General features: G+C 65.4%; 44 protein-coding genes and 3 pseudogenes (1 of these 47 only partly in view). 18 read left to right on the top strand and 29 right to left on the bottom strand.

Translation table 11 applies throughout. The features are described 5' to 3' along the window. The first annotated feature begins 393 nt into the window (after positions 1-393). On the top strand, positions 394-1,089 hold the full coding sequence (locus PQR02_RS12470; RefSeq protein WP_408230473.1) for a GntR family transcriptional regulator: 696 nt from the start codon (positions 394-396) through the stop codon (positions 1,087-1,089). Positions 1,090-1,175: 86 nt separating this feature from the next. On the opposite strand, the gene PQR02_RS12465 is transcribed toward PQR02_RS12470, so the two are convergent. The 4 genes from PQR02_RS12465 to PQR02_RS12450 form a co-directional block, all read right to left on the bottom strand. Then, the gene (locus PQR02_RS12465; protein WP_408230470.1) at positions 1,176-2,471 is read right to left on the bottom strand and encodes an MFS transporter; all 1,296 of its coding nucleotides are present in this window, start codon (positions 2,469-2,471) and stop codon (positions 1,176-1,178) included. Between the two features lie 163 nt (positions 2,472-2,634). Continuing rightward, a complete protein-coding gene (locus PQR02_RS12460) occupies positions 2,635-4,236 on the bottom strand; it encodes a CoA-transferase (RefSeq protein ID WP_408230467.1) in 1,602 nt (533 codons plus the stop codon). Continuing rightward, positions 4,233-4,973, bottom strand: a complete 741-nt coding sequence (locus PQR02_RS12455; RefSeq protein ID WP_408230464.1) for an enoyl-CoA hydratase/isomerase family protein — start codon at positions 4,971-4,973, stop codon at positions 4,233-4,235. Before PQR02_RS12455 ends, PQR02_RS12460 begins: the two co-directional genes overlap by 4 nt. Positions 4,974-5,014: 41 nt before the next feature. Continuing rightward, positions 5,015-6,352 (bottom strand): FAD-dependent oxidoreductase, encoded by a 1,338-nt coding sequence (locus tag PQR02_RS12450; protein WP_408230461.1) that lies wholly within the window; start codon positions 6,350-6,352, stop codon positions 5,015-5,017. Positions 6,353-6,701: 349 nt separating this feature from the next. On the opposite strand from PQR02_RS12450, the pseudogene PQR02_RS12445 reads away from it, so the two are divergent. Beyond that, positions 6,702-6,803: pseudogene (locus PQR02_RS12445) on the top strand (IS6 family transposase); the annotation flags it as partial. On the opposite strand, the pseudogene PQR02_RS12440 reads toward PQR02_RS12445, so the two are convergent. The 13 genes and pseudogenes from PQR02_RS12440 to PQR02_RS12380 form a co-directional block, all read right to left on the bottom strand. Beyond that, positions 6,797-7,838 (bottom strand): annotated as a pseudogene (locus tag PQR02_RS12440) (vWA domain-containing protein). The pseudogenes PQR02_RS12445 and PQR02_RS12440 sit on opposite strands and share 7 nt — an antisense overlap. Continuing rightward, positions 7,835-8,380, bottom strand: coding sequence for a tetratricopeptide repeat protein (locus PQR02_RS12435; RefSeq protein ID WP_408230458.1), 546 nt, complete (start codon positions 8,378-8,380; stop codon positions 7,835-7,837). Before PQR02_RS12435 ends, PQR02_RS12440 begins: the two are co-directional and overlap by 4 nt. Then, positions 8,377-9,366, bottom strand: a complete 990-nt coding sequence (locus PQR02_RS12430; RefSeq protein ID WP_408230455.1) for a vWA domain-containing protein — start codon at positions 9,364-9,366, stop codon at positions 8,377-8,379. The genes PQR02_RS12435 and PQR02_RS12430 overlap by 4 nt, the downstream gene beginning before the upstream one ends. Beyond that, positions 9,363-10,280, bottom strand: a complete 918-nt coding sequence (locus tag PQR02_RS12425; RefSeq protein WP_408230452.1) for a calcium incorporation protein MxaA — start codon at positions 10,278-10,280, stop codon at positions 9,363-9,365. The genes PQR02_RS12430 and PQR02_RS12425 overlap by 4 nt, the downstream gene beginning before the upstream one ends. Beyond that, a complete protein-coding gene (locus PQR02_RS12420) occupies positions 10,277-11,140 on the bottom strand; it encodes a DUF58 domain-containing protein (RefSeq protein ID WP_408230449.1) in 864 nt (287 codons plus the stop codon). The genes PQR02_RS12425 and PQR02_RS12420 overlap by 4 nt, the downstream gene beginning before the upstream one ends. 13 nt (positions 11,141-11,153) lie before the next feature. After that, the gene (locus tag PQR02_RS12415; protein ID WP_408230446.1) at positions 11,154-12,173 is read right to left on the bottom strand and encodes an AAA family ATPase; all 1,020 of its coding nucleotides are present in this window, start codon (positions 12,171-12,173) and stop codon (positions 11,154-11,156) included. 294 nt (positions 12,174-12,467) lie between these two features. Next, positions 12,468-13,061, bottom strand: a complete 594-nt coding sequence (locus tag PQR02_RS12410) for a DUF3280 domain-containing protein (protein ID WP_408230443.1) — start codon at positions 13,059-13,061, stop codon at positions 12,468-12,470. 2 nt (positions 13,062-13,063) lie between these two features. After that, positions 13,064-14,056, bottom strand: a complete 993-nt coding sequence (locus PQR02_RS12405) for a LysR family transcriptional regulator (protein ID WP_408230441.1) — start codon at positions 14,054-14,056, stop codon at positions 13,064-13,066. Positions 14,057-14,061: 5 nt separating this feature from the next. Continuing rightward, positions 14,062-14,400, bottom strand: coding sequence for a carboxymuconolactone decarboxylase family protein (locus tag PQR02_RS12400; RefSeq protein ID WP_408230479.1), 339 nt, complete (start codon positions 14,398-14,400; stop codon positions 14,062-14,064). 95 nt (positions 14,401-14,495) lie between these two features. Continuing rightward, the gene (locus PQR02_RS12395; protein ID WP_408230438.1) at positions 14,496-15,248 is read right to left on the bottom strand and encodes a hypothetical protein; all 753 of its coding nucleotides are present in this window, start codon (positions 15,246-15,248) and stop codon (positions 14,496-14,498) included. Continuing rightward, positions 15,245-16,156 (bottom strand): substrate-binding domain-containing protein, encoded by a 912-nt coding sequence (locus PQR02_RS12390; protein WP_408230435.1) that lies wholly within the window; start codon positions 16,154-16,156, stop codon positions 15,245-15,247. Before PQR02_RS12390 ends, PQR02_RS12395 begins: the two co-directional genes overlap by 4 nt. Positions 16,157-16,188: 32 nt before the next feature. Continuing rightward, positions 16,189-16,608 carry a c-type cytochrome gene (locus PQR02_RS12385; RefSeq protein WP_408230432.1) on the bottom strand — a complete coding sequence of 140 codons (420 nt, stop codon included), beginning with the start codon at positions 16,606-16,608 and terminating at the stop codon, positions 16,189-16,191. Between the two features lie 373 nt (positions 16,609-16,981). Beyond that, positions 16,982-18,802: a methanol/ethanol family PQQ-dependent dehydrogenase gene (locus tag PQR02_RS12380; RefSeq protein WP_408230429.1), complete on the bottom strand. Its 1,821-nt coding sequence runs from the start codon at positions 18,800-18,802 to the stop codon at positions 16,982-16,984. A gap of 415 nt (positions 18,803-19,217) precedes the next feature. On the opposite strand from PQR02_RS12380, the gene PQR02_RS12375 reads away from it, so the two are divergent. The 9 genes from PQR02_RS12375 to PQR02_RS12335 all read left to right on the top strand — a co-directional run bounded on the left by PQR02_RS12375 (position 19,218) and on the right by PQR02_RS12335 (position 27,308). After that, positions 19,218-19,616, top strand: coding sequence for a 4a-hydroxytetrahydrobiopterin dehydratase (locus PQR02_RS12375; RefSeq protein ID WP_408230426.1), 399 nt, complete (start codon positions 19,218-19,220; stop codon positions 19,614-19,616). 295 nt (positions 19,617-19,911) lie between these two features. Continuing rightward, positions 19,912-20,937 carry a beta-ribofuranosylaminobenzene 5'-phosphate synthase family protein gene (locus PQR02_RS12370; protein WP_408230423.1) on the top strand — a complete coding sequence of 342 codons (1,026 nt, stop codon included), beginning with the start codon at positions 19,912-19,914 and terminating at the stop codon, positions 20,935-20,937. A 126-nt stretch (positions 20,938-21,063) separates the two neighbouring features. Beyond that, the gene (locus tag PQR02_RS12365; protein ID WP_408230420.1) at positions 21,064-21,990 is read left to right on the top strand and encodes an NAD(P)-dependent methylenetetrahydromethanopterin dehydrogenase; all 927 of its coding nucleotides are present in this window, start codon (positions 21,064-21,066) and stop codon (positions 21,988-21,990) included. 10 nt (positions 21,991-22,000) lie between these two features. Next, complete coding sequence (locus PQR02_RS12360; RefSeq protein ID WP_408230417.1) at positions 22,001-23,218, top strand: ATP-grasp domain-containing protein; 1,218 nt, start codon at positions 22,001-22,003, stop codon at positions 23,216-23,218. Then, complete coding sequence (gene mch, locus PQR02_RS12355; protein ID WP_408230415.1) at positions 23,181-24,221, top strand: methenyltetrahydromethanopterin cyclohydrolase; 1,041 nt, start codon at positions 23,181-23,183, stop codon at positions 24,219-24,221. The genes PQR02_RS12360 and mch overlap by 38 nt, the downstream gene beginning before the upstream one ends. Next, on the top strand, positions 24,218-25,246 hold the full coding sequence (locus tag PQR02_RS12350; RefSeq protein WP_408230412.1) for an ATP-grasp domain-containing protein: 1,029 nt from the start codon (positions 24,218-24,220) through the stop codon (positions 25,244-25,246). The genes mch and PQR02_RS12350 overlap by 4 nt, the downstream gene beginning before the upstream one ends. Next, positions 25,239-26,111, top strand: a complete 873-nt coding sequence (locus PQR02_RS12345; protein WP_408230409.1) for a triphosphoribosyl-dephospho-CoA synthase — start codon at positions 25,239-25,241, stop codon at positions 26,109-26,111. Before PQR02_RS12350 ends, PQR02_RS12345 begins: the two co-directional genes overlap by 8 nt. Before the next feature lie 153 nt (positions 26,112-26,264). After that, complete coding sequence (gene fae, locus PQR02_RS12340; protein ID WP_408230406.1) at positions 26,265-26,774, top strand: formaldehyde-activating enzyme; 510 nt, start codon at positions 26,265-26,267, stop codon at positions 26,772-26,774. A gap of 123 nt (positions 26,775-26,897) precedes the next feature. After that, the gene (locus PQR02_RS12335) at positions 26,898-27,308 is read left to right on the top strand and encodes a hypothetical protein (protein ID WP_408230403.1); all 411 of its coding nucleotides are present in this window, start codon (positions 26,898-26,900) and stop codon (positions 27,306-27,308) included. 82 nt (positions 27,309-27,390) lie between these two features. Here PQR02_RS12335 and PQR02_RS12330 read toward each other — a convergent pair whose 3' ends face one another. Beyond that, positions 27,391-27,885 carry a dihydroneopterin aldolase gene (locus tag PQR02_RS12330; protein WP_408230400.1) on the bottom strand — a complete coding sequence of 165 codons (495 nt, stop codon included), beginning with the start codon at positions 27,883-27,885 and terminating at the stop codon, positions 27,391-27,393. Positions 27,886-28,239: 354 nt separating this feature from the next. Here PQR02_RS12330 and PQR02_RS12325 point away from each other — a divergent pair. The 3 genes and pseudogenes from PQR02_RS12325 (at position 28,240) to PQR02_RS12315 (ending at position 32,241) form a co-directional block, all read left to right on the top strand. Beyond that, positions 28,240-30,287, top strand: a pseudogene (locus PQR02_RS12325) (sigma-54-dependent Fis family transcriptional regulator). Beyond that, the gene (locus PQR02_RS12320) at positions 30,284-30,880 is read left to right on the top strand and encodes a flavoprotein (protein WP_408230397.1); all 597 of its coding nucleotides are present in this window, start codon (positions 30,284-30,286) and stop codon (positions 30,878-30,880) included. The pseudogene PQR02_RS12325 and the gene PQR02_RS12320 overlap by 4 nt, the downstream one beginning before the upstream one ends. Further along, complete coding sequence (locus tag PQR02_RS12315) at positions 30,859-32,241, top strand: DUF6513 domain-containing protein (protein ID WP_408230394.1); 1,383 nt, start codon at positions 30,859-30,861, stop codon at positions 32,239-32,241. The genes PQR02_RS12320 and PQR02_RS12315 overlap by 22 nt, the downstream gene beginning before the upstream one ends. A gap of 23 nt (positions 32,242-32,264) precedes the next feature. On the opposite strand, the gene rpe is transcribed toward PQR02_RS12315, so the two are convergent. The 8 genes from rpe to PQR02_RS12275 form a co-directional block, all read right to left on the bottom strand. Further along, entirely contained in the window at positions 32,265-32,975 is a 711-nt protein-coding gene (gene rpe, locus PQR02_RS12310) for a ribulose-phosphate 3-epimerase (protein ID WP_408230391.1), read from the bottom strand. Between the two features lie 34 nt (positions 32,976-33,009). Beyond that, complete coding sequence (fba, locus tag PQR02_RS12305; RefSeq protein ID WP_408230388.1) at positions 33,010-34,047, bottom strand: class II fructose-bisphosphate aldolase; 1,038 nt, start codon at positions 34,045-34,047, stop codon at positions 33,010-33,012. A gap of 26 nt (positions 34,048-34,073) precedes the next feature. Then, positions 34,074-36,125: a transketolase gene (gene tkt, locus PQR02_RS12300; RefSeq protein ID WP_408230385.1), complete on the bottom strand. Its 2,052-nt coding sequence runs from the start codon at positions 36,123-36,125 to the stop codon at positions 34,074-34,076. Between the two features lie 56 nt (positions 36,126-36,181). Next, positions 36,182-37,054 (bottom strand): phosphoribulokinase, encoded by an 873-nt coding sequence (locus PQR02_RS12295; RefSeq protein ID WP_408230382.1) that lies wholly within the window; start codon positions 37,052-37,054, stop codon positions 36,182-36,184. 70 nt (positions 37,055-37,124) lie between these two features. Beyond that, positions 37,125-38,228, bottom strand: coding sequence for a class 1 fructose-bisphosphatase (locus PQR02_RS12290; RefSeq protein ID WP_408230379.1), 1,104 nt, complete (start codon positions 38,226-38,228; stop codon positions 37,125-37,127). 27 nt (positions 38,229-38,255) lie between these two features. Then, on the bottom strand, positions 38,256-39,269 hold the full coding sequence (cbbX, locus tag PQR02_RS12285; RefSeq protein WP_408230376.1) for a CbbX protein: 1,014 nt from the start codon (positions 39,267-39,269) through the stop codon (positions 38,256-38,258). A 71-nt stretch (positions 39,270-39,340) separates the two neighbouring features. Continuing rightward, positions 39,341-39,769 carry a ribulose bisphosphate carboxylase small subunit gene (locus tag PQR02_RS12280; RefSeq protein ID WP_408230373.1) on the bottom strand — a complete coding sequence of 143 codons (429 nt, stop codon included), beginning with the start codon at positions 39,767-39,769 and terminating at the stop codon, positions 39,341-39,343. Between the two features lie 135 nt (positions 39,770-39,904). Further along, positions 39,905-41,395, bottom strand: a complete 1,491-nt coding sequence (locus tag PQR02_RS12275; RefSeq protein WP_408230370.1) for a ribulose-bisphosphate carboxylase large subunit — start codon at positions 41,393-41,395, stop codon at positions 39,905-39,907. A gap of 478 nt (positions 41,396-41,873) precedes the next feature. On the opposite strand from PQR02_RS12275, the gene pqqA reads away from it, so the two are divergent. The 3 genes from pqqA (at position 41,874) to PQR02_RS12260 (ending at position 43,405) form a co-directional block, all read left to right on the top strand. Then, positions 41,874-41,948, top strand: a complete 75-nt coding sequence (gene pqqA, locus PQR02_RS41085; RefSeq protein WP_113062024.1) for a pyrroloquinoline quinone precursor peptide PqqA — start codon at positions 41,874-41,876, stop codon at positions 41,946-41,948. A gap of 95 nt (positions 41,949-42,043) precedes the next feature. Further along, complete coding sequence (locus PQR02_RS12265) at positions 42,044-42,643, top strand: DUF447 domain-containing protein (protein ID WP_408230364.1); 600 nt, start codon at positions 42,044-42,046, stop codon at positions 42,641-42,643. 18 nt (positions 42,644-42,661) lie between these two features. After that, positions 42,662-43,405 carry a (5-formylfuran-3-yl)methyl phosphate synthase gene (locus PQR02_RS12260; RefSeq protein WP_408230361.1) on the top strand — a complete coding sequence of 248 codons (744 nt, stop codon included), beginning with the start codon at positions 42,662-42,664 and terminating at the stop codon, positions 43,403-43,405. A 60-nt stretch (positions 43,406-43,465) separates the two neighbouring features. Here PQR02_RS12260 and PQR02_RS12255 read toward each other — a convergent pair whose 3' ends face one another. The 3 genes from PQR02_RS12255 to PQR02_RS12245 form a co-directional block, all read right to left on the bottom strand. Continuing rightward, entirely contained in the window at positions 43,466-44,056 is a 591-nt protein-coding gene (locus PQR02_RS12255) for an amino acid kinase family protein (protein WP_408230358.1), read from the bottom strand. 120 nt (positions 44,057-44,176) lie between these two features. After that, a complete protein-coding gene (locus tag PQR02_RS12250) occupies positions 44,177-45,298 on the bottom strand; it encodes a hydantoinase/oxoprolinase family protein (RefSeq protein ID WP_408230355.1) in 1,122 nt (373 codons plus the stop codon). Continuing rightward, the gene (locus tag PQR02_RS12245; protein WP_408230353.1) at positions 45,295-46,344 is read right to left on the bottom strand and encodes an ATP-grasp domain-containing protein; all 1,050 of its coding nucleotides are present in this window, start codon (positions 46,342-46,344) and stop codon (positions 45,295-45,297) included. Before PQR02_RS12245 ends, PQR02_RS12250 begins: the two co-directional genes overlap by 4 nt. A 14-nt stretch (positions 46,345-46,358) precedes the next feature. On the opposite strand from PQR02_RS12245, the gene PQR02_RS12240 reads away from it, so the two are divergent. Further along, positions 46,359-46,883, top strand: partial view of a HisA/HisF-related TIM barrel protein gene (locus PQR02_RS12240; protein ID WP_408230350.1) — the 5' portion only. 222 nt of this gene lie beyond the right edge of the window; the window shows 525 of its 747 coding nt (coding positions 1-525); the start codon lies at positions 46,359-46,361; the stop codon falls past the right edge of the window.

Genomic DNA, 46,883 nt, shown 5'->3' with positions numbered 1-46,883 from the left:
AATGTAAAATGTTGATAATTTATCTTATGTCAAATCCAAGTTAAGCATCTAAAAACCAGCCGCCGCTCCTCGGCGGTTTATTTCGCGCGCGGGGCTTCCAAACATCACCCGTTGCAGAATACCGGCACCGACGACATTCTTTGCCCACCATATATCACTCGCGTCTTCCATGGGCCCTGCAGGCGTGATGTCCAATGGCCAGCAGTTGCGCTAAAGCCGACCCGGTGCACACTGCCTCGTCCAGATTCCAACTGCGCTCTTAAACCACAAACGCCATGCGCCAGCGCAGCGCCAGTTTCCGCGGGTACGCGAGCGGCGCATTATCTGACGACAGCACGCCACTTCCCGGCTCACCGGGGCATAATCCGTCAGTCCATCGTTGCGTTCGTCCACATGAAGAAAAACAGCACCGCCAAGTATGTATCCCGACGCGAACCCGTCAATCCGCCGGATCAGTTGCTGGCCGATGTCGCGTTTGCAAAGATCGAGGAAATGATCATCACGCGCAAGTTGCCGCCGGGTTCGATGATTTCTGAAAGCCAGCTTGCAGCCGAGATGGAAATGGGACGCACCCCCGTGCGCGAAGCGCTTCAGCGCTTGCGGCAGATCGGCTTCGTCGAAATGCTTCCGCGCCGCGGCACGCTCGTCGCCGGTGTGGACATTCGTCAGCAACTGGAACTGCTGGAGGTTAGGCGTCCGCTCGAGGAGCTCGTCGTACGCGTGGCCGCGCTACGCGCCACACCGGAAGAGCGGACCCATCTGCGCCGGCTCGCGAAGCAAATGATCGCCGCCGCCGAGCGTGGTGACATGGAAGCGTGGATCAAGGCCGGCGGTGCGATTCACGACGCTGAAGTTCAGGCCACCCACAACAGCATGCTGATTACCAGCATGCTGCCGATTCACGCGCAATCGCGACGTTTCTGGTATCAGCATATCGCGCAGAATCGCGCTTACGTTGAAGGCGCGCAGTTGCACGCAAAGGTGCTGACGGCTATCGCGGAGGGCGACGGCGACCGGGCTGCCGCAGCGGCGCATGGTTTGATGCAGTTCATCGAGCGCTTTACCCGCTCCGCGCTCGATACTTTCTGAAGGCCTGCATAGCGTCGGCAGCGGCCTGGGGACTACGCCGCACCAGCGCACGGCCGCCGCCACCCGACACTATCGGCTTCTCGCCGCTACTCCGCCTGCGGCTGCGGAATCTCCGCCCCATGGCCGCGCGCCTCGACATTCGCACGCGGCGCGTTCACGAACACGGCGACTGCGATCGCGCCTGCAAGGGCCACGCCCCCACTCAACATGAACGCGCTCGTGAATACATGTGTCCATTGCACGAGAAAGCCTGTGAGAATCGGCGCGAGAATCCCTGCCGTGTTGGCGAGCAGATGCATGAATCCACCCACGCCACCCATCCGGGCAGGTTCGACCGTATCCAGAATGATCGCCCAGTACACACTCAGCGTGAGATTCATGAAGAACACCGTAATGCCCATCAGCGCAACCGCCGCGCCTACGCTGGTCGCGGCGCCGGCGCACGCGACACACGCTGCGGCAACCAGTAGACCACCGACGATCACGATCTTGCGCGACTTCAGCGCATTGCCGGTCCAGCGGAAGATCATATCGGACGTCAGCCCGCCCAACGCAATCCCGGCAAATCCGAGCACCCACGGAATCACGTTGACGATGCTCATCGACGACAGGCTCAGATGCCGCTCCATCATCAGGTAGCTCGGGAACCATGATAGGAAGAAGTACAGGATGTACGCATAACCGAAGTATGCGAGCGAAGTCGCCCAGATCGTCGGACTCTTGAGATAGGAGCCCAGCGACCTCTGCGGTTTCGCATCGGACTCGGTATTCTCCGCGCGAGCATGGATTGCCGGCGAACCTGCGCCGCGCGCCCAGCGGTTGTGCTCGGGCCGGTCCGTCGAGAAAATCGACCACATCACCACCCACAACAAGCCCACCACGCCGATTACGATGAACGGAATGCGCCAGCCCCAATGCAACGCCATCAGCCCGACAATCGGACCGGCCAGCGCTGCACCTAGTTGCAGGCCGGAATTCGCGAAGCCTACCGCTGTGGTCTGTTCCTTGCGCTCGAACCAGTTGCTGACGATCTTGTTCGTGCACGTGGCCAACGGGCCCTCCCCGGCGCCGAATACCACGCGGATCACCAGCAGGCCCGCGAGACTCGTTGCCGTAGCAGTCAGACCGCAGAAGATGGACCAGAGACCGATCGCGACCACGAGTACCCGCTTCGCGCCGAAGCGGTCCGCCGCGTAGCCGCCAATAAAGCAGAACAGCGAATAGCCGACAAAAAACGCACTGAAGACAATGCCGAGGTGCGCGGCATCGAGATGCAGATCCTTGGCGATAAGTGGCGCGGCAACTGACAGAGCGGCACGGTCGAGGTAGCTGATCGCGCAAGCGAGAAACAGCATGAAAACGACAAACCAGCGGTATTTCATGATCGTCTCCTCCAGATTCGCCTAAGCGATCAGGATGGTGAGTTGTCGTCGACGCCGTGTTGAGGCGCGGCGTGGCGCAACCGTGTTGTTGGAACCGGCGCGGCGCACCGTCGTCGGCAATCGCCGTACGTTGAGGGAGCAGCCGCGCCATTGCTGTGGACTGCTAGCTTGCTACCGCGGCCTCCGCGCAATGATCGGCGTTCTCGACGAACAGCGATTCGTGCATCATCGGCAATGGGTCGAGGATATGAGCCGGCGCGAACGCCATCAGATCGAGCACGTCGCGGCGCACATCGACGCCCGGCGCAACTTCGGTCAGCACGAGGCCGCCCGCGGTCTGCTCGAACACGGCGCGCTCCGTCACGATCAGCGCACTCTGTCCCGCCGCAACGCCGTTCGCCACCGGATAAGTCCGGCTCTGCACGGTATCGACGAACTTGCTGACCTTGCCCTCCTTCACGATCCTCATGCGGCCCGCTTCATACGCGATGTCGAGCCCGCCGGTCGTGAACGAGCCCGTGAACACCAGCCGCCTGGCATTCATCGCGATGTCGATGAAGCCGCCCGCCCCCGGATTCACCTTGCCGAACTTGCTGACGTTGACCGTTCCATGCGAATCGTACTCGGCGAATGCGAGTGCCGCGAATCGGCACAAGCCCCCGTCTATCACGTCGAACTGCGTGACGCCGTCGAGCAACGCCTGCGGCCGGAGATTCGCCGAAAACTGCCAGCCGTTCATCACGATTCCGCCATAGGAACCGTGCTCCGTCGTAAACCAGTAGTCGTCCGAAGCGTTATCCAGATCGATAAGTCCCTGCTCCGCCATCACGAGCGGCACGTCGGCCGCCGCACCGAAGCCGAAAATCGACAGTTCGTGCTTGCGCACCTCCAGCGCCGCGCGCCGCGCGGTCACCTTGTCGGGTCCAAACGGAATCGCCGGCAAGCGGGGGTTCACGCCGGCGGCACGCAAATAGGCCTCGTCGTACGGCGTATCGGTGCTCATCATCATTTGCGGCTCTACCACGAGCGCGTCGACGAACATGCCCGGCAGTCGCACCGATGTCGCCGCGCGCTCACCGCGCGGCACGATGCGGCGAACCTGGGCGATCACGCGCCCGCCGCTCGCCTTCGCCGCCAGCGCGAGCGCGAGGCTTGCGGAAACCAGCGGCTCGTCCTCGAACGAAAGATTGCCGAACTCGTCCGCACTGCTCGCACGGATGATCGCCACGTCGATCGGCCAACTCGGATAGAACAGCAGATCTTCATTGTTCAGGCGGATCTTCTGGATCAGATCGTCCTCGCAGCGGCTGGTGAACTTGCCGCCACCGTGCTGCGGATCGGCATACGTGCCCACGCCCACGCGCGTCATATAGCCGGGGCTCTTGCGCGCGACCTCGCGCAACCAGTGCATCGACGCGCCGATCGGCCACGAATACGCTTCGATCCGGTTCTCCTGAATGAGCCGCATCAGCGCGGGACGCTCGCCGGTGCGCGGATTGACCGGGTTGATATAGGAGCCGGAGACGATGCGCTTCATCAGTCCTTCCTGCGCGACGTGATCCATCCCGCGAATGTCGACTGCATCCCCCGTGCCGCACGGAAAATAAAACGTGAGGTTGCGCGGCGCGCCAGTTTCGCGAAAACGCTTGCCGAGCGCCCCGAGCGTCGCATCGGGCACCACCCATCCGATAACGCCAACGGATCCCACCGTCTGCCCGTCCTGAATCGATGCGACAGCCTGTGCCGGGGACATGATTTTCGTCATGACTTCACCTTGAATTTCGAAAGAATTGCCTGAGCGGCTCCTGCTTCGCAGTTGCTCGCGAAATGCCGGGAAGCCAGATTGTCGAGCTGCTCGCCGTCAAGCGAAACGAAAGGCTCGAAAAAGCGTTTGGTCGACGCCACTGCATCGGGCGGTAGCGCGGCAAGCCGCTGTGCGAGTGAGAGCGCCTGCTGGTCCGCGCAGCCCGGTTCGGTCAGATAGTCCGCGATGCCGAGACGGTGCGCCTCGATGCCGTTCATCGCATCCGCAGCCCACGTCAGCAACCGCGCGCGCACCGGACCCACGCGCGCGAGCAGTGCCTGCAACCCCCAGGGCGGCAGCCAACCGTTCGGCACTTCGGGAAGATGCCAGCGCACGTTGGACGCGCTCACGACGATGTCACACGAAATCGCCAGAACGAAGCCGCCGCCCAGCGCGAAACCTTCGACCGCGGCAATCACCGGCTTCGACAACCCGGCGATCGAGCGCGCAACGCGCGCGGTCTGCGACTCGGAATCGCACATCTGCTGAATGGACATCGTCGCAAGCTCTTTCAGGTCGCTGCCCGAACAGAACGCAGGCGGCACACCGGAGAGAACGATTGCCCGCACAGCCGGATCGCGGTCGGCCTGCTGCAATGCCTGCTCCAGTTCCGCGATCGAACCGCCGTCGAGCGCGTTGCGCCGCTCAGGCCGATTCAATGTCAACTGACGGACATCCCCCATGTTCACAATAATCACTTCCCTACCCTCCATGTTTGCTTTCTCAACAGCAATCCCTGCTACAGCGCGGTACCATCCCGCCCGAGCGCATGCCGTATCGCCTGCGGATCGACGATGCGCGGCTCGATGCCCAGGCGGACGGCCAGGGCGGCGGCATGGCCGATCGCATGACCGTATGAAAAGCATTGAGCCGTGACGCGCGCGGACGCGACCGCTTCGTGCTCCGCGGACAGACACCGCCCCGCCACCAGCAACCCTTCGCCTCGCGACGGCACGAAGCAGCCGTAAGGCACTTCGTAGTAGTCGTCGAGCACCCATTCCACCTTCGGCTTCGCGCCGGCGTGCAACTCGATCGGCCACGGCGAGCGCGCAATGCCGTCCGAGAACTTCCTCGCGCCCACGACATCGGCATTCATGAGTTTGGTCACGCCTTCGACCTGACGCGTCTGACGCACACCCACCTGAACACCGGTATCGTTGACGAATGATTTTTCGCAGCCTGCTACGTAGTCTTTCAGGAACCGCGCATACGCGTGAACCTGCTTCCTGCCGTTCAGTTCACCCTCCGTGAAATCGTCGTAGAACAGCGGGTTGAGCTCGCGTCCGTCGGAGCCGGTAATGCGCGTACAGTTGCACAGCAACTCACCGGGACGGGTCGTCGGGAAGAGCCAGATTTTCGAGCGCGGCAAGTTGTCGCCAGCGAGTTGCCGTTCGCGCAGCAGTGACGAAATCGCTTCGCCCATGATCGTGTCGTCGCCGTAAGCGGCGGTAAAACGTTCGACGTCCACGCCTTGCAGGCGGAAAATCATCGTCGGGTTCTGCACACGAGAACCATCGCCCACAAAGCTATCCAGACCGGCCATCGCGACGAGATCGGCATCGCCGCTGGCGTCGACGGTGACACTCGCGCGAATCGTCAGCGGCCCCTGCTTGGTCCATGCGGTCACACCCTCGACGCGCTCGTTTCCGTCCAGCAGCACGCCGGTCGCAACCGCGTGATAAATGACCTTGACGCCGCTTGCCTCCAATAGACTGTCGGCCGCATCGCGCCACACCAGCGGATCGTGAACGCGTGTCCAGGTTTTTCCATAGCGCACCGGTGCAGCGAGACCGCCGCGCTGCTCCAGTGCGTCGCAGAACTCCTGCGCAAAGCCGAAAACAATCGCCTCGGGCTTCGCGCCTGCGCGCTCGGTCGCGAGATACATTCCGCAAACGGTCCCCGAGAGCCCCGCCACCGCGCCGCCTCCGCAAAAACCATAACGCTCCAGCAGGATCACTTTCAGTCCCTGCCGACTGGCGGTTACGGCGGTGGCCACGCCAGCGGCGCCTCCACCTGTCACGAGAACGTCGCATTCAAGGCCGTCAATGGACCGGACATCGACTCCAGCAGTTTTCATCTTTCCGATCCTGTCGTCACCTGATATGTCAGTTGACGACATTTGTAGCGGAGCGGAATTGGCCTGTCAATGACAAAGTCGGGAAGGGAGCGGGAGCGGTGGCTCGGCGGATGCCTCAGCGGCATGCGGGGCGGCAGTTTGAGAGAGAAACGGCCTACGTACCTAACGTTTTCCCCAGGGACTATCAGCGGGTTGTCTGGCGCAGCATGTGCGCGTTCCCATTGCGGCGGTGTGGTAGTGTTATTTTTGTCGCCGAACTATTTGGCGGACCGAAACACTTTTCCGGGTCACGCGTCGCTGCAGCGCGCAACATGAGTCCAGAGGCTCCGTCGGGCAAAGGCCGCAAGGCGCAGACATTATCCTGGCAGGCATCGAAGTCACGCATATGGTCCGCACACGGCAGATGCAGGACGACGGCGTCGCCAAAACTGCGGCCGAGCAATTCTATTCGCCTGTCACGCTAGTTTTCCTATGTGGATTGGCATTCATTCGTTCCACTTTTCTTGCCGGGACACAAGCTGCTTGAGCAAGCGACCGAACAGCCCTTCGCACCTGTCTTCGACAAAAGTCCCGCCACTCCCAAATCGAATCGGGCGCAAAGCGCCCCACAAACAGCAACAGTGCAAGCAGCGCGGGACACCAGCGCAAATCGGTCGGCACCGGCTCGCGGTGAGCGAAGCGCGCATCCAGCATCGCATCGCCTAGCGACGTCGTGGTCCAAAGGCGTCGATAGCCAAGACCGGTTTGGCCGGCCACGAACCCGAGATACTGGCCTCGCAACTCGGAAAGCTCCTCATGTGTCTCAGCCGGCGCATCGGACCCCGGCGTAGTCGGCACCTGTATCACGTCGTCGGGCTGCCAGTATCCGATCCGATTCCCGTCGGCGTCGCTCTTCGGAATGGCCGCGGGTTGATCGCCCCCCCACGCCGATCAGCCAGCCCTTGATGCCCGCGGGATTGATATCTCGCATCAGCGCTCGCGATGGCGGGACAGGCGGCGCCTCCTGTCCATCGGTGACGAACACGACGGCCGCGCCGTGGCCGACCCCCTGCGCCACACGCGCAGCCGAATAAACGCCGCCCTCGGCAATCCGGCTCCAGCTAGTCCACCGCATGCGCGCGTCGATACCGTCGAGCGACACCAGCAACGCGTCGTAGTTGTTGCACACCTCGATGGGCGGCAGCAACAGCAACGTCCGCTGCCCGGTAAACACGCTCCAACCCACTTTCGAGCCACAAGGCAATTGCCCGAGCGCATCGTGCATCGCGGCCTGCGCGAACTTCAGGCGGCTCACCGGCTCGCCGTTCAGACTGACGTCTTCGACGTCCATGCTTTGCGTGATATCGAACGTCACGATGTAGTCGAACGTAGGGCGCGGCAAGGTGACATCCGGCATGACGAGCGCGGCGACCAACGCGACGAGGGCGCCCGCCATCAACCCATGACGCACCCTGACGAAGCCGCGCTCGCGGATCCCGGCGCTCACGGCAAATCCTTGCTTTGCGGGTCGCGCAGTTTCACGTTGTGCTGCTCTTTCACATCGGGCTCATCGGGCGCGGACTGTGTTTCAGGCGCAAGCCAAAGCGCACGCTCGAGGTTATAGCGCGCGTCCCAATCGTCGGGTGCCGCGCGTAGCAACATCCGGTAGCGCGCTTTGGCTTCGCCGATCATCGCGAGCGACCTGATGGTGCCGGTGGCGGCCTCTCCCCCTCCCTCGCGCAGGTACATGTTGCCGATATCGAACAGCGCGGTGCGGCCGAGATCGTCAAGACGGTCTTCGTGAATCAGGCCATCGTAGAGCCGGGCTGCCGGATCGTAGGCACCCACTTTCGACAGCGCGATCGCGCGTGCCAGACGAACCTGGGGCGCGTCGTCGGCGGCGTGGTCCTCGCGCGGGTCGGCGCTCGCCGCCTCAACGGCCTGATTCATGCGCTGAGCGTGTTGAAAACGTGTCCAGTCATACGCGGCCACGCCGGCGCAGCAGATCGCGATGGTCCCGAACACGGCGTGAACAAGCGTGCGCGTCATGCCCAACTCCTGACCTGAAACAGGCGCAACGCCATCAACACGGCGGAGAAGAACAAGGCGATAGCAAAGCAATACGGACTCCGATCCTGCCGGGGCAAATGCTCGACAAACGACGTCAGCGCATTCTGCTGCCGATTGATCTCGGCGACCGCCGCCATCATGGCCTTCGCGTCACCCGCCTGAAAAAGCCGGTAAGGCGTCTTTAGCGTCAGAAAATATCGATGCAATTCGGCTTCGGCCGAAGACCCACCGACGGGTACCGTGGCGTTCAGATCGGGGCTGTAGACACTGCTGCGCAAGTAAATAAAGTACAGCGCAATCTGGTTGCGCTGCAGCCCTTCCTGAATGCGTCGGCGCACCACCTCGTCGAGCCTTGCCCCGCCATCGGAGACGAGCACGATCGCGCGGCGGCCCGACGAGAGGCGGCCATCGAACTGCTTGATCGCGGCCAGCATCCCCCGGTCGAGTTGCGTGTCCGGCATGCCGCGGCCAATGGCCGTGGCGGCGATCGCAGCCTCGATCACGCGATGGTTGTACGTGAACGGCATCGCCAGCACGGGACTGGTGCCGAACATCATAAACGCGAGCCGGTCGTTCGGGCGCTGGTTCACGAAGCTCGTCAACGAAGCGCGCGCCACCTTGTTCTTCGCATCGCCGCCACTCGGCGATTCGACGCCCGCGCTGGCCATCTGTTCGTCCATGCTCGCGCTGCGGTCCATCAGAATCAGGATCTGCGCGCCACTCCCCGTGCGCACCACCTGCTGTTGCGAGCGCCCCGGCCCGGCGAGTCCGACGACGATACCCGCCATCGCCAGCACGCCGCTGCAGCGCGCGAGCAAGCCAGCCCATCGGCCGACGCGATCGACCGGCAGCCAGGCGACGCTCGAAAACACCAGCGTATCGCTGCGCCGTGGCAGCAATGGCAGCGCGGCGAGCGGCAGCAAGGCCAGCATCCACGGAGCGGCGAAGTCCAGAGCCATGGTCATCGCTGCTGGCGGCGTTCAGCGCGATACAGCGCGCGGCACAGCGCCTGCAATGGAAACTCGGCAGCGCCCGGCGCAGGTTTGAAGAAGCGCTCGGCCGACACCTCATAGAAGTGTTCGAGTTGCGCGCGCAGCGGTTGCAGATACGGTGCGCGAGTCAACAGTGCGGACAGCGATCCTCCGTGCACGACCTGCCCCGCGGTTTCGTTCAGCGCCTCGTGCATGCAAAACCACGCGTCTTTGGACGAAGCAGCTTGCGCCCCCTGAAGCCGTTGCATCTGGCGCCATGCACGCGCAAAGGGTAAGCGGGCCGACTCGCGCCGGTTACGCCATCCCCACCAGGCCGCCCACGCGAGCAAGGTCGCGAGCAACAGACCGAGCGCCCATGCGATCTGGCGACGTAACCCGGCGGTGGCCAGCAGCGGCGCCTGGCGATCGGGCCGCAGCGGCTGCAGGTCACCGGTAGCGAACGTGGCAGGCGGGGTCAGCGGTCCGACGCTCGCCGGCCATTCGGCCACCTGCAATTGCGCTCCGCTGGCCGATGTCAACGTCAGCGCGGGCAACGCGATTGTCGTGAGCGTCTGCGGCGCGTTGACTATCTGATAGCCGATCACCATCCAGCGGCGGCCGTCCGCATCGGTTTCGAACGACACGGGCCGGCGTTCGAGCCACACGCCGGTGCGGCCGACCGATGGTGGCGTGAGCGCACCCATGTCGTTGCCGCCGGCTTGCAGAAGCACGCGTTGCGTGAGGACATCGCCGAGCACGTAGCCGAATGCGCGCGGCTGTTGGACGATCGCTGCCACAGCTGTGGCAGCGTCGCTGCTGGCCGCATGCGCGGCGGCAATCAGCGCCGCGACCAGCACGAGCCGGGACACACCACGCGCGCCGCCGACCCGGGCCACGCGCGGCTTCATACCGTCGTCTCCAGAAAATAGCGCGACATGGCTTCCGGATCGAAGGCGCCTTCGACATAAAACGGCCGCATGCCGCGCGCGCCGAAGATCCCGCCGAGCTCCGCGCGACGGCGCTCGACGCCTTCGCGCCAGCGCTTGCGAATACCGTCGCGTAGCCACACCGTGCGCGCTTCGCCCGACTCGGTGTCGTGAACCGCCAGCAACGGACCGCGGCGAGGCGGCGAAATTTCGGCCTCGTCCCAAACGACGATCGGCACGACGCACGCATGCACCAGCATGTCGAGCACGCGCGGCATCTGGATGAGCGGCCAGTGGAAGTCGGACACGACGAAAACGAGCGCCTGCCGCCCGGCGAGGCGCGTCGCGCAGCGCCGCAGCCCTTCGACACCGCCGCTCGCGGCGGCGCTGCCCGGGCACTCGCGCAACATGGTCGCCAGCAGACTGCCGGTGCCCCGGCCATATCGCGCCGGCATGAAGAGATCGTCGCGTTCGCCGGCATCGAATGCCAGCAGGCCGAGCCGGTCGCCGACACGGAACGCGCTGTAGCCCAGCGCCTCGACGAAGTCGGCGGCAACCTGCAGCTTCGTTTGACGCGTGCCGAATTGCATCGACGCCGACACGTCGACGATCACCACCACCGGCACCGCCACGCGCTGCAGGTGAACCCGCACGAGCCATTCCGAGCGCGCCGCGCGCACGCTCGCACGCAGATCCAGACGGCGTGGGTCCGGGTAGTCGAACAGGCGGCCGTGCATGGCGAATTGCTGGCCGGCGCCGTAACTCGAACCGGGATGCGAACCCGGCCGAGCCCCGCCGGCGCGCGTCGGCAAACGATAGTGAAATTCTGCTATGCCGTTCATCGTCGAGCGCGCCTCAAGGCACGGCCACCCTGGCCATGATCTGCGCGATCAGGGCTTCGGCCAGTTCCTGGCGGCGCAATTCATAGATCGGCGTGAAGAACACACGATGACCGAGCGCCGGCATCAGCACTTCATGGATGTCCTCCGGAATCAGATGCGAGCGCCCCGCGAGCCACGCGACCACGCGGGCCGCCCGCAACAGCGCGCTCATGCCGCGTGGGCTCGCGCCGGCAAGAATCAGTTGCTGCATGTCGACCCCGTCGAGCGTGATGCCGAAACGCAGTGGCGTTTCCGTCGCCTGCCAGATATCCAGCGCGTAGCGCTCGATCGTTCCACTCGCCTGCACACCTTGCTGAATCGCCGCACCCACCCTGTTCAACTCTTGCCAGGGCACGATCGCGGGTGTGAGCTGGGCGAGCAGCAGGTCGACGTCATGAAACACCGTGTCGAACACCAGCGCGCGCCGTACGTCCGGCACGGCGGGTGTGGGCATGTTCAACTCGAACAGGAAGCGGTCACGCGCAGCCGATGCCAGCTCGAAGGTTTCCTCTTTCTCGACCTTGTTGCGGTCGGCGAACACGGTCATATGCGGGAAACGGTGTTCGCGGTCGAAAGCCCAGACAGAACGCTCGGCCATCGCGCGCAGCAACAACGACTGGACCTGCGGACGAGCCCGATTGATTTCGTTGAAGAAGAAGGTGGTCAGCTGTTCGCCGTGGCGCAGCAACGGCCCCGGCTCGATACGCGGCTTGCCGTCGGCATCGACGTACGTGTGATAGACGAGGTCGCCCGGCATCAGATCGATGGTGCCTTCGACGCGCTCGAACTCTCCGCCGACCACACGCGCGAACGCGCGCAACACGGTGGTCTTGCCAACGCCGACGCCGCCTTCGAGCAGCACATGGCCTCTCGCGAACAATGCGACGTTGACGAGCCGCAGGATCTGCTGCTGGCCTATGACGACCTTGGCGACTTCGTTTTCGATTTGCTGTGCGTGAAAACGCCAGTCCTGAAGCTGTTCGCCAGAACTCATCGATGCGATCCCCTTCCTATGCCGGCCTGCCTGTTGTGCCGCGGACGCTTTGTCCCGAGCCGGCGACACACACAGGCTTTTTCTGGTTGTGCCCGTGCGGATTTCGGCGTCGACGGGTCTTGCACTCGCCAGCATCTGTTCAAGCACGGTTTATGCCGATCACGCGGACGACCGGATCGCGTAGCACCGCATGCGGAGGGTTGTCATCCTGTCACGACTTCCGGGTACACACTGTGCCATCGGTCGCGACGCGCATCGGCCCATTCGCGCGCGCCGCGCCGTGGCAAATCCGGCTTATCGTCGGGGCGCTGCGTGATCCACGGGCGAGCCCGCCGGGGCCTGCTCAATCAATAGTCCGACGAGCGCCGACGCGCCGCGGCGCCACGAGAGATCCGTATTGCCGCGAATGTCGACCGAACGCTGGAACAATGTCTTGCCGCTGGCTACTTCTTTCACTCGCAAGTTCAGATTGAGGATCAGGTTGCTGACCTTCTGCACCCAGCAGATCCCCACTAGCTCGACGCCCAGCTCGCGCCCGACCTGCCGGGCGCAGTTGTCGCATGTGCTCAGGTCTTGCGTCGCCCCGAGCCGGCCGATCAGATCGGCAGCGCGGCCGTTGTCTGCGACACGGTAGCGCTGGCTGGCATCCAGCTGCGCACGCAGCGCGTTGCTGATCATGTCGATGCGCGCCTGCTGGATGCGATTGGTCTCCGCATCGTTGTAGGCAGCGTTATCGTCGATCAGACCGCAGTTCATCACCGCAATCGAGGCCGCCCCGGCGCGCACCGGCTCTGCGGCAAACCCGACCCCGGCGACGCTGACGGCGGCGGCGCACAGCACGCCCGCACCCCGCACGAATGCCGCGCGCCACGCAAACGGCTGCTTCATCGTCACGCTCCCGTACCGACTGAAAAGCTCGCAAACGCCGCGTAGTCGCGCTCCAGATGCGTCGCCGCATGGTCGAGCAGAAACTGCCGGAATACCACGCTCGTGGGCGATAGCTGCTTGGAACGAAGATGGACGATTTGCCATGTGCGCTCGATCGGCGTGCCGTTCACGTCGAGCAACGCGATCTCACCCGTGCGCAACTCCAGCAGCAGCGTATGCAGCGAGATCAGACTCACGCCGATGCCCGCCATCACCGCCTGCTTGATGGTCTCGTTGCTGCCGAGCGTGACGATCCTGGCGGGGGTGAACAGATGCTGCCGGAACATCACTTCGGCGGCCATACGCGTGCCCGAGCCGGGTTCGCGCAACAGGAAGGTATCGCCGCGCAGCTCCTGCAGATCGAAGCGGCGCGCGCCGCATAGCGGATGATCCAACGGTGCGATCACCACCTGAGGATGGCTGGCTAACGCCTCGGTCGTCGTGTCGAGTTCCGGCGGCGGGCGTCCCATGATGGCGAGATCGATGGCGTTGTCCTGCAGCAGCCGCAGCAGCGCATCGCGATTGCCGACCGAAAAGTGCACGTCCACCTTCGGGTACAGGTGCGAATAGAGCGCCAGCAGCTTCGGTGCGAAGTAGGTCGCGGAACTGACGATGCCCACGTTGATGGAGCCGCTGTCGGCCTGCTTGAGCGACATCATCGCATCTTCGGCATCCTTGATCTCGCCGAGGATGCGGCTCGCGTGATGCGTCAGCATCTCGCCCGCTTCAGTCAGCGCGAGCTTGCGCGCGGCGCGCTCGAACAGGCGCAGGCCGACCGCATCTTCCAGTTGATGGATCTGCATCGAGACCGCCGGCTGGGTCAGATGCAGCTCCTCCGCCGCGCGCGCGAAGCTCGTATAGCGGCTCGCCACGACGAAGATCTGCAACTGCCGCAGGGTCAACGTGCGGATGAAATTCAGGTTGAGCCGATTCGTCGCCAAGCGCGCGGTCTGCATGTGAACTAGCCGCTTTGCTGACCGAATGCATCGAGCGCACGCGCGGAATAGACCAGCGCCGCACCAGCGTTCAATGCGATCGCCACCGGCAACGCCTGCGCCACCTCCTCCCGGCTCGCCACTGCCCGCGCGGCGGCAGCGCTATGCAGCGCGATGCAGCCGTCGCAACGGGTGGTGACGTCGACCGCGAGTGCGATCGGCTCGCGAGTCCTCGCGTCCAGTTTGCCGGAACGGGCAGCGGCGCCGTCGAGCGCCTGGAAACCCGCCAGCGTGGCCGGCGCGGCAGCGCCGAGTTCGCCGATGGCTTCCAGCAGTTTCGGTGCGTAGTCTGGTGTGTCGAGCAGCATGCATGAGCTCCATCATGAAGTCGGACAGTCGCGCGACGGTGCTGGATGCGCAGCCGCGCCGTTGTCTGAGGGTGCCGGTGCGGCAGCGTGCACTAACGGCTCGCCCGTGGCGCGTTGGACGGCTTCTGCGGCGCTTTGCCCGGCGCCGGCAATTTGCGCAGGGCGGCCTGGAAGCTCAGCGTCTGCGTGTGCGCCGGATGCGCGAAGTCGTTGTTCGGGCCGGGCACGTCGGTGCGAATCAGCACGACCTGGCCCGGCACGTCATCGGCGAGCAGAAAGGTGTAGCGCTTGGCCGTGAATTGCGCGAAGCGCTCCGCGTTCGGATCGTTCAGGTAGGGCTGCACGACGATGCGCCGCGCGCTGACGGACTTGCCGCCGGCCTCGCTCGTCACCGTTTCGATGCGCGGCCCGGCAGCGAGCGCGAGGCGCAGGCGCTGCTGAAAATAACGGCGCTGCCCGCCTGTCAGGCTCTGCATCTCGGAGATGTCGCGTTCGAGAAAATAGATGATCACCGGATTGCACTGCAGGCCGCCATTGGGCAACGGCACGTTGCCGCTATGGTCCGACACCTGGGCGTCGCCTTTCGCGTTGTCCGGGCTGAGAACCAGCACCTTGACGAGGTCGGCGCTGCGCGACGGCTGTTCGGAGTTGACCACCGCGTAGTCGAGCTCGGTCTGCGCCTCGACGCCGTGCAGGTGATCCGTCGTGAAGATGAGGCGTTCGGCGGGCGTGATGTTGTCGCTTCCCGGCGTTCCCGCCGCGCGGGAAGCGAGCGGCGCGACGCACATCGCCCACATCATCCATGCCGCCGCCACGCGAAGCCAACCGCTTCGTGCATCCCTCATGGCGACGCGTCGCCGGACTTCGGCGCCGGCACGTCGACCGGTTTGAGCAGCGGCACCTGGTAGCTGGTCAGGATGCTGTCGATCTTGTCCTGGTTCGCGCCGATCCATTGATCCACCTTGTCTTTCCAGGCCTTCTCGCCATACCGGACGCCCATTGAAATCGTATAGTCGAAGCGGATGCCGGGCCCGGCGGGAAACGGCACGAGCTTGACCGTATCGCCCGCGCGTTTGGCGAAGTAACCGGCGATCGGCCCCCACAGGAACACCACATCGACGTTGCCCGCGCGCAGGTCCTGCTCGATCATCTGGCCGGGATACTCCTGCGGGTCGCCGCTTTGCACCCGATACGAGACTGCCTGCTCGATCAGATTGTGGCTGAGCAGCCAGTCAACCGCCGGGGTCTGCGAAAAGATGCCGAAGCGCAGTTTGTGCAACTGTTCGGGCGGCAGTTTGAGCAGGTCGTCAGGCGTGTTGATGTTGGCGAACTCGGGGCGCGTCGGAAACACCATCGCATAGGTCGAACGCAGATAGGGCTGCGTCGTCGACGTCATGTCGTACCCTTTCGGCACCCCGATGATGAGGTCGCACCTGAAGCGCTCGCTGCCCTCTTCCTTCTCGCGCAGGGTGTGACGCACGAAGCCCATGCGTTGCGGGAAGTAGGTGTACTCGAGCTTGTAGCCGAAATCGCTGGCCATCTGGCTGGCGATGCGGTTCTCGTAACCCTCGCCCTTGTTGTTGGACAGGGGCATGTTGTTCGGGTCCGCGCACACTCTGAGCACGCCATCCGCGCCATCGTTATTCGGCAGCGTCGGACCGTCCGCCTTGACCGCGGCGCTCGCGAGCGCCGCGCAGCACAGAGCGGCGGCGATCAGCGTGGCGTGCACCGACATGCTTCTTTTATGACGCATCGTGAGCCTCCGAAAGAGTAGCGGCGCCGACCCTATTTGGCATCGAGGGCCTGCAGGTCGCCCGGCTTGATCTGTCCATCGGAGCGCCCTTTCAGATAAGCATAGAGGTTTTCCCAGTTCTTCTGCATCATCTGGCTCGTGCTGAAATCGGGCATGCCCTTGGCCACCCTCCCGCCGAATACCGTTCGATGAAACTCGTCCTTGTCCAGGGTCTTGAACGCGTCGATCAGCGACGGTCCGACCATGCCTTGCTGCTGCGCGCCGTGGCAGCGTTCGCAAGCAAGCGCGCGCCATGTTTTCCACCCTTGCAGCGTATTACTGTCGACCTTGCTACCGTCGACCACCTTGTATGCGACCTGCGCAACCGAGGGATTGTTTTGCGCGTATCCGACAGGAAGCAGGACGAGTGCTGCGGGCAGTGCCGCGAGCAACAAGATTGATCGGCCTTTCATGCACGTGTCTCCTTTGTCGACCGGAGTTGCGCTCTAGCGCTTACTCCGGTCCCATGCTGTTGCGGTCGACCGGAGTTGGCGTGTCGACCAGAGTTGGCGCTTTAGCGCTTACTCTGGTCCCATAGCGCTTACTCCGGTCCCATGCTGTTGCGGTCCACAAGAGTTGGCGTGTCGACCAGAGTTGGCGCTTTAGCGCTCACTCCGGTCCCATGCAAAATGTTTGCTCAAGATGAGCGGCGCCCTGATGCGCTTCATGAACGCATCGGCGAAACGGGCGCGCGCGGGATCATTCGTCCGGTCGGACTGAACGGACGGCCGCTGCGCCCTGCTGCAACAGACGCGTCGGCCGTTCGTATCAGTGCGCCCCGGTCATTCAGCTTTTCTCGCCGCCGGGAATCGCGAACACGAAGAGCGTGCCGCCGAGCGCGGTGTACTTCGCCAGTTCACGATAGCCGCCGACCGCGCCCAGACCTTCGGTCGACTTTTCCAGCCCGGCCGCCATACCGATGCCGGCCCAGCCGCCGATGCCCGAGTACACGCCGATGAACTGCTTGCCCTGGTACTCGTAGGTAAAGACGTTGCCGATAATCCCCGACGGCGTCTTGAAGCGCCACAGTTCCTTGCCGTCCTTGATCCGGACCGCCTTGATGTAGCCTTCGAGCGTGCCGTAGAACGCAACGCCGCCAGCCGTGGCGAGCACGCCCGACCAGACCGAGAACTTCTCCGGCTTGGACCAGACGATCTTGCCCTTGCTCGCATCCCACGCGATGAAGTTACCCATCGCGTTGTTGTCGTTCGGTCCCGGATACATCGACAGCGTGGCGCCGACATACGGCTGTCCCGACACGTAGTCGACATCGAACGGTTCGTAGTCCATGCAGACATGGTTGGTCGGCACGAGGAAGAGACTCGAACCCGGATCGAACGCCGCCGGTTGCTGGTCTTTGGAGCCGAGCGCCGCCGGGCAGATGCCCTTCACGTTGTGATCGGAGCCGGCTGCCTGGGTCGAGTACGCCGCGTTGCGGATCGGCAGGCCGCTCTTCATGTCGACGCGGTCAGCCCAGTTCACTGCGGGGTCGTACTTCTGCGCGACGAGCAGCTGTCCGGTCTCGCGATTGAGCGTGTAGCCGAAACCGTTGCGATCGAAGTGCACGATCGCGGGCACCTTCCTGCCGTCGATGTTCAGGTCGGACAGAATCATTTCATTGACGCCGTCATAATCCCATTCGTCGTGCGGCGTCATCTGGTAGACCCACCTGGCCTGGCCGGTATTCAGGTCGCGCGCGAAGATCGACATCGACCACTTGTTGTCGCCCGGACGTTGCGTCGGGTTCCATGTGCCCGGATTGCCGGTGCCGTAATAGATGAGGTTGAGTTTAGGATCCCACGCATACCAGCCCCACGTGGTCCCGCCGCCCAGCTTCCACTGATCGCCCTTCCACGACTTGAGCGACGAGTCCGCGCCCACCGGCACCATCTTGCCGTCGGTATAGGTCATCGTCTTCTGCGGGTCGAGCAGCATCTCGTTGTCGGGGCCCGTGCTGTAGGCAGTCCAGACCGGCTTGCCGGTCTTGATGTCATAAGCAATGAGACGTCCGCGCACGCCGAATTCGCCGCCCGAGATGCCGGTCAGCACCTTGTCGCCGAATACGTGCGGCGCGTTGGTGTTGGTCTCACCCGCTTTGGGATTGCCGTTCTGCGCGGTCCAGACCACCTCGCCGGTCTTCGCGTTGAGCGCCACGAGCTTGGTGTCGGCCTGCTGCAGGAAGATCTTGCCGTCGCCGTAGGCGAGACCGCGGTTGACGGTGTCGCAACACATCACGGAGACGACCTGTTCGTCCTGTTTCGGCTGATACTGCCAGATGAACGTCTGATCCTTCAGGTTGATGGCGATGACCTTGTTGGGGAACGGCGAGTGGATGTACATCGTGTCGCCGATCACGAGCGGCGCGCCTTCGTGGCCGCGCAGCACGCCGGTCGACATGGTCCATGCGACCTGCAGTTTGCCGACATTGTTCTCGTTGATCTGCTTGAGCGGGCTGTAGCGGTGATTCGCATAGTCGCCCGCCTGGGCCGCCCAGTTGGATGGATTCTTCATCAGGCCGTCGAGCTGCGAATCGGCTTGTGCGGCGATAGAGCCAAAGGCTGCCGATGCGAGGATCGAGAGCCCAAGAACTACGGTGCGTAAGTTCATGTCTCCTCCAGAATTGTCCTGCTGTTCAACTCACGAATGACCCACGCTACCTCGTCGCATCGTGCGCGCCTTCTCGAGTGCAGGTAACGATCAGCGCCCTGGCCCGATCGATGTCAGGCTTGGCGGCGCATAAAGGACCAACGCATATTCCATGCCGGAAAGTGGCGGCAATGGGCGCCGTCCCGCATGCAAGCCCTTGTGCTCCATTCGCGCTTCGCGTCGCGGCCTTTGTGTCCTGCGCGATCGGCGTCCTGGTGTGACGACCTTGACGCGGTTGCGCCACCCGGCGCGACACATACTGTGTCACTTCCGTGATACGGAACGTGTCCTTTGCGAGTCCTGTCCGCGCCACTGGCCGTGATTTGCAGCAATATGTAGTTCGGCGGGCGGTTCCCGCATCCGAGGAGCAGCGGTCATGGCAAACGCAGAGCAGGTCTATTCCGACGACGAAGTCCAGCAACGCCTCGTCGGTCCGCTCCAGCACTGGTATCTCGAAGACGGCTGGCTACGGCGCAAGTACCGGACCGAAGGCTGGAAGGGAACGCTGATGGTGGTCAACACGGTGGGCCATCTCGCCGAAGCCGCCTGGCATCATCCGGATCTGACGGTCTCCTATGCATTCGTCACCGTGAAGCTCAAGACGCATAGCGCCAAGGGCATCACGGACAAAGACTTCGCGCTCGCCACGAAAATGGAATCCGTGATCCAGTGGCAACCCGGCCTCGAAGACGGCCCGCTCGAAGGCACGCCGTCCGACGACCAGCGCTTCCGCTATATCAAGTACGACGCGCCGAAACCCGCGCAAGGCAGCTGAAAACGCAGCCGGGGGCGCCGCCAGTGGCGCGCATTCCTCGCTGCCGGACGCCGTGCGCTGCCACAACAGCCGGTGACACAGTGCACCTTCGACGTCACACAGCGTCCATGCGCATGCGAGACACCGTGGCACCGGGCGCGTCCCGCGGCGGCGACTGACAGCGGCGGCGGCCATCGCCAGCGCCTGGTACGGCTTCTGCTTGAAGTCGCCCGGCGCGCTGCCGTTATGGCCTGCGCCGGATTCATGGGCGCCCTTCGGCCAAACCCTGTTCAGCGCACCCACAAGGACACTTGCGATGCCGCTTCAGTTTCGCCGCCTCCCGCCTCACCAGGCTGTCACGATCGATGCGCCCGCGCGCCTGCATCTGGGCTTTCTCGACCCGAACGCGTCGCTCGGGCGCGCGTTCGGCAGCCTGGGCCTGGTCATCGACGCGCAGGGCACCCGGCTCGAAGCGCGCCTCGCGGAGCATGAACAGATCGAGGGCGCGCTGAGCAAAGCAGAACGCGAGCGCATCGCGCTTTGCCTGGCGCGGCTGCAGGCAGCTTACGGACCGGCCACGCTCGCCATCAACGTCGCTCGTGCGCCGCGCGCGCACACCGGCCTCGGTTCCGGCACGCAGTTGGCGCTGGCCGTGGGCACCGCGTTCGTGCGCCTGGTCGGCCACCCGGCGAGCAGCGCCGAACTGGCCAGCCTGCTCGGGCGCGGCGCCCGTTCCGGCATCGGCATTCTCGGATTCGAATCCGGCGGCCTGCTGCTGGACGGCGGACCGGCCGGCGATCTGCGCCAGAGCCCACCGCCGCTGCTCGCGCGCCAGCCGTTTCCGGACGACTGGCGCGTGCTCCTCGTGAGCGACCACAGCCGCGAGGGTTTGCACGGCGTAGAGGAACGCCGCGCGCTCGCCTCACTCGCGCCGTTCCCGCAGCGGCTTGCCGCGCATTTGTGTCATCTGGTGCTGATGCGGATCCTGCCGGGCGCCGCGGAGCGCGACTTCGCGCCGTTCGCGGCGGGTCTCACCGAAATGCAGCAGACCATCGGCGAATACTTCGCCAGCGCGCAAGGCGGCGTGTTCGCGAGTCCCGATGTCGAGCGCGTGTTGCGCGCGGTCGCGGCAGAGCGAGCGGCGGGCATCGGCCAGACTTCGTGGGGGCCGACGGGTTTTGCAATTGTCGCGAATGCGCGCGCGGCCGCCAGCGCGCTCGCCACGGCGCGAGAAGCTGCCCGCGCGATGCCGCACATCGAATGCACGGTCGCCGCGGGACGAAATAGCGGCGCGGCCATCCGCAGCGCCGAGGCGCGTGCCCAGCCCATCGACGCCGCATGATGCCGCTCCGTTATCCATCACTGACTGCGCCGCGCGCGGCGCCCGCACGGAGATCGCTGAGCGCGGGTTCCCCTGAGCCCATCCCTTGCGCCGCCCCGAGATCGCAACTGAAACGAGCCTGCTGCCATGTCCGAAACCATTGAAAGGCCCTATATCCTGCACATGTTCACGGCCACGCCGCAAATCAGTCCGTTCGACGTCAACATGGCGGCCGACGCTGGCTACCAGGTCATCGTGCCGTATTGTGGCGTCGAAGCCGGCATGGTCGCCAACCTGACCCAGGACGCGATTTTTTCCCGCGGCCCCAAAGGGGTGTCGCGCACCGGCATCTTCATCGGCGGACGCGACGTGATGCAGGCCGCCGACATGCTCGACACCGCGCGCAAAGCAATGGTCTCGCCGTTCGAAGTCTCGGTGTTCGCCGATCCGAGCGGTTCGTACACGACAGCGGCGGCGCTCGTCGCGCTGGTCGAACGTCATCTGGGCAAACAGCACGGCATGGAACTGGGCGGCAAGCGCGTGCTGATTCTCGGCGGCACCGGCGCGGTCGGGCGCGTCGCGGCGGTGATGGCCGCCTCGCGCGGCGCCGATGTGACGATCGCGAGCCACCACAGCGCCGCTCGCGCGCTGGGCGTCGCGGCCGACATCAACCAGCGTTTCGGGATCGTGATCAACGGCATCGGCACGGCGACACCGGACGAATTGCGCAGCGCGCTGGCCGAAGCGGAGATCGTGCTTGCCACCGCGATCGCGGGCGTTCAGGTGATCGGCAGCGACGATCTGGCGCATGCCAAACGTCTATTGATCGCCGCGGATGTCAACGCGGTACCGCCGGAAGGCATTGCCGGCGTCAACGTGATGAACGACGGCAAGCCCATCGACGGCGTGCCGAATGCGGGCGCGGTCGGCATCGGCGCACTGGCGATCGGCAACGTCAAGTATCAGGTCGAACACCGGCTGTTCATGCGGATGCGCACGGGCGGCAAGCCGGTCTACCTGGGCTTTCCGCAAGCGTTCGACGAGGCCCGCGCGGTCGCCGCCGGGCTCGGCTGAGCTGGCGGTCATGAAGTCGCGCCCGCCGCTCGCGCACGCACCGTTCGTCGCGGTAGCCGGACTGTCCGTGCGTCTGCTCGCGCAGTCCGCGCTGCGCGCGGGCCTGCGCGTCGCCGCGCTCGATGTCTTCGGCGACCGCGATACGCGCGAGGCGTCGGAGGTTTGGTTCGACATCGGCGACGGCGCGCTGGCGATCGATCGGGCACGGCTCACCGACGCGCTCACGCGCGTCGCGCACCTGCCGCATTTCCTCGGCTGGATCGGCGCCAGCGGGCTCGAACCCTTGATGGTGCAACTGTTGCGCGAGCCCGGTTTGCCCCGATTCATCGGCAACGATGCCGAGACGAACGCTGCCGTACGCGAGCCACGGCGCTTTTTCGCGCTGCTCGACGCGCTGCATATCGCGCATCCTGCCGTCTCCTTCACGCGGCCCCCGACGGCCGAGGGCTGGCTGGTCAAGGATGCGCACGGCTGCGGAGGCACGCACATCAGGGCGGCTTCGGCGCCCGATGCGAAGGCCTTGCCGGCACAAGGCTATTTCCAGCGAATCAGCAACGGCCGGCCGCTGTCGGTGCTATTCATCGGCGCGCGAGGCCGCGCGCACCCGATCGGTTTCGCCGAGCAACTGACCTGCACGGCGGGCGATCTGGCGTTCGTGCATGCCGGCTCGATCGGTCCGATCGCTGTGCCGCCGCAGGTCGCGGCACGCGTGCTGGAAGCGCTCGACTCCCTCTGTGAGCGCACTGGTCTCGCCGGCATCAACAGTTGCGACTTCCTGCTCGACGGCGATGCGTTCGAAGTGCTCGAAATCAACGCGCGGCCTTCGGCCACGATGGCGCTGTACGAAGCCGCGTCGCCCGATGCGTGGCCGCACGGACTGCTCGCCTGCCACCTTGATGCATGCCGTGGCGGCCGGCCGCCCTCGACCGCGAGCACGGCGTTGGCCCGTCAGCCGCGCTGGTGCGCGGGCCAGCGCGTGCTATTCGCGCCCAGGGCGTTCACCGTGTCAGCGGGCTTCTCCGATACCTGCCTGCTCGATCCCAGCTGTCACGACGTGCCGATGCCCGGCACGCGCGTCGAGGCGGGCCAACCCGTCTGTACGCTGCTGTTGCGCGCTGCTTCGGCGGACGCGGCGCGGCGCGCGCTCGATGCGCAGCATGCGCGCGTCGTGCAACGAATCGAAACCTGCAATGAACCCGACCATGCCTGCATCCCATTCCACTTCTGAGGCTTCCCGGCAGTCCGCCGCGCCGGGCGTCAACGCGCTGAGCGAGCCTCTCGTCGCCCGGCTCGTCGACGAGGCGGCGCGCCTCGGCGTCGCGATCACCCGCACGGCCGACGGCACGGTCATCGTGGATGCCGGCGTCGACGCGCGCGGCAGCATCGACGCCGGGGTGCTGATCGCGCGCATCTGCATGGGCGGCCTCGGCCGCGTCGCCGTGCGCTCGAACTTCGACGCGGCGCCGCTCTGGCCCACCATGATCGACGTGCACACGTCGTCACCGGTGCTGGCCTGTCTCGGCAGCCAGTACGCCGGGTGGAGCCTGTCGGCGACCAAAGAACAGACCGGCGGCAAGAAGTTCTTTTCGCTCGGCTCCGGTCCCGCGCGCGCGCTGGCCGTCAAGGAGCCGCTGTTCTCCGAACTCGGCTATCGCGACCACCACGATCGCGGAGCGCTGGTACTCGAAGTGGACCGCCTGCCGCCCCCGATCGCGATCGACAAGGTGTTGCGCGATTGCGGCCTCGCGCCCGACCGGCTCACGCTGGTCGTCACGCCGACACAGTCTGTCGCGGGAACGGTACAGGTCGTGGCGCGCGTCGTCGAAGTTGCATTGCACAAAGTGCACGTGCTCGGCGTGCCGCTGGACGAAGTGGTGGAAGGCGCGGGCGCGGCGCCGTTGCCGCCGCCCGCGCGGGACGGGATTCAGGCGATGGGCCGCACCAACGACGCGATCCTCTACGGCGGCCGCGTGCATCTGACCGTGAAGCACGACGAAGTCGCGCGACGCCTCGCCGACACCTTGCCCGCCGCCAATTCGCGCGATTACGGGCGGCCGTTTGCGGACATCTTCACGTCGTTCAACTTCGACTTCTACCAGATCGATCCGGCGCTGTTCGCGCCCGCCGAGGTCTGGGTGAGCAGCCTCGAAAGTGGCGCGACCTATCATGGCGGGCGCATCGAGAGCGCGTTGCTTCAGGATCAGTGGGGCGGCAAGACCGTCGCGCCATGACGCTCACGCAGACCGGCGCAAATCCGGACGCGGACCCCAACGCCGCCCACGCGGGCGTGCGCATCGCGATCATGACCGATGAAACCGGCTGGCACACCGGACGCCTGAAGAAAGCGTTCCGCGCGCGCGGCGCCGAGGCGCGCTGCGTCGATCTCGCGGATTGCCGGATCGACACCACGTGGCAACCTCACGGACTGGTTGTGCCGGGCTTTGGCCACGCGCTGCCCGACGCGGTCTTCGTGCGCGGCATCGCGGGCGGCACGTTCGAGCAGGTGACGCTGCGGCTCGGCATTCTGCATGCGCTGCGCGAATCGGGCGTGCCGGTCTACAACGACGCGCGCGCGATCGAGCGCAGCGTCGACAAATCGATGACCAGCTTCCTGCTGCACCGCGCCGGCGTGCCGACACCGCCGACCTGGGCCGGCGAATCGGCGGCGTTCGCACAACGCGTACTGATGCGCGAAGCGGCCGCGGGCCGTCAGGTCGTGCTCAAGCCGCTATTCGGCTCACAAGGCCACGGACTCAAACGGCTCGGCGCGCGTGGCGGATTGCTCGCGCCATTGCCGTCGCTGGCGCGTTACCAGCAGGTCGCTTACCTGCAGCGCTTTGTGCCCGGGGCGCGGCCCGGCTTCGACTGGCGCGTGCTGGTGATCGGCGGGCACGCTGTTGCGGCGATGCGGCGCATCGGCGGCAAGGGTTGGATTCACAACTTCGCACAAGGCGCGCTCTGCGAGCCGGCCGAACTCGATGCGCCGCTCGCGCAAACGGCCGTGCGAGCCGCCTCCGCGCTCGGGCTCGACTATGCCGGCGTGGACCTGATCCCCAATCCGGACGATGCCGCGCGCCCACTCGTGCTCGAAGTCAACGGCGTGGCGGCATGGCGCGGCTTGCAGTCGGTCACGCCGGTCGACCTCGCGGCGGCGCTCGCCGGCGACCTGCTCGATCGCAAGCTCGCGGCGCGGCTGCGCCAGGTCGAGCAAACCGAGGAGCCGGCCTTCGCCGTGTGGCCCGGACGTCATGCCTGAGGCCGGTGCGATCCCGCCCGAACAGGTTCGCGCGGCGTTGCTCGCAGCCTGCGCGCTGGACGTCGCCACGCCCAAGCCCGGCAACGTCAGCGTGCAAAGTCCGGGACACGGGATGAGCGCGGCCCAGTTCCTCGCCAGCGCGGAGGCCGCGGCCGACGCGCTTCTCGCACGCGGCGCACCGGTCGGCCAGCGCATTCTCGATGCGGTCACGCGCACGCGTGACACGGTCGGCTGCAACACGAACCTCGGCATCGTGCTGCTCGTCGCGCCGCTCGCCGCGGCCCTCGAACACACCGGGCGAACCCTGTCCGCGCCAGGCTGGCGCGAAGCCGCCACACGCGTGCTGGCGAGCCTCGATGTCGACGACGCCCGCCTCGCCTACCGCGCGATCGCCCTCGCCAATCCGGGCGGCCTCGGCGACGCGCCCGAGCAATCGGTCCACGCGGCGCCCACGGTCGGCTTGCGCGACGCGATGCAACTCGCCGGCGACCGCGACAGCATCGCCCGTCAATACGCGAACGGGTTTCACGACATTTTTGAAACCGGGCTCGCGGCCTATCGCGACGCGCCGTCCGATGCGCCCGAGGTAGCGATGCTCAACGTGTTCCTCGCCTTCCTCGGCGGCTGGCCCGACTCTCACATTGTGCGCAAGCACGGCATGGCGCTGGCGCAGAGTGTCACGCTTGCGGCACGCGAACAGCGCGCGCTGTGGCGGAAAACGCCGCTTCAATTGCTACGCGCGCCGGTGTCCGCGCGACTCGACGCATGGGATGCCGAACTGAAGGCTCGCGCAATCAACCCCGGCACCAGCGCGGATCTGGCGGTGGCCACACTGTTCGTCGCCGGTTGCCTGAAAATCCGCTGAGGGACGCGCGTCACATCTGCCGCGCCGGGTCTTGGCACGAAAAATGTTAGTTAGTACCACCGTGCATCAACACGCTGTCCTGCGATGCAGATTCGGAATGACAGCAGGCAGCGGCCAGTCAGCAGGTCCGTACTCACACATCGGAGGAACAGAATGGCCAAGATCAACCGCGTCATGATCGGAGAGTCGCTCATCGGCGACGGCAACGAGGTCGCGCATATCGACTTGCTGATCGGACCGCGAGGTTCGGCTGCGGAAACCGCATTCTGCAATGCACTCACCAACAATAAGGATGGCTTCACATCGTTGCTCGCCGTCGTCGCGCCGAATCTGCTCACCAAGCCGAACACGATCCTGTTCAACAAGGTGACGATCAAGGGCGCCAAGCAGGCCGTCCAGATGTTTGGCCCTGCGCAGCACGCGGTAGCCCTTGCGGTCGCCGACAGTGTCGAAGACGGCACCATCCCCAAGGACGAGGCCGACGACCTGTTCCTGTGCGTCGGCGTCTTCATTCACTGGCAGGCGGAGGACGACAAGAAGATCCAGCAGTTCAACTACCAGGCCACGCGCGAGGCGATCAAGCGCGCCGTCAACGGCGAACCGAGCGCAGCGGAAGTGGTGGCGAAAAAAGGCACCGTCGCGCATCCGTTCGCGCCGAACTGACGCCGCACGACAGGTGAGGAGACGCGGCGCCGGCGCAAGGGCCCGCCTCCTCGCGCATCCCGTCACGTCGCTCACGGCACATCAGTTCGCGAAACAGGCTCAATGCTCTGACAGAGGCACACTATGACCATAAGATGCCGCGCGCTGTTCGTTTTCACCAGCCTGGCGCTGGCAGGACCGCTTGCCTGTGCGGCCGGTCACGCGCCGAGGCCAGCCGCTGCGGCGCAAGGCTACAACTATCCGACCGAAGGCCGTGTGGAATACGTGCTGACTTGCATGGACGACAACGGTCATGATTTCGTGAACGTCTATAAATGCTCATGTGTGATCGACAAGATGGCGGCCGCGCTGCCTTACGACGAGTTCGTCGAGCAGTCGACCTTCTCGAAGTACGCCACGCTCGGCGGCGAAGGCGGCAACGAGTTCCGTGTCGATCGTGCGAAGTCGCAAACGAAGAAATTCCGCGCGCTGCAGACCACTGCGTACCAGACGTGTGGACTGGGTCCGCAGAAAACGCCCACAGTTGCGAAATGATGCAGTGCGCATGAATGAACCGCGGATCCCTTGAATACGACAGCGGCGCCCCTCACGATGCGGCGCCACCTATCCGTGCCGCTCAGTTCGGCACCAGCCCTCTGCCGAGCGACGCGTAACCGACGAGGCCAGCACCTTCTGCCGGCGGGTCGCTGCGGCGCCGTTCGATCTGGACGCCCACGGCCGCCACGTCGTCGAATTTCGCCGGCTTCGCAAGGGACACGCGCACCCAGTGAGCGCCGAAATCGGCGATCAGCAATTGCGCGATGTGCTCCGCGAGCGCCTCCAGCAGGCGCACTCGATGCGACTCGAACAGCGCGAGCAGCGCACCGCGTACCGCCGCATAGTTGACCGTGTCTTCGATCCGGTCCGTGCTGCACGCGCGGATCGCGGGTACGCCGATTGCGAGGTTCATGCGCACGGGCTGCGGGACGTGCTGCTCGCTGCGGTCGATGCCGATGACTGTCTGGCCGATGAAGTTTTCGATGAACACGATATCCATGCGTTCGGGCAACGCGCTGGCATCGGAGCCGATGCTGGGGAAAGCGGTTAGGCGAACGGTATCGAGACGATCCATGGTGTACTCCGCCGCGGCGCGGCCTGGTCAAAGCAACAGATCGGGAACGGCTGAAACGGCGGGCGGCACACTGTGTGCCAATGCTGCGACATGCCCGCGGCGTTGCGTCCGTCAACGAGGCAACGAGTCGGTAAAAGCAAGTATCGGGCGCGGTGCGTAGAGATAATGCGACTTCTTGTTGAACCCAGGCGACATCGGGCGTAGAGTTTTAAGGAACCGCCAGATAGCACGGCCGGTCGCGTAGGCGCATGCGAACGCAAGATTTCGAGGCGCCAGGGGAATTCAGGATTCATATAGCGGCATGCGAGGCGTGCGTAATAGCATGCCCGGAATGACGCAACGGAGACAAACCCCATGTCGTTGCTTGCTGACAGCAATACGCACGTCCGAGAGGTTTTGAACGTCGTCCATCATCAATTGACGACGCGCCCGACGAGCGAATCCGTCGCCCAGTCGTGGGCACGCTGCATCAACGAATTCCAGCTTGACCCCTCCCGTTTCGTCACCCACCAGTCCTCACGCAGTACGAACTAAGCGCACGCCGTGAAGCGCTCGGCGATCTGATTGCCTGTTCGAAGCTGGAGATGACGACGCTCTATCAACAACTGGCCGACCCCGAACTCGCGGTCGTGCTGGTCGACTCGGGCGGCGTGATCGTTCATCAGGTGTCGTCCGTGCCGTTTGCCGAGGCGGTTGCCGACGACGGCTTTCGGGTCGGCGCGCTGTGGAGCGAGCGCGAGGCCGGCACCAACGGCATGGGCACCTGTCTTGCCGAGCGCGACTGCATCGCGGTCTGCCAGCACGAGCATTTTTATCCGCGTTACACGTCGCTCACCTGCTCCGCCGCGCCGATCTTCGACGACAGCGGCGAGATCGCCGGCGTGCTCGATGTCACGAGCCGTTCGAAGCTGCTGCAGCAGCACTCGCTGGTACTCGTCGGCATGTCGAGGCAGATGATCGAAAACCGTTTGCTGGATGCGCGTTACCGCCACGCGAACATGATTCACTTCCACAGCCGCCCGGAATTCGTCGGCACCCTGCACGGCGGCAAGCTCGCGGTCGCGGACGACAGCACGGTGCTCGCAGCGAATCGCAGCGCGCTGTTCCAGCTCGGCTTCCGCTCGCTCAGCGAACTGCGGGGCCGGCGCATCGAGGAGGCCTTCAATGCTTCGCTCGAAGACATGATCGCGCGCAGCATCCGCGGATCGTTCCATCCGGTCACCGTCTATAGCGCGAACGCGACGAACCGCTTCTTCCTCGTCGCGCAGACCCCGCAGAACAGCGCCGGGCGCGTCACGCGGGTGCTCGTGACCGACCCCACCGCGCGCAACAGCGCGCCCGACAAACGCGCACCGTCGCCGAAGCTCGACGAGATCGCGCACCTGGAGTTCGGCGACCCGCGCATGGCTTCGCAAATCCAGCTGGCCGCGCGCGTGATCCAACGCAAGATTCCGATCGTGCTGCGCGGGCAAACCGGCACCGGCAAGGAAGTCTTTGCGCAGGCGCTGCATAGCATCAGCCCGCACGCCGATGGGCCCTTCGTCCCGGTCAACTGCGCGTCGCTGCCCGAGAACCTGATCGAAAGCGAACTGTTCGGTTATCGCGCCGGCGCGTTCACCGGCGCACAGCGCGAGGGACGGCGCGGCAAGATCGTGCAGGCCAACGGCGGCACCCTGTTCCTTGATGAAATCGGCGACATGCCGCTCGTCTTGCAGGCGCGCTTGCTGCGCGTCATCGAGGAACACGAGGTCACGCCGCTCGGCGCCGAAACCACCGTCAAGGTCAATTTCCAGCTGATCAGCGCGAGCCACCGCAACCTGCTCGAACTGGTACGTAGCGGGCTATTCCGCGAGGACCTGTACTACCGGCTCAAGGGCGTCGAGTTGAATCTGCCTGCGCTTCGCGACCGGCTCGACAAGCTCCCGCTGATCCACCATCTGCTCGCGAACGAGACCGACGATCCGCCCGAACTGAGCCCGCAAGCCGAACACGCATTGTTGACTTACGAGTGGCCGGGCAACATCCGCCAACTGCGCCACGTGTTGCAAATGGCGATAGCACTTTCCGACGGCCAGCCGATCTGCTGTGAGCACTTGCCGCCCGAAGTCACGCAACGCACGCCGGCGATGGATATGCCGACCGCCCTGCACCTCGCCACTGCGGAGATGGACGCGCATCTTGCCGACGACGCGGACATCTCAGCGCTCAACGCGATCCAGTTGAACGAGCGCGAAACCGTGCTGTCACTGCTCGACGAGCACCGCTGGAACGTCAGCAACGTTGCGAAGGCGCTCGGCATCAGCCGCAACACGCTGTACCGCAAGATGCGCCGGCTGCACATCCGGCTCTCGCATGAAGGCTCGCCGTCCGACGGGATGCCGCTCGATCTCGACGACGCATGACCCACACGCCCGCACGCGATCTCGCCGACTTCAAGCCGGACGCGCGCTTCGCGTGGTGCGTGACCGGCTCGGGCCATCTGCTCGAAGAATCCATCGCGCTCGCGCTGCAGTTGCCGCGCGTGGATCTCTTTCTGTCCGCGGCCGCGGAGGAAGTGCTGCCGCTTTATGGCTGGTCACTCGACAAGCTGCGCGAAAACTTTCGCGTGCTGCGCGACAACAGCGCGAGCGGCGTGCCGGTCGGGATGCTCTATCACGGCATCTATCACACGGTGGTGATCGCGCCGGCCACCAGCAACACGGTCGCCAAATGCGCGTACGGCATCTCGGATACGCTGCCGACCAACATGTACGCGCAGGCCGGCAAGCAATGCATCCCGGGCATCGTCTTTGCATGCGACACCGAACCGACCGTGGTCACGCACAGCCCGGATGAATGGGTCGAACTGCGTCCACGGACCATCGAACTCGACAACGTTGAGCGCCTGTCGCGCTTCGAATATACGACGCTCGTCCGCTCGCTCGACGAACTCAAAGCGGCGCTCGGTGAACGCCTGTCGACCCTCGATCTCGCATGGACCACATCCTCTTCCTGACTGGCCGGCTGGCGGAACCGAGCCTGCTGCGCGTGCTCGACAGCATGGCGCCGACGCCGTTCAGTTGGGAGGTCCGCGAAATCGGTCTGCAAGTCGCCGCGTTGATGACGGCCGACCTGATTCTGCGCCGCGTGCCCGCACCGCTGAACGCGCAGCGAGTGATCGTGCCGGGTCGCTGCCGGGGCGATCTCGACATGCTGGCTGGTCACTATGGCGTGCCGTTCGAACGCGGTCCCGAAGAGGTCAAGGATTTGCCGCAATTTTTCGGCCGCAAGGCGAAGCCGTTCGACCTGAGCCGTTACGAGACGGAAATCTTCGCGGAGATCGTCGACGCACCGCGCCTCGACCTGGACGGCATCGCCGCGCGGGCGCGCGAGTATGCCGCCCAGGGCGCCGACGTCATCGACATAGGCTGCCTGCCTGAAACACCGTTTCCCCATCTCGAAGACGCGGTGCGGCGGCTCAAGGTCGGAGGCTATCGCGTGAGCGTCGATTCGATGCGCACCGACGAACTGTTGCGCGGCGGCCGCGCGGGCGCCGACTACCTGATGAGCCTGAACCTCGATACGCTGTGGATCGCCGACGAGGTGCCGTCGACGCCGATCCTCGTCGCGCGCGAGCCAGGCGACCCGGCCTCGCTCGACGCCGCGATCGGTCAGCTATCCGCGCGCGGCCGCGCGTTCCTGGCCGATCCGATTCTCGACCCGATTCCATTCGGGCTCGCCGCGTCGATTGCGCGCTACGTCCGCTTGCGCGAACGTTATCCCGACATCGCGATCATGATGGGCATCGGCAACGTGACGGAGTTGACCGAAGCCGATACGAGCGGAATCAACGCGGTGCTGCTTGGCATGGCCGCCGAACTGCGCATCGGCGCGGTGCTCACCACGTCGGTGAGCCTGCATGCGCGGCGCGCGCTGCGCGAAGCCGACGTCGCGCGCCGCGTGATGCATGCCGCGCGCGACGCGCAAGTGCTGCCGAAAGGGATCAGCAGCGATCTCGCGACCGTCCACGCGAAACGTCCGTTTCCGTATAGCGCCGACGAGATCGACGAGCTTGCCCGTGGTGTGCGCGATCCGAATTTCCGCGTGCAGATCAGCGCCGAAGGCATTCATGTCTACAACCGCGACGGACATCGGCGCGGCGACGATCCGTTCGCACTCTATCCGCATCTGAAGCTCGACAGCGACGGCGGCCACGCGTTCTATATGGGCGTGCAACTCGCTCGCGCGGAGATCGCCTGGCGGCTCGGCAAGCGCTTCGATCAGGACCAGCCGCTCGACTGGGGCTGCGCGCTCGACCGGCCCGAAGAAGATCTGCTTGTCTGGCGCGCGCCCGGCGAGACGATGAAGAAAGGCTGACGGACGTTCGGGAACCGCCCCGCTCACCCATCGATTTCCGCCATGCCGGTGCCCGCCTTCACGGTATCCAGCTCGTCGCGCAGCCGCCCGATCGCTTGAGCGCGATCGGCGGCGCCGAAAACGGCCGAACCCGCGACCAGCACATCGGCGCCCGCCGCGGCAATCCGCGCGATGTTCGACGCCTTCACCCCGCCGTCGACTTCGATCAGCAACGGCCGCCCGGTACGCTGCATCATCGTGTCGACCCGCGCGCGCAGCAGGCGCAGCTTGTCGAGCGTTTCCGGAATGAATGCCTGGCCGCCGAACCCCGGATCGACCGACATCACGAGCACGACATCGAGCATTTCCATCACGTGATCGAGCACCGCGAGCGGTGTGCCCGGATTGAGCGCGAGTCCCGCGCGCACACCGTGGGAGCGGATCAGTTCGATGGTCCGATGCACATGCAGCGACGCCTCGGGATGAAAGCTGATCAGATTCGCACCCGCCTGGGCAAAAGCGCCGACGAGCGGATCGACCGGCATGGTCATCAGATGCACGTCGAACGGCACCGTTGTGTACGGCCGGATCGCCGAGCACACCAGCGGCCCGACGGTGAGGTTCGGCACGTAGTGGTGGTCCATCACATCGAGATGGATCCAGTCCGCGCCGGCCGCCGTCACGTCGCGAATCTCGTCGGCAAGACGGGCGAAATCCGCCGACAGTAGCGACGGAGCAATCAGGAATTCCCGCATCATCGTCTCCTTGCAAGTGCTCGGTGCCCGGTGCTCAGTGATAGCGGCACGCCATCGCGTCGAGCGGGAGCGGTTTGATACGTGCCGCCTGGCCCGCGCAGCCAAACGCCTCGAAACGCTCGACGCAGATCGCGCTGGCCGCCGCCGTCGCGGCCTTCAGCGCCGCGCGCGGATCGAACTCGGAACGCGCGTTCGCGAGCGACCTGCGCAGCGCGCCGCTCATCGCGAGGCGGATGTCGGTGTCGATGTTGACCTTGCGCACGCCATGCGCGATGCCGCGCCGGATCTCTTCGACCGGCACGCCGTAGGTCGTCGGGATCTCGCCGCCATATTCGCGGATCACCGCGAGCCATTCCTGCGGCACCGACGACGAACCATGCATCACGAGATGCGCGTTCGGAATCCGTTCATGAATGTCAGCGATCCGGTCGATCGCGAGAAGGTCGCCGCTCGGCTGGCGGCTGAACTTGTACGCGCCATGCGAGGTGCCGATCGCAATCGCAAGCGCGTCGACGCCGGTTGCTTCGACGAAACGCCGCGCTTCGTCCGGATCGGTGAGCAGGTCTTTGCGCGCGAGCTGGCCTTGCGCGCCGACACCGTCCTCCTCGCCTGACGTGCCGGTTTCGAGCGAACCGAGGCAGCCCAGTTCGCCTTCGACCGACACGCCGACCGCGTGCGCGGCTTCCACGACGCGGCGGCTCACGTCGACGTTGTAGTCGTAGGCCGCGGGCGTCTTCTGGTCCGGCAGCAGCGAGCCGTCCATCATCACCGACGTGAAGCCCGAGCGGATCGCCTGCTGACACACCGCGGGGCTCGCGCCGTGATCCTGATGCAGCACCAGCGGAATTTCCGGGTGCGCCTCCAGCGCGGCGAGCACGAGATGGCGCAGGTAAGGCTCGCCGGCATATTTGCGCGCACCCGCCGACGCCTGCAGGATCACCGGGCTGTCGGTGGCCTGGGCGGCTTGCATGATCGCGTGGATCTGCTCCATGTTGTTGACGTTGAACGCGGGCACGCCGTAGTCGTGTTCGGCCGCGTGATCCAGCAGTTGCCGCAGGGTGATGAAGGCCATGGCAGACTCCATGAAATGAAATCGGATCAACGTGTGGCGTGCGCGACGCGGCGTGCTTCGTCCACCAACGCCTGCACGGTCAGGTTGAAGTGCGCGAACAACGCTGCGGCAGGGGCTGATTCACCGAACGAATCGATGCCCACGACGCCGCCGTCGAGCCCCACGTATTGCCGCCAGAACGCCGTGACGCCCGCCTCGATCGCGATACGCGGCACGCCCGGCGGCAACACCGCTTCGCGCCACGCGGGGGATTGCCGGTCGAATGCCGTGGTGGATGGCATCGAAACGACGCGTGCGGCGATGCCCGAGGCTTCGAGCGGCGCGACGGCGTCGAGCGCGAGTGCGACTTCGGAGCCGGTTGCGATGAGCACGACGCGTGAAGCTTGCGCATGCGCCGAATCGCCCGGCCAGTCGCGCAGCACATAAGCGCCCCGCGCGATTGCGGCGATCTGCTCAGGCGAGCGCGTGACGAACGGCAAGTTCTGCCGGCTCAGCAGCAAACAGGAAGGCCCTTGCCGTTCGGCCGCGCAGACCCACGCCTGGGCGGTCTCGACCGTATCGCACGGACGCCACACATCCAGCCGCGGAATCAGCCTGAGGCTCGCCGCATGTTCGACCGCCTGGTGGGTCGGCCCATCTTCGCCGAGCCCGATCGAATCGTGCGTGAAGACGAAGATCGAGCGCGTCCTCATCAGCGCGGCCATGCGCAGCGCGTTGCGCGAATAGTCGGAGAACGTGAGGAACGTACCGCCGAACGGCAGGTAGCCGCGATGCAGCGCGATGCCGTTCATCACCGCGCTCATGCCGAATTCGCGCACGCCGTAGTGCAGATAATTGCCGCCCTGCAGGCCGCCGTCGTCGGTGCGGACATCGGCCGCGCCCTGCCAGTCCGTCAGGTTCGAGCCGGTCAGATCGGCCGAGCCGCCGAGCAGCTCCGGCAAGTTGCGCGCGAGCGCGGCGATCGCCTGCTGCGAGGCTTTGCGCGTTGCAATCGATTCGGCCGCGCCATCGGCGTCGCGCACCAGTGCGCGGACCGCGTCGCGCCAATGCGTGGGCAGCTCGCCTTGCACGCGCCGTTCGAACTCGGCGGCCTCTGCCGGATAGTGCTGGCGGTACGCTTCGAAGCGCCCGGACCAGTCGGCTTCGGCGGCAAGGCCACGCGCGCTTGCGTCCCACAGCGTGCGAATTTCGCTCGGAATCTCGAACGGCGGGTGCGGCCAGCCGAGCGCGCGGCGAGTCCGTGCGACCTCGTCCGCGCCGAGCGGCGCGCCGTGCACGTCGTGAGTCCCGGCCTTCGACGGCGAGCCCTGGCCGATCACCGTCCGGCAGCAGATCAGCGTCGGCCGGCCCGCGGCGCGCGCGCCCTGCAACGCGTGATCGACCGCATCGACGTCGTGTCCATCCACCTCGCGCACCACGTGCCAGCCATACGCCGCGAAGCGTGCCGGCGTGTCGTCGGCGAACCATTGCTGGACATGACCGTCGATCGAGATGCCGTTGTCGTCGTAGAGCACCGTCAGCTTGTCGAGCTTCAGCGTGCCGGCGAGCGAAGCCGCCTCGTGCGAGATGCCTTCCATCAGACAGCCGTCGCCGACGAACACGTACGTGCGATGATCGACGATCCGATGGCCGGGCCGGTTGAATTCACGCGCGAGCAGCGCCTCCGCGAGCGCCATGCCCACGCCGTTCGCGAGACCTTGTCCGAGCGGCCCGGTGGTCGTTTCGACGCCCGGCGTGACGCCTACTTCGGGATGCCCCGGCGTCTTGCCATGCAACTGGCGAAAGCGCTTCAGCTCGTCGATCGGCAGGGCGTAGCCGCTCAGATGCAGCAGGCCGTATAGCAGCATCGAGCCGTGTCCGTTGGACAGGATGAAACGGTCGCGGTCGGGCCATGCCGGGTTGCGCGGGTTGTGCTTCAGATGCCGGTCCCACAACGCGACGGCAATCTCGGCCATGCCGAGCGGCATGCCGGGATGCCCGGACTTCGCCGCTTCCACGGCATCGATCGCGAGCATGCGCAGCGCGTCGGCCATCAGCCGGGTGGCGGGTACGGCAACCGATTCTGCGACAGCACTCATCGAATCTCTCCTTGCAATATGAACACGCCTATCGTCGTGTGCGTGCGCGGCGCGCATCAGGCGCGCGAGCGGCGGTCGATCAGTTGAAGAATCATCGGCGTGAAGATCAGCTGCATCGCGAGTCCCATCTTGCCGCCCGGCACGACGATCACGTTCGGGCGCGACATGAACGAGTCGTGCAGCATCGTCAGCAGATACTGGAAGTCGATCCCCTTGGGCCGCGCGAAGCGGATCACCACGAAGCTCTCGTCCGGCTGTGGAATCTCGCGGGCGGTAAACGGATTCGAGGTGTCCACGGTCGGCACGCGCTGAAAATTCACATGGGTGCGCGAGAACTGCGGGCAGATGTAGTTCACGTAGTCGGGCATGCGCCGCAAGATCGTGTCGACCACCGCTTCATGCGAGTACCCGCGCATCGTCTGATCACGGTGCAGCTTCTGAATCCACTCCAGGTTGATGATCGGCACCACGCCGATCAGCAGGTCCGCGTGCCGCGCGATGTCGACCTTGTCGGTCACGGCCGCGCCATGCAGACCCTCGTAGAACATCAGATCGGTGCCCGGCGCGACGTCCTCCCAAGGCGTGAAGGTGCCGCCATCCTGTTTGTAGAGCTGCGATTCGGCTGCGTCGTGCACGTAGTGGCGCAATTGTCCGGTGCCGCTTTCGCCGTAGCGCGTGAACAGCGCTTCGAGCTCTTCGAGCAGATTCGCCTGCGGACCGAAATGACTGAAGTTCGGCGCACCGTCGCGTTCATGCTCTTTCATCGCCGCGCGCATGCCGTTGCGGTCGTACCGATGAAACGCGTCGCCTTCGACGATCTGTGCGTTGATGTGCTCGCGTCTGAAGATATGGGTGAAGCTCTTCATCACGGTGGTGGTGCCGGCGCCGCTCGAACCGGTCACCGCGATGATCGGGTGCTTGACTGACATGCGTTTGTCTCCGGATGGCAATGTTCTGGCCGCGTTCTCGACGGGCCTTGGGCGGTCTGTCAGCCGCGCGTCAGGCCGTGAAGTCCGGCAGGAATAGCGAGCGCGGGCTGAACAGCGGCGACGTAAAGGGCTTGTCCTCGCCGCGATCGTATTCGCCGTGATAGCGCGCGATGCGTTCGACTTCGTTCTTCGAGCCGAGAATCACCGGCACGCGTCCATGCAGCGCGCGGGGACGCACGTCGAGAATGCGCTCGCGCCCGGTGATCGACAGACCGCCCGCCTGTTCGACCAGAAAGCTCATCGGGTTCGCTTCGTACAGCAGGCGCAGGCGCCCTTCCATCGCCGGCGTTTTCGAGTCGCGCGGATACATGAAGACGCCGCCGCGCATCAGGATGCGATGCACCTCCGCGACCATCGATGCGATCCAGCGCATATTGAAGTCGCGCGCGCGGCAGCCGCTGCGCCCGTCCTTGCACTCCTGAACGTAGCGGCGCACGGGCGGCTCCCAGAAGCGCTCGTTGGACGCATTGATCGCGAATTCGACCGTGTCTTCGGGAATGCGGATATTCGAATGCGTGAGCACGAAATTGCCGATGTCGCGTTCGAGCGTGAAGCCATGCGTGCCGTTGCCGACCGACAGCACGAGCATCGTCGACGGCCCATAGACCGCGTAGCCCGCCGCGGCCTGCTCGCAGCCCGGCCGCAGGAACGCCGCCTCGCCCACTGCGCCCTGCTGGTCGCCGCTCGTGCGCAGCACCGAGAAAATCGAGCCCACCACGCCGTTGATATCGATATTCGACGAGCCGTCGAGCGGGTCGAACGCCAGCAGATAGTCGCCGCGCGGATAGGCCGCCGGAATCGCGTACACGTCCTCCATTTCCTCGGACACCATCGCCGCCAGCAGCCCGTCCCACTCGCATTGCTGCACGAAGATCTCGTTGGTCGCGACGTCCAGCTTCTTCTGCTCCTCGCCGTGCGTGTTGACGGTCTGCGCCGACCCGTAGTTGCCGCCGAGCGAGCCTTTGGTGAGCATCGCCGAAATCGATTTGATCGCGGCCGCCACATCGATCAGGAGCGCCGAGAGTCCCGCCGTTTCCACCGTGCTCATGGAAGACGGCTGGCGGTCGAGTGTGTCGATCAGGAACTTCGAAAGTGTCGTACGTCCGTCTTGCATGGCGTTCTCCCTGGAGGATGTCGTGACTCAACCTGGCGGCGCCGTGAGCGCGCGCGATGTCGGGGTGGGCGGCGGCGCGTCGAACACGCGGCTCGCGCGCACGTCGGCGGCCTCGATCAGCGTGAGCGCGGCGGCGTCGATCGGCGCGCCGCCTTGCAGCGCACTAGCGAACAGCCGGTTGGCCTGGCGCAGCCGCGCGCGGTCGAGCGCATTGCGCACCGAGCGGGCATTGGCAAAATTCGGCTGACGGATGCGGCGCGCCAGATAGTCGGCGAACGCGTGCCGCGAGGCGGCGTCGAAGCGGTAATGCATCGTCCCGAGCATGCGCTCGGCGATGTCGAGCAGTTCGGTTTCGGCGTAGTCGGGAAACGTGATGTGATGCGCGATGCGCGAACGAAAACCCGGATTGCTCTCGAAGAAGACTTCCATCCGCGCTGCGTAGCCGGCCAGAATCACCACCAGGTCGCCGCGCTGGTTCTCCATGGTCTGCAGCAGGATCTCGATCGCCTCCTGTCCATAATCGCGCTCGTTTTCCGGGCGATACAGGTAGTACGCTTCGTCGATGAACAGCACGCCGCCCATCGCGCGCTTGAGCACATCGCGCGTTTTCGGCGCGGTATGGCCGATGTATTGCCCGACCAGATCGTCGCGCGTCACCGAGACCAGATGATTACGGCGAATGTAGCCGAGCCCGTGCAGCACCTCGGCCATGCGTAGCGCGACGGTCGTCTTGCCGGTGCCGGGGTTGCCGGAGAAGCACATGTGCAGGGTCGGCGCACCGCCGGCGAGACCGAGCGAATCGCGCGCGCGCTCGACCAGCAGATGAGCGGCCACTTCGCGGATGCGGGTCTTCACCGGCGCGAGCCCGACCAGATCGCGATCGAATTCGCCGAGCACGTCGCCGATGCCGGAGTCGCGATACAGCGCCGCGAGATCGACTAGCGGCGGCTCGTGTTGCGCATCGTGGAGCGGCCGCGCGTCGTCGGTGCGCGCCGCGGACGGCAGGATGGCATCCACTATGGCAGTGTCGTCGTCTCTCATTGCTCCTCCTTGCGGCGATTCGTCGGTCGAGTCGTCGGGCGGCTCGCAGCACGTTGCGTCGTTCGCGGCCGTCAGCGTGCCGGGCCGTAGCGCTCGCCCGACGGCCGGTCGCCCGCATAGCCCGACATGCTGTAGCGCTGCACTCGCCCTTGCGCATCCTGACGCAAGAGACGGAAGCCCGGTTCCTCGTCCGGACGGTTGACGATGAACGACAGCCGCATGGTCTCGAAACTGCGCACCGAATCGAACGCGTTGACCTTGATGTAGTGCTGCGGCCGCGCCGCGCGGCACGCGTTCACTTCTTGCAACACGCCGGCCGCATCGTGCAGGTCGAACATCGGCAAGCCCCACATTTCCCAATAGGTGTTGCGCGGATGCGGGTCATCGGTGAATTCGACCGAACATGCCCAGCCCTGACGCAGCGCGTAGTCGATCTGCAAGCTGATTTCCTCGTCGCTTAGCTCAGGCAGGAAGGAGAACGTTCCCTGTGTAATGCGCATGACGAACCTCGTTGATTGATGTCTCGTTCAGAACGGCGTCAACTGTCCCCTCGCGCGGTGCCATGGCACCGTCGTCGGGATTGGCTTGCTGATCGACAAAACCGGCAAGTGGCGCTGACTTGCTACTCGCGCCCTCTATGCCGCGGTAGGCGTGGCCGCGAAATCGGGCGTATCGGTGGACGCGTAATTGAAGGTCACGTCGCGCCACGTGTCGAGCGCCTGCTTGAGCGGCGTGCACCAGCGAGCGGCGGCTTCGAGAATGTCCGGCCCCTCGTTGAGAATGTCGCGGCCCTCGTTGCGCGCCTTCACCATCGCTTCGAGCGCCACGCGGTTCGCCACCGCGCCGGCCTGAATGCCGGCCGGATGTCCGATCGTGCCGCCGCCGAACTGCAGAATCGCGTCGTCGCCGAACAGGTCGAGCAGTTGATGCATCTGCCCCGCGTGAATCCCGCCCGACGCCACCGGCATCATCTTGCGCAAGCCGGCCCACGGCTGATCGAAGAAGATGCCGCGCGACAGATCGACCGCGTTGTGGGCGTCGCGGCAGACGTTGTAGTAGCCCTGCACCGACAGCGGATCGCCTTCGAGTTTGCCGACCGCCGTGCCCGCATGCGCATGATCGACGCCCGCCATGCGCAGCCATTTCGCGATCACGCGAAACGAGATGCCATGGTTGCGCTGGCGCGTATACGTGCTGTGCCCGGCGCGATGCAGATGCAGGATCATGTCGTTCTTGCGGGCCCAGTGCGACATCGACTGAATCGCGGTCCAGCCGATCACGAGGTCGATCATCACGATGCACGAGCCCAGCTCCTTCGCGAATTCGGCGCGCTCGTACATATGCTCCATGGTGCCGGCCGTCACGTTCAGATAATGCCCTTTGACCTCGCCGGTTTCCGCCTGCGCGCGGTTCACCGCATCCATCGAAAACAGAAAGCGGTCGCGCCAATGCATGAACGCTTGCGAGTTGATGTTCTCGTCGTCCTTCAGGAAATCCAGGCCGCCGCGCAGGCCTTCGTACACCACCCGCCCATAGTTCTTGCCCGACAAGCCGAGCTTCGGCTTGACCGTTGCGCCGAGCAGCGGCCGTCCATATTTGTCGAGCCGCTCGCGCTCGACGACGATACCGGTCGGCGGCCCCTGGAAAGTCTTCAGGTAGGCAACCGGTATGCGCATGTCTTCGAGACGCAGCGCCTTGAGCGGCTTGAAGCCGAACACGTTGCCGATGATCGACGCGGTCAGGTTCGCCACCGAGCCTTCTTCGAACAGATCGAGGTCATACGCGATGTACGCGAAGTACTGCGGCTCGTCGGCGCGCGAAGCCGGCACCGGCTGCACGCGATAGGCTTTGGCGCGATACATGTCGCAGGCGGTCAGCCGGTCGGTCCACACGACCGTCCAGGTCGCCGTCGACGATTCGCCGGCCACGGCGGCCGCCGCTTCCTCCGGGTCGACGCCGGGTTGCGGCGTGATCCGAAACAGCGCGATGACGTCGGTTTCTTTCGGCTCGTACTCCGGTTGCCAGTAACCCATCTCGCGGTATTTCATCACGCCTGCTGCGTACCGCTCGCGCGGATTGCGCGGATTGCGTTCCGGCTCGATCACCGGTTGGCTGAAATCGTTCATGACGTGTCCTTGAAGGTGGCAAGCGCGCTGCCGGAAGAACGAAGCGCGTGAGTTGCACTGTAGGTACGGACGCCGCCGAGGGGAATTCACGATTTTATTTGGCAGACTTAACCGATCCGTTATCGAACCCATATCGTGGTGTCGTTTTTCGCGACCGGCGCAAAAAATCGGCGCAGAATGTCTCGTGACGAAACAGAGGATGGCGTGACAGCGCACTGCCAGTCCGTGCGAGTGCGATGGAACACTTTGCTTCGTTTTCGCCACACAGCGAAGACTCGAATGCAGGCTTGACGGCTGCGCTGTGTGACTGTCATGCCGGCGTAATTCGGCAGGTGCTGTATAGCCGGTCGGACGCGCGCCGGCACGTCGCTTCGGCGCCACGCCTGGGCATAAAGCTTGCGTGATGCCGGATGCCCATGAAGTCCGGCATCACGCCGGGCCGACGGCAACGCTGGATCAACTCATGGAGGAAGCACGTATGCAGTGGACAACTCCGAGCTACACCGATGTGCGTCTCGGTTTTGAAATCGTGATGTATGTCGCTACGCGTTAAGCCCGCAATAGGGCCGCACGCCGCGGCCCCTTTGCGAACCCTGTTTGTCATGAGTTAACGGCCTTTCGGCGCTGTCAGGACACGCGTTCTCATCCATGATCCACGAAACGATCGTCACCACGGCAGCGTGCGATGGCCGCCCTCACGTCGCCCCGATGGGGGCGCGGTACGAGGGTGAGCGTGTCATCCTCTCGCCGTTTCGTCCGTCCACGACGCTCGACAATATCGTTGCGTCGCGCGCGGCGGTTCTGAACTTCACCACCGACGTGCGCATCTTCGCGGGCTGTGTCACGCACTGCGCAACCGATTGGCCGACCGTTGCCGCGAGCCGCGTCGCCAGCGTGCGCCTCGCCGAGTCGCTGGCGCACACCGAACTCGAACTCGACGAATTGCGCGACGATGCGCAGCGTCCCGTGCTGGTCATGCGATGCGTGCACCGCGGAAATCACGCACCGTTCGCGGGCTTCAACCGGGCGCAAGCGGCGGTGGTCGAAGGCGCGATTCTGGTGAGCCGGCTCTTCATGCTGCCGGCCGACAAGATCGATCGCGAGATGGCTTACCTGCAGATCGCGATCGACAAGACAGCCGGCGACAACGAGCGCACGGCATGGGGTTGGCTCGTCGCCGCCGTCGCGCGGCATCGCGCGAACCTCGCATCATCCGGTGGTCAGAGCGCCGCTGCCGTACACCCGTAGTCTTTCCGGAGAACACCGTTGACCGCATTGCTCGCGAGCGTCCGCTCGAATGACGAAGCATTCGACGCCGCTCGCGCCGGCGCCGAACTGATCGACCTGAAGGAGCCGAACGCCGGCGCGCTCGGCGGCCTGTCGATTGGCGAGATTACGAACATCGCGCGGCAGTTGCGCGCGCGCTACCCAGTCAAGCCGATCAGTGCGGCGATCGGCGACGTGCCGGCCGACGCGTTCGATGAGATCGCCGCGCGCGTCATCGAGGTCAGCGATGCGGGCATCGACTACGTGAAGGTCGGCGTGGCGCGTGGGCCGTCAGCGCGGCGCTGCCTCGAACAACTGGCTGATCTGCCGGCCACGGTGGTGCCCGTGCTGCTATGCGACAGCGGCATGGACGACGAACTGGTCGCCCACACCGCCGCGCTCGGATTTGCCGGCGTGATGTTCGATACCGCCGGCAAGGACGGCAGCACGCTGTTCGACCATGTGGATATCGGTACGCTCGCCCGCTGGCTGCGGCTGACGCGCGAGCATGGCGCGATGGGCGGCATCGCCGGTGCGCTCGGCTGGGCGCAACTGGAGCAGATCCGCGCGCTCGCCCCCGATGTCGCGGGCTTTCGCACCGCATTGTGCGCCGACGGGCGCCGTTCGAGGCTCGATCCGCAGCGCGTCGCGCAGTGGGTCAGCGCGTTGCACCGGCCGGCTGGCGACGTGGGCGCGAGCAGTGCCGCGTCGGCGCCGGGCGCCGCGAACGCGGCGCGCCTGTAGAACGAAGGGACGCCAACGGGACGCAAACGGCGCGTCCCCCTTCTCCGTTCCCGACGCGAATCAGGTAACCGGGATGTTCAGCAGCCGGTCGCGCATCAACGCCACGTTGTTCTTGTCGAATAGTTCGACCACGTAGTTCGCGTCGTGCACGTAATCGACGAAACGGCGGTCCACCACACCCGCCGCGGCCAGCGTATCGAGCGGGTCGTCGGCGGCGATCGGACAGGATTTCACCACCACCAGCCGCTCCGCGTTGAGCATCGTCGACAGCCAGGCCGCGAGGCTGTCCGAGGTCGTGTCCCAGTTGCTCATCGCATCGGGCGTGTCGCGCATCAGCGCAGTCGGCACCCACACGGCGACATGACCGTCGCGCAACGTGCGGCGAATCTTGGCCTCGCTCGATGCGAGCACGAGTTCGGGCAACACCCCTTGCATCAGAAGCGCGTATTGCGTCATCGCGAGCAGACACATGTTGTGCGCGGCGAGATCGTCGAAACGCCATTCGCTCTGGTATTGCCGCACCTTGTCCGCGAAATCGCCGCCACCGGGCACGATGACGACGCGTCCGCCGCCCACTTCGCATAGCTCGGTGAGCCAGTGGCGCAGCGTCGGGTCGTGACTCAGACTGCCTCCAATCTTGACCACCCACATGACCGTTGTCCTCGCTTCCAGTTGAGTGCCCGTCCGCGTTCCGCCATGTTTCAAGCCGGGCTCATCGCTGCACTGTCCGGCTGACACGCCGCTTCATCGGACGGCGGCGCGGTTTTCACATCATGCCGCGCGCGGCGCCTCACGCTTCACGCCTTGTTCGCGCGCATCGGGATCACCAACCGCGAGCAGCGCGACCGCCACACTCGGCGCGCAAGTCGCCGCCCACGCGGCGCAACTGTCCGGCACGCCCGCCAGCGTGCCGAAGTCGATATAGCCTCGCGCTTCTTCACGGGCCAAGGCGGCGGCAAGGAACCGGCCACACCCTGCACCCAGCAGCGGCGCGACGGCCAGTTGCGGATGCGCCGCGACGACCCGCGCCAGATTTACACCGATTTCGCGCAACTGGAGCGCTCGCCAGCGTTGCGCAAAGCCGCGCCATTCGATCAGGCCCGCTTCGTGCGCGTCGCGCCCGATCATACGCGCAAGCCGCGCACGGCTCGCCGCCTCGGTCTTCGGCCCCTGGTCGGCGCTCGGCTGCACGTCGTGCAGGGGGTTCAGTTCGCCGGTCAGCCGGTAGACATCGGCGGTGGTCGCAAACCATTCGTTCATCACGTTGACCGTGACGCCGGCAAATTCGATGCGGTGCGCGACCCCGCACAACGGCGTGCGCACGACACCCTGATACACCAGCTCGCCGGTGGCGAGCCGGCCGGCATCGGTCGCGGCGCGCGCAACCACACGGCCGCCGGCGATCGGAATGATGTCGGTGGTCGTGCTGCCGATATCGATGAGCACGGCGTGCGCCACGCGGGTGGACACCCACCGCGCGGTGGCGAGCCAGTTCGCCGACGCGACGTGGCGCCAGCCGGCCGCGCAGGCGTCGGCGGCGAGCCAGCCGGCGTCGCCGGCGTAAAAGCGCAGCCGCGCGCCGAGCCGCTGCGCGAGGGTGGCGACGATCGCGCGCACGCCTTCGGCGCGGTCCCCGAACAGATCGACCATCTCGCCGGTCATCGTCACTGCATGCCGCGCGCCGGCCGTGCGTGCCTGCGGCCAGCGCTCGAAAACAAGGCCGATGGTGCTCTCAAGATGATCGAGTCCCTGCCACAGGGGACAGGCCCATTGCGCCACGTCGAGCACGGCTGCGCTGCCATCGGCCATCGACACCTTCACGTGCGCGCCGCCGACGTCCCAGCCGAACACCACCGCGCCCGCTGCCGAATCTTCCGTATGGGTCGCGCTCAAGGTTGCACCCCGACAGTTGAGTGCAATGGGCTGGCGCGCACCGCTTCGGACCGCTCGATGCGCGCCCCATGCGCGGTCAGCAAAGCCGCCGCGAGATTTCTGCCGAGTGCCGCGGACAGTCCCGCATAAGCAACCGTGAGACGCGGATTCACCTCGATCACGACCGGTCCGCGCTGCGGATGCCACACCACGTCGATACCGACAAAGCCGCGCAAGCCCGGTATCGCCATCGCTACGCGTTGCGCGAGCGTGTCGAGCGTGCGGCCCGCGCCGCTGTGACGATCGATCTGATCGACCAGCACGCCGTCGAATTCGACGATGCGCGGATGCCCGCCCGGCGCGTCGCCGCCGCTCAAACCGATCTGCTGACGGTTGATGCTGACCAGCTCGACGCCCGTGTCGCGGCAGATCAGCGACAGGCTCAACGGTTCGCCGTCGACCCATCGCTGCAGCACCGGATTGCGCGCCGCCGCCGCGCGCAGCTCGTATTCGGCGCAGGCATCGGCGAAACGGTCGAACACGAAGGTATCGAGGCCGCCCGCGCCATCGTCCGGTTTCACGACCCAACGGCCGTCCCGAGCTCCGCCCGCCTGGCCCGGTTCGAGGGCGGGCGTCGTGGCAATCCCATGCGCGGCAAGACATGCCGCAGTCCCGCTCTTGCTCGACGTCACGCGGATCGGCTCCTTGCCGCAGCCGAGCCAGCGGGCGGCGCCGACGGCATCGTAGAGGTGCAGCAGCAGGCCGTCGCATTCCGGCGCGATCACCCACGCGTAATCGTGTTCACGCGCCGCGCGGGCGACGAAGGCTGTCATCGATTCGCCCTGTGCGGCCATACAATGCGATTGCGCCGCGTCGACCGTTTCAAAGCGTGAGGTCGCGAAGGTGACGTCCACGCCGTCGAGGTCGCGCAGATCGGCGACCAGCGCGTCGCGCATCACACGTCCTTCGACGATCAGCGCGCTCAGGTCAGCGAGACTGCCTGCGCCGGCCAGCGCGGGATCGATGCCGCCGCCGGTGAGATACTCGTAGACGAAGATCTTGGTCAAAGGAACGCGCCCCCATGCAGGTGATACCGGTTCTCGATCTGCTCGACGGCCAGGTCGTGCGCGCGGTGCGCGGCGAGCGGACCGCCTATCGGCCCATCCAGTCCCGCCTCGCCGCCGCCAGCGAGCCGCTTCCCCTCGCCCGCGCGCTGCTCGCCGCCAGCGGCGCGCGCACGCTCTATATCGCCGACCTCGGCGCCATCCTGCAGCGCGGCGCGCATGCGACGGTGCTCGCCGCGTTGCGCGCCGCGCTGCCCGGCATCGAACTGTGGCTCGATGCGGGTTATGCGGACTATGCGTCGATGCGCGCGCTGTTCGAGCACATCGACGCGATCGGCCGACACGCGGGCCCTGCCGCTCATCACGCGCTCGCGACCCTCGTACCGGTGTTCGGCACGGAGTCGCTGCGCGATATCCCTGCACTGCACGCGGCACAGGCTGCCGGTCTCTCGCCGATCCTCTCGCTCGATCACCGGGCGGGCCGGTTACTGGCGGCCACCCAACTGGAGCGCTCCTCGACATGGTGGCCCTCGCGTGTGATC

This window comes from Paraburkholderia sediminicola, assembly GCF_046026895.1.
Taxonomy (GTDB): Bacteria; Pseudomonadota; Gammaproteobacteria; order Burkholderiales; family Burkholderiaceae; genus Paraburkholderia; species Paraburkholderia sediminicola_C.
The sequence above is the reverse complement of the archived record's forward strand: the minus strand, read 5'-3'. Positions and strand labels throughout refer to the sequence as shown.

What these genes read in the sequence shown, in the direction of transcription:
- PQR02_RS12470 (WP_408230473.1), top strand. Translation starts at nt 394, where the DNA reads ATGAAGAAAAACAGCACCGCCAAGTATGTATCCCGACGCGAACCCGTC.
- PQR02_RS12465 (WP_408230470.1), bottom strand. Translation starts at nt 2,471, where the DNA reads ATGAAATACCGCTGGTTTGTCGTTTTCATGCTGTTTCTCGCTTGCGCG.
- PQR02_RS12460 (WP_408230467.1), bottom strand. Translation starts at nt 4,236, where the DNA reads ATGACGAAAATCATGTCCCCGGCACAGGCTGTCGCATCGATTCAGGAC.
- PQR02_RS12450 (WP_408230461.1), bottom strand. Translation starts at nt 6,352, where the DNA reads ATGAAAACTGCTGGAGTCGATGTCCGGTCCATTGACGGCCTTGAATGC.
- PQR02_RS12435 (WP_408230458.1), bottom strand. Translation starts at nt 8,380, where the DNA reads ATGACGCGCACGCTTGTTCACGCCGTGTTCGGGACCATCGCGATCTGC.
- PQR02_RS12430 (WP_408230455.1), bottom strand. Translation starts at nt 9,366, where the DNA reads ATGACCATGGCTCTGGACTTCGCCGCTCCGTGGATGCTGGCCTTGCTG.
- PQR02_RS12425 (WP_408230452.1), bottom strand. Translation starts at nt 10,280, where the DNA reads ATGAAGCCGCGCGTGGCCCGGGTCGGCGGCGCGCGTGGTGTGTCCCGG.
- PQR02_RS12420 (WP_408230449.1), bottom strand. Translation starts at nt 11,140, where the DNA reads ATGAACGGCATAGCAGAATTTCACTATCGTTTGCCGACGCGCGCCGGC.
- PQR02_RS12415 (WP_408230446.1), bottom strand. Translation starts at nt 12,173, where the DNA reads ATGAGTTCTGGCGAACAGCTTCAGGACTGGCGTTTTCACGCACAGCAA.
- PQR02_RS12410 (WP_408230443.1), bottom strand. Translation starts at nt 13,061, where the DNA reads ATGAAGCAGCCGTTTGCGTGGCGCGCGGCATTCGTGCGGGGTGCGGGC.
- PQR02_RS12405 (WP_408230441.1), bottom strand. Translation starts at nt 14,056, where the DNA reads ATGCAGACCGCGCGCTTGGCGACGAATCGGCTCAACCTGAATTTCATC.
- PQR02_RS12395 (WP_408230438.1), bottom strand. Translation starts at nt 15,248, where the DNA reads ATGAGGGATGCACGAAGCGGTTGGCTTCGCGTGGCGGCGGCATGGATG.
- PQR02_RS12390 (WP_408230435.1), bottom strand. Translation starts at nt 16,156, where the DNA reads ATGCGTCATAAAAGAAGCATGTCGGTGCACGCCACGCTGATCGCCGCC.
- PQR02_RS12385 (WP_408230432.1), bottom strand. Translation starts at nt 16,608, where the DNA reads ATGAAAGGCCGATCAATCTTGTTGCTCGCGGCACTGCCCGCAGCACTC.
- PQR02_RS12380 (WP_408230429.1), bottom strand. Translation starts at nt 18,802, where the DNA reads ATGAACTTACGCACCGTAGTTCTTGGGCTCTCGATCCTCGCATCGGCA.
- PQR02_RS12375 (WP_408230426.1), top strand. Translation starts at nt 19,218, where the DNA reads ATGGCAAACGCAGAGCAGGTCTATTCCGACGACGAAGTCCAGCAACGC.
- PQR02_RS12370 (WP_408230423.1), top strand. Translation starts at nt 19,912, where the DNA reads ATGCCGCTTCAGTTTCGCCGCCTCCCGCCTCACCAGGCTGTCACGATC.
- PQR02_RS12365 (WP_408230420.1), top strand. Translation starts at nt 21,064, where the DNA reads ATGTCCGAAACCATTGAAAGGCCCTATATCCTGCACATGTTCACGGCC.
- PQR02_RS12360 (WP_408230417.1), top strand. Translation starts at nt 22,001, where the DNA reads ATGAAGTCGCGCCCGCCGCTCGCGCACGCACCGTTCGTCGCGGTAGCC.
- mch (WP_408230415.1), top strand. Translation starts at nt 23,181, where the DNA reads ATGAACCCGACCATGCCTGCATCCCATTCCACTTCTGAGGCTTCCCGG.
- PQR02_RS12350 (WP_408230412.1), top strand. Translation starts at nt 24,218, where the DNA reads ATGACGCTCACGCAGACCGGCGCAAATCCGGACGCGGACCCCAACGCC.
- PQR02_RS12345 (WP_408230409.1), top strand. Translation starts at nt 25,239, where the DNA reads ATGCCTGAGGCCGGTGCGATCCCGCCCGAACAGGTTCGCGCGGCGTTG.
- fae (WP_408230406.1), top strand. Translation starts at nt 26,265, where the DNA reads ATGGCCAAGATCAACCGCGTCATGATCGGAGAGTCGCTCATCGGCGAC.
- PQR02_RS12335 (WP_408230403.1), top strand. Translation starts at nt 26,898, where the DNA reads ATGACCATAAGATGCCGCGCGCTGTTCGTTTTCACCAGCCTGGCGCTG.
- PQR02_RS12330 (WP_408230400.1), bottom strand. Translation starts at nt 27,885, where the DNA reads ATGGATCGTCTCGATACCGTTCGCCTAACCGCTTTCCCCAGCATCGGC.
- PQR02_RS12320 (WP_408230397.1), top strand. Translation starts at nt 30,284, where the DNA reads ATGACCCACACGCCCGCACGCGATCTCGCCGACTTCAAGCCGGACGCG.
- PQR02_RS12315 (WP_408230394.1), top strand. Translation starts at nt 30,859, where the DNA reads ATGGACCACATCCTCTTCCTGACTGGCCGGCTGGCGGAACCGAGCCTG.
- rpe (WP_408230391.1), bottom strand. Translation starts at nt 32,975, where the DNA reads ATGCGGGAATTCCTGATTGCTCCGTCGCTACTGTCGGCGGATTTCGCC.
- fba (WP_408230388.1), bottom strand. Translation starts at nt 34,047, where the DNA reads ATGGCCTTCATCACCCTGCGGCAACTGCTGGATCACGCGGCCGAACAC.
- tkt (WP_408230385.1), bottom strand. Translation starts at nt 36,125, where the DNA reads ATGAGTGCTGTCGCAGAATCGGTTGCCGTACCCGCCACCCGGCTGATG.
- PQR02_RS12295 (WP_408230382.1), bottom strand. Translation starts at nt 37,054, where the DNA reads ATGTCAGTCAAGCACCCGATCATCGCGGTGACCGGTTCGAGCGGCGCC.
- PQR02_RS12290 (WP_408230379.1), bottom strand. Translation starts at nt 38,228, where the DNA reads ATGCAAGACGGACGTACGACACTTTCGAAGTTCCTGATCGACACACTC.
- cbbX (WP_408230376.1), bottom strand. Translation starts at nt 39,269, where the DNA reads ATGAGAGACGACGACACTGCCATAGTGGATGCCATCCTGCCGTCCGCG.
- PQR02_RS12280 (WP_408230373.1), bottom strand. Translation starts at nt 39,769, where the DNA reads ATGCGCATTACACAGGGAACGTTCTCCTTCCTGCCTGAGCTAAGCGAC.
- PQR02_RS12275 (WP_408230370.1), bottom strand. Translation starts at nt 41,395, where the DNA reads ATGAACGATTTCAGCCAACCGGTGATCGAGCCGGAACGCAATCCGCGC.
- PQR02_RS12265 (WP_408230364.1), top strand. Translation starts at nt 42,044, where the DNA reads ATGATCCACGAAACGATCGTCACCACGGCAGCGTGCGATGGCCGCCCT.
- PQR02_RS12255 (WP_408230358.1), bottom strand. Translation starts at nt 44,056, where the DNA reads ATGTGGGTGGTCAAGATTGGAGGCAGTCTGAGTCACGACCCGACGCTG.